The organism is Kitasatospora sp. NPDC048365, assembly GCF_043200835.1.
GTDB lineage: Bacteria > Actinomycetota > Actinomycetes > Streptomycetales > Streptomycetaceae > Kitasatospora > Kitasatospora terrestris.
Genome location: NZ_JBICYJ010000029.1, coordinates 1 through 56,912, shown reverse-complemented (window position 1 = coordinate 56,912; position 56,912 = coordinate 1). Strand labels below are relative to the sequence as shown.

Genomic DNA, 56,912 nt, shown 5'->3' with positions numbered 1-56,912 from the left:
GGTCGGCGGCGTCAAGATCGTCACCGGTCGGCTGGGCCCGCACTACGCGCACTACGTCGGCTCCCCCGAGCTGTTCTCCGGCGGCACCATCTTCCCGTCCGGGCACACCGCCAACGCGGTGGTCACCTGGGGCGTCCTCGCCTACCTCGCCACCCGCTGGCGCCGCACCGGCGCCGTCCTCGCCGGGCTCACCGCCACCTCCATCGGGCTGACCACCGTCTACCTCGGCACCCACTGGATCTCCGACGTCTTCGCCGGATGGGCCGCCGGGCTGCTCGTGCTGCTCTCCCTGCCGCTCACCGAGCCCGCGCTGGCAGCCGCCGACGCCAGGCTCACCGCGATCTGGCGCCGCGGCGGCACCGCGCCGCAGCCCGCGCCGCCGCGACTGCGCCCGGTGCCGGTCCGGCTGCCGGCCGCCCGCCCGGTGGTCCCGGTGGCGGCGGCGGTCCCGGTGGCCGTGGCCCAGGTGGTGGCCGTGGTCCCGGTGGTGGCCGTGGCCCCGCCCGCCCCCGCGCACGCGGCCGTCCCGGCCCGGACGGTCAGGCCGATCCGGCCCGACCGCTACTCGCTGGCCTCCGCCGTCCCGGCCGCCGCCGGCGCCAGCACCCACACCGTCCGCCAGCCGCGCCCTGCCGCCGGTGCCCACGCCCGTACCTCCGGCAGCCCGCGCTGAGGCTCGTCGGGCAGGCCTCTGCGCGCACCGTTCCCGGCGCCCGCGTCCTACGCTGAGAGGGAAGGCAGGGACGCGGGAGGCGAGGACCCGGATGCGACCGGCGCGGACCCCTCGGACCTGGCAGAGCGGCACCGAACCCGCCACCGCCAGGAGCGACCTCAAGCTGCGCTTCCTGCTGTCCGTCCTCTTCACTCCGCTCTTCGCGCTCGCCACCGCGGGCTTCGCCCTGTGGGCCGCCAACCCGCCGTCCTCCGGCGCGCCCGGGCAGCGGACGCTGATCGCCTTCGCGATCGCCTGCGCGGCGCTCACCCTGTTCGCCGCCGTCGACCTGTGGCTGGTGGTCCGCCGCCGCCGCACGGAGCTGTGAGATGACCGTGCCCGTCCGCACCGGGACGGCCCGACTGCCCGGCGGGATCGTGCTGCCGTACGCGGACCGGGGCGCCGGCGACCCGCTGGTGCTGCTGCACGCGGTGGGCGATTCGTGGCGGGCGTTCGAGCCGCTGATGGCGCACCTGCCCGGGTCGCTGCGGGTGCTCGCGCCCAGCCAGCGCGGGCACGGCGGGGCGAGCCTGCCGCCGCACGGGTACCGGCCGGCGGATTTCGCGGCCGACCTGGCGGCGTTCCTGGACGTACTGGGCGTCGAACGGGCGGTCCTGGTGGCGGCGTCCAGTGCCGGGTTCACCGCGCGCCGGTTCGCGGCGGCCCGGCCGGAGCGGGTGCGGGCGCTGGCCTTCCTCGGCTCGCCGGCGGAGTTGGGCGACAAGCCGGGGATCGCCGGGATCCGCGCCTGGGTCGACGGGCTCGCCGACCCGCTCGACCCGGCGGAGCTGCGGGCGATGATCGACTCGCTGGTGTGCCGGCCGCTGCCGCCCGCGTTCGCGGAGCTGATGGTGGCGGAGGGCCTGCGGGCACCGGCCCGGGTGTGGCGGGAGACCTTCCACGGCCTGCTCGCGGAGCCCGGCCCCGCGCCGGTCCGGGTGAGCGCGCCGGTGCTGGTCGCCCGGGGCGAGCGGGACACCCTCCTCCCGCTCTCCGACCAGGAGCGCCTCGCCGCCGCCTTCCCGCACGCGACGCTGCGCAGCTACCCCGCCGCCGGTCACGTCGTCCACTGGGACGCCCCGGACCGGGTCGCCGCCGACCTGCTGGCACTCCTCCCTTAGTTCTCCCGGCTGGTCCTCCCGGCTAGTTCTCCCGGCGCGGGAGGCCGAGCGGGTTGCCGTCGCGGAGCTCCTCGGGGAGCAGCGCCTGCGGTGCGTTCTGGTAGGTGATCGGTCGCAGCCAGCGTTCGATCGCGGTGGCGCCGACCGAGGTGGAGGTGGAGGTGGTGGCCGGGTACGGGCCGCCGTGGTGCATGGCGGGGGCGACGGCGACGCCGGTCGGCCAGCCGTTGACGACCAGGCGGCCGGCGAGTGGTTCGAGGCGGCGGAGCAGGGCGGCGGCCTCGGGGCCGTCCTCGTCTGCGGCGAGCTGGACGGTGGCGGTGAGGTTGCCCGCGAGCCGGCCGAGGACGGTCTCCAGTTCCTCCGCCGTGCGGTAGCGGACCAGGACGGTCACCGGTCCGAAGCACTCCTCCAGCAGGTCCTCCGCGAGCTGCGCCGCGCCGACCGCGAGCACGCCGGCGCGGACGGCGAGCGGCGCGCCGTCGACCGGTTCGGCGTCCGCGGCGAGCAGTTCCTCGACGCCGGGCAGGTCGGCCCGCTGCCGTACGCCGTCCAGGAAGGCGCGGCGCATCCGCGGGTCGAGCAGCGGTCCGGGTGCCGCCTGCGCGGCTGCCGCGACGACGGCCTTCTCCACCGCGCCGCTGTCGGTGGCGGGCACCAGCACCAGACCGGGCTTGACGCAGAACTGGCCCGTCCCGAGGGTGAAGGAGCCGGCGAGTCCGGCGCCGATCTCCTCGGCGCGGGTGGCTGCGGCCCGCTCGGTCACCACCACCGGGTTGAGGCTGCCGAGCTCGCCGTGGAACGGGACGGGCCTGGGCCGCGCGGCGGCGATGTCGGCGAGCGCCCGGCCGCCGCGCACCGATCCGGTGAAGCCGACCGCCGCGGTGAGCGGGTGGCGCACCAGTTCCACGCCGGCGTCCAGTCCGTGCACCAGGGCGACCACGTCGGCGGGCAGTCCGACCTGCTCGGCCGCCTCGCGGAGCAGGCGCGCGCAGAGTTCGCCGGTCGCGGGGTGGTCCGGGTGGCCCTTCACCACCACCGGGCAGCCGGCCGCCAGTGCGCTCGCGGTGTCGCCGCCGGGGACGCTGAAGGCGAGCGGGAAGTTGCTGGCGGAGAAGACGGCGACCACGCCCAGCGGTAGCTTCATCCGCCGCAGGTCCGGCCGGCCGAGCGCGGGGTCGGCGCGGTCGAGCGCGAGGTCGAGGAAGGCGCCGTGCTCGACGACCGCGGCGAACTCCCGCAGCTGGTAGGTGGTCCGGGCGAGTTCCCCGCGCAGCCGGACCGGCCCGAGCGCGGTCTCGGCGTCCGCGGTCGCCACGACCTCCTCGGCCGCCGCTTCCAGGCGGTCGGCGGCCGCCCGGAGCAGGGCCGCGCGCCGGGTGCGGTCGGCGAGCGCGTCGAGGGTGGCGGCCGCGGCGCGGACGGCGCGGTCCACCTCGGCCGGTCCGGCTTCGACGGCGATCTCGGCGCGGGGCTCGCCGGTGCGCGGGTCGTGGCTGACCACGGCGGTGCTCGGGACTGCGTCGGTGCTCACTGCGCGGACCTCCTCAGCGGGGTCGCGGGTCCGGTAGCGTCCGCAGCGGGGACCGGTTCCGGCCCACCGGGGGGCACCGCCCCACAACCGCCCATCTGTTCAGTATGCTGAACGGCATACATCTCGTTGAACTCGCGGGACGATACGCCGCGCGACAGGAAGGGGTCAAGGGCATGTCCTCGCCGACGACCAACGCCGCCCTCGGCGGCGGCGCCCAGGTGAAGTCCGCGGTGCGGACCATCGAGCTGCTGGAGTACTTCGCCGGCAACACCGGCATGCACAGCCTCGCCGAGGTGCAGGAGCAGACCGGCTACCCCAAGTCCAGCCTGTACATGCTGCTGCGCACCCTGACCGAGCTCGGCTGGGTGGAGACCGACGCCACCGGCACCCGGTACGGCATCGGCGTGCGCGCCCTGCTGGTCGGCAGCTCGTACATCGACGGCGACGCCGTGGTGGCCGCCGCCCGCCCGACCCTGGACCTGCTCTCCGAGGACACCGGCGAGACCATCCACCTGGCCCGACTGGACGGCGCCAACGTGGTCTACCTGGCCACCCGGCAGTCCCAGCACAGCCTGCGCCCGTTCACCCGGATCGGCCGCCGGCTGCCCGCGTACGCCACCTCGCACGGCAAGGCGCTGCTCGCCACCCACACCGACGAGCAGATCCGCCGGCTGCTCCCGGAGCAGTTGGAGCCGCTGACCGAGCACACCCACACCGACCGGGAGAAGCTGATCGAGGAGCTGGCGGAGGTCCGCGCCCGCGGCTACGCGGTGGACCGCGAGGAGAACACGCTCGGCGTGCGCTGCTTCGGCGTCGCGATCCCGTACCGCTCGCCGGCCCGCGACGCGGTGTCGGTCTCCGTCCCGGTGGCCCGGCTCTCGCCGGGGCGCGAGGAGACCATCCGGCACGCCCTGTTCGACGCCCGCGACCGGCTCACCCTGGCGACCCGACACTTCTGAGAACTCCACCACCACTGCCCCGGCGCCTCCCTGACGAGGCGTCGGGGTTTTTGGTGCTGCCGCTCGCGGCCGCGTCGGGCGTCTTGACATGTGCGCCCGACGCTCCCTAGGGTCCGGACACGGATGCGACCGAGGTTCATACTCCTGAACCCGCCCGGAGGAGCGTATCGCCCCCACGCACCCACCCCCCACCCCAGCGCTCGACGAGGAGCTCCCGCCATGCGCCTGCCCCGCGCAGCACTGTGCACCGCCGCCCTGTGCACCACCCTGCTCGCCGTCCCCACCGGCGCGCAGGCCGCCGATCTCGGCCACACCACCCTGGCCGCGGGCGACGGCTGGGCCGCCGCGACGACCGGCACCACCGGCGGGTCCAAGGCCGACGCCGCCCACACCGTCACCGTCTCCACCCGGGCGCAGCTGGTCGCCGCCCTCGGCGGCAAGAATTCGAGCAACGGCTCCAACGCCACCCCGAAGATCGTCTACCTGTCCGGCACGATCGACCTCAACACCGACGACGCCGGCAACCACCTCGCCTGCTCCGCCTACACCACCGGCGGCTACAGCCTCTCCGCCTACCTCGCCGCGTACGACCCGAAGGTGTGGGGCACCTCCAAGGTGCCGTCCGGCACCCAGGAGAGCGCCCGGGCCGCCTCGCAGAAGCTGCAGGCCGACAAGGTGCAGATCAACGTCGGCGCCAACACCACCATCGTCGGCGTCAACAACGCCAAGCTGCGCGGCGGCGGGCTGGTGGTCAAGAACGTGGACAACGTGATCGTCCGCAACATCGCCTTCGAGAACGCCGCCGACTGCTTCCCGCAGTGGGACCCGACCGACGGCTCCAGCGGCAACTGGAACTCCATGTACGACGCGATGACCGTCTACAACGCCACCCACGTCTGGGTGGACCACAACACCTTCTCCGACGGCGCCGTCCCGGACTCCTCGCTGCCCAGCTACTTCGGGCGGCTCTACCAGGTCCACGACGGCCTGCTCGACGTGGTCAAGGGCGCGGACCTGGTCACCGCCTCGTGGAACGTCTTCAAGGACCACGACAAGACGAACCTGATCGGCAACAGCGACAGCTCCACGGTGGACTCCGGCCACCTCAGGGTGACCTTCCACCACAACCTGTGGCAGAACACCGTCGAGCGCGCGCCGCGGGTGCGCTTCGGCCAGGTCGACGTCTACAACAACTACTTCGTCCCGACCGCCGGGAACTACGAGTACAGCATCGGCGTCGGCAAGTCCTCGCAGATCGTCGCGCAGAACAACTACTTCGCCCTGCCCTCCGGCGTCGCCGCGGGCAAGGTGCTCTACAACTGGGGCGGCACCGCGCTCACCGCGAGCGGCAACGCGGTGAACGGCACCACCACCGACCTGATCGCCGCCTGGAACGCCGCCAACTCCAGCAAGAAGCTCGGCACCTCGGCCAGCTGGACACCCACCCTGCGCACCGCCGTCGACGCGGCCTCCGCCGTTCCCGCCAAGGTCACCGCCTCGGCCGGCTCCGGCCACCTGTAGGCCGCCCGCCCCCGCACGGGCCCCGACGCGACCCGCCGCGCCGGGGACCGGCCCACCCCTGCCCGGCCCACCCCTGCCAGGAGAGCCGCCATGCCCCCTGCCATCCCCTCCCGCCGCGCCGTCCTGCTCGCCTCGGCCGGTGCGCTGCTCGGCGCCGCCGTCCCCGGCAGCGCGCACGCCGCCCGCGCCCCGTTCGGAAAGTACGGCACGCCCGCCGCCCGCCTCACCTCCCGCACGCTGTACGTCGACGCCGCCGGCCGCGGCGACCACACCACCGTCCAGGCCGCCGTCTCCGCCACCCCGACCGGCGCCACCGCCACCACCGGCTGGACCCTCGTCCTCGCGGCCGGCACCTACCGCGAGACCGTCACCGTGCCGGCCTCCCGCCCGTACCTCACCGTGGTCGGTGCCACCGGCAACGCCCGGGACGTGGTGATCGTGTACGGCAACGCGGCCGGCACCCCGCGGCCGGACGGCACCGTCCTCGGTACCACCGGCAGCGCCACCGCCACCCTCGCCGGGGCCGGTTTCACCGCCCGCGACCTGACCTTCGCCAACGACTGGCTGCGGGCCGACCACCCCGGCTGGACCGGCACCCAGGCGGTCGCCGTCAAGGCGACGGGCGACCGCAGCTCCTTCCTGCGCTGCCGCTTCCTCGGCCACCAGGACACCCTGTACGCCGACTCCCCCTCACTCGCCGTCTTCGCCCGCCAGTACTACGGCAAGTGCTACGTCGAGGGCGACGTCGACTTCGTCTTCGGGCGCGCCACCGCCGTCTTCGACCGGTGCGAACTGCGCACCCTCGCCCGCACCGACCTCGCCTCCACCCCGCAGGGCTTCGTCTTCGCGCCCAGCACCGCCCGCGCGAACCCGCGCGGTTTCCTCGCCCGGCAGTGCACCTTCACCAGCACGGCGCCCGCCGGCGCCTACTGCCTCGCCCGGCCGTGGGTGCCGGGCAGCGACCCCACCGCCTGGCCGATGCTGACGGTCCGCCAGTCGGTGATCGGCGCCGGCATCGACGCGGCCGCCCCGTACGCCAACATGTCCGCGACCTACCCGTGGCAGAGCCAGCGCTTCGCCGAGTACGCCAACACCGGGCCCGGCGCGGTGGTGACCGTCCCCGCCGCGCGGCCGCAGCTGACCGAGGAGCAGGCCGCCGCGCACACCCGGGAGGCCTACCTGCTGGGCGGCGACAACTGGCAGCCCTGGCTCTGAGGAGGCCCGATGACCCCGCTCTCCCGCCGCACCGCCCTGGCCGGCGCGGCCGCCCTGCCGCTGCTCGCCCTCGGCGCCGGCCCCGCGGCCGCCGGCCCGCGCCGCACCACGCTGTACGTCGCGGGCGACTCCACCGCCTCCGCGTACACCGCCGCCGAGGCCCCGCGGGCCGGCTGGGGCCAGGCGCTGCCCGCCTTCGCCACCGGTCACCTGGCCGTCGCCGACCGGGCGCTGTCCGGCGCCAGCTCCAAGAGCTTCGCCGACCTCGGGCTGCTGGACGGCATCCTCGCCGACATCCGGGCCGGAGACCTGCTGCTGGTCTCCTTCGGCCACAACGACGAGAAGACCACCGACCCCGCCCGCGGCACCGACCCGTACACGACGTACCAGGCGTACCTGCGGCGCTACCTGGACGGCGCGCGGGAGCGCGGCGCGCTGCCGGTGCTGGTCACCTCCGTCGAGCGCCGCCGGTTCGACGCCGCCGGGCACGCGTACGCCTCGCACGGCCTGTACCCGCAGGCGATGCGCGACCTCGCGGCGGCGGAGCAGGTGCCGCTGATCGACCTCCAGGCGCTCAGCCTCGCCGCCTGGCAGCGGCTCGGGCCCGAGGGCACCAAGGCGTACTTCCTGTGGCTCGCCGCCGGCGGCAACTACCCCGCGGGGGTCGCCGACAACACCCACTTCCAGGCGCACGGCGCCATCGAGCTCGCCCGCACGGTGGCCCGGGAGCTGCTCCGCCAGTGCCTGCTACGGCCCTCGTGCCTGCGCCGCCTCGACGACCCCGTCCCGGACGGCGCGATCACCTGGCTCCCGTGACGCCCCGCGGGGCGCGGGGTTCCGCCGGTACGGCCCCCGCGCCCCGGCCGGGCGGCCAGGAACGGCCTAGAAGCCGCCGTCCACGGCCACCGTCGCCCCGGTGACGTACCGCGCGCCGGGGCCGACCAGGTGGGCGACCACCGCCGCGATCTCCGCCGGGGCGGCGTAGCGGCCGAGCGCGGTGAGCGAGCGCTGGAAGTCCGCGCCGTCCCCGTCCGCCGGGTTCATCTCGGTGTCGGTCGGCCCGGGGTTGACCAGGTTGACGGTGATCCCCCGGTCGCCGACCTCCCGGGCCAGTGCCCTGGTCAGCCCGGTCAGCGCGCTCTTGCTGGTCGCGTACAGCACGGCGCCGGCGAAGGGCACCCGCTCGTTCATGCAGCTGCCGATGGTGACGATCCGTCCGCCGTCCGCCAGGTGCGGAAGGGCCGCCCGGCAGGCCGTCAGGACGCCGCGGACGTTGACGTCCAGCACCTGGTCCATCAGTTCGTCGGTCACCTCCGCGAGCGGACCGACCGCGCCCACGCCCGCACAGTTCACCAGCACGTCCAGCCGCCCGAACCGCTCGGCCACCGCGCCGACCGCCGCCCGCACCTCGGCCGGGCTCGCGCTGTCGGCCCGCAGGGCGACCGCCCGGCGACCGAGCGCCTCGATCTCCTTGACCACGGCCTGCGCGCGCTCCGCGCTGTCGCGGTAGGTGAACGCGACGTCCGCCCCCTCCTCCGCCAGCCGGAGCGCGATCGCGGCGCCGATGCCCCGGCTGCCGCCGGTGACCAGCGCGACGTCCCCCGCGATCGTCCGCATCTGAGCCTGAACCTGAACCGTCATGTCCGTTCCCTCTCCCTCGGGGATGCTTCGCATGACGTCCATCCTGTTGTTCTACGCTCAACCAAGCTGGCGGCCATCGGACATCGCGTTCACCCTCGACCACCGGGGCGCGGACATGACATCGTGTCGGCCATGCGACCGCGTACTCTCACCCTCGCCGCCGCCCCGCTGCTCGCGCTCCTCACCCTGAGCGCCTGCTCCAGCGGCACCTCCGGCACCCCCGGCACGTCCGGTTCCTCCGCCGCCGCGGCCCCCGCCGCGTCCTCCGACGCCGGGGCCGCCACCGGCAGCGCCTCCGCCGACCCGATCGCCCCGTCCGCGCCCGCCAGCAAGGCCGCGCCGCCCGCCGACGCCGGCCTGCCCGCCAAGCCGGACGCCGCCGGGGCCGCCAGGCTGATCGCCGCCCTCGACACGATCGACAAGGACATCGTCGGCGGCAAGCCCGACAAGGCGATCGACAACGCCCGCAACCAGTGCCAGGCGGTCTACAACTTCCCCAAGGACCACGCCAAGCTGGTCGACCTCACCAACCAGCGCTTCACCAGCGCCGCCCACCCCAACGGGTTCGGCCCGGAGACCGCCGAGAAGATCCTCGCCGCCCTCCAGGCCACCCTCTGCCCGGCCCGCTGAACCGTCAGGGCGCGATCGGCAGCTGCCGCTTGTGCTCGGTGAGCCGGTACCGGCGGACGATCGCGGCGAACGCCTCCTCCGCCACCGGCTTGCCCTCCAGGAAGTCGTCGATGTCGTCGTAGGTGACACCGAGCGCGTCCTCGTCCGGCAGGCCCGGCTTGAGCGTCTCCAGGTCGGCGGTCGGCGTCTTCCAGATCAGCGCGGCCGGCGCTCCCAGCGCCTCCGACACCGCGCGCACCCGGCGCTTGGTCAGGCCGGTCAGCGGCACCACGTCGGCCGCGCCGTCGCCGAACTTCGTGAAGAACCCGGAGACCGCCTCGGCGGCGTGGTCGGTGCCCACCACCAGGCCGTCGTGGGCGCCGGCCACCGCGTACTGCGCGACCATCCGCTGCCGGGCCTTGATGTTGCCGCGCACGAAGTCCTGGTGGTGCGCGTCGCGGAACTCCGTCCCGCCGGCCACCACCGCGTCCATCGCCGCGTCGCTCGCCGCCTTCACGTCCACCGTCAGCACCCGGTCGGCGCGGATGAAGCCCAGCGCGAGCTGCGCGTCCGCCTCGTCGGCCTGCGTGCCGTACGGCAGGCGCATCGCGTAGAACGTCGCCTCGTGGCCCGCGGCCCGGACCCGCTCCACCGCCAGCTGGCACAGCCGGCCCGCGGTCGTCGAGTCCACGCCGCCACTGATCCCCAGCACCAGCGACCGCAGCCCGGTCGAGGTCAGCCGCTCCGCCAGGAACGCCACCCGACGCTCGATCTCCGCCTGCGCGTCGAACTCCGACCCCACCTGGAGTTCCCGCGCGATCTCCCGCTGCACAGCCGCCACGTCGCCCACGACCTGCTCCTCACTAGACCCACCGGCCCCCATCGCCGGACCGGCCCCCAACTCTAGAGGAGCCCCACCCGCCGGAGCCCCGCGGCGTCCAGCCGCCCCCACCCGCCCCCGCCTTCACCCGACATCCCCCCCACCTCCATCTTTCACACACACCCGCCGACATGAGAGGCTCGGCGCCATGACCTGGTCGACACGCGGGCTGGAGCTGCCGCCGCTGCTCGTGCACCTCATCGAGGACGGGCACTGGCACCATCCCGGCGACGACGAGCTGCGCCGGGCCGTCCCCTGGTTCGAGGAGCCGGTCGACTTCCTCGGCAGCGCCGAGAGCATGGAGTGGGAGTCGCACTCCCTGGACGCCTTCGCCGACGACCCCTCCCTGGCCTTCTTCCGCGAGGCCCGCGGCAGCACGGCCCACGTGCCGGTCGAGCTCCCCTGGCTCGACGTCGAACAGGCCGTCCTGATCGCCGTCTGCCGCGTCCCCGGCGCCGACGTGGCCCTCGCCCTCGACTACCGGACCAGCCCCACCGACCCCCGCGTCGTCGGCAGCGACTTCTGGACCGACCCCCGCCTCTGCGCCTGGCGCACCGCCGCCCCCACCTTCACCGCCTTCGCCGCCGCCCTCGGCCTGTCCCACGCCGGAGGCTGAGGCACCGGAGGCTGAGGCACCGGGCCCCGGCGGTCACACCAGCCGGGCCGCCACCCGGGCCGCGCACCGGTCCAGGGGGTCCGTGCCGGTGTCCACCTCGACGTCGTAGTGGACGCCCCGGTGGACGGCCGTCGCCTGGGCGGCGGCCATGCCCGTCGCGCGGTCGCCGCGGGCGGCCTCGCGGGCGGCGGCGACCGCCGGGGCGCAGTGGACGCCGACCCACAGGACGCCGAGGCCGGCGAGGGCCTCGCGCCAGCGGGCCTGGGAGGCGGGGCCGCCGAGGAAGACGTCGTCGACGAGGACGTGGGCGCCGGCCCGGGCCATCGCCGCGATGCCGTGGGCCCAGGCGGTGTCGAGCCGGCGGAAGGTGTCGCCGACGGCGACGGTGTCGGTGTCGGCGGCGATGCCCTCGCCGCCTTCGCGCAGGCGCGCGGGCAGGGCGTCGACGAGGGTGTCGACGCTGAAGGCGAGCCAGGGGTCGGGCAGCAGGTCCTGGAGGCCCCGCGCGAGGCTGGTCTTGCCGGAGCTGGAGCCTCCGTTGAGGACGATCACCTGGGTACGCACGGGGAGCAGCCTACGGCCGGAGCGCCGCCCGCAGCGCGGCGAGGTCGGCGTCGGAGGCCAATCCGACGTGGTAGAAGCGGAGTTCGTCGGCACCGGGGACGTCGGGCACCGGCGCGCCCCCGCCCATGCCGGCGACGACGGTGGAGTTGGCGGCGATCACCGTCCCGGGCCGCCGCGGGGCGGCCGAGGCCCGGGCCGCGAGCGCGGCGGGGACGACCAGCCCGTCCGCGTGGTCGAGCACCCACCCCACGTCGACGCCGACGTTGGCGCCGTACCGCCAGGGGTCCGGGTCGGCGTGCAGCAGGATGCGGAAGTCCGGCCCGGCGGCGGCCCGGACCGCGCCGACCACCGTGCGCTGCAACTCCCGTGCCGCGCCCAGCCGGTGGGCGAGCACGGCCGAGGCCGGCCCGGGGCCGAGCAGCGCCGCCGGCCCGTCCGCCTCGGAGCCTCCCGCGGGCTCGGGCGCTCCCCGCCAGAGCGGTTCGAGCGCCTCCCGGACGGCCGCGCGCAGCTTCTCCCCGAGTCCGTACCCGCGTTCGCACGCGGGGCAGAAGCACAGCGACATCAGCAGCTGTCCGACGGGGCCCAGCCCGACGCCGCCGATCTTGTCGTGGGCGTGCAGGTGGGCGAGGCCGTACCAGCCGCAGCTCTCCAGTTCGACGCCGCGCGCGCCGGGCCGGACGGAGGCTTCGGCGGCGAGCGAGGCGCAGTACTCGACGACCTCCTCCTGGGCGATGCACAGCGCCCAGGGGTAGCGCTCCCCGTAGGCGTTCTCCACGGTGCAGCGCGGTACGGCCTGCCCGAGCAGGGAGTTGTGCGCGAGGACGACCCAGGCGTGGACCTCCAGCCCGGCGGCGGTCAGGGCGTCCGCGGCGTCGCCGAAGGGGTCGACGGAGGGGATCCAGCTCTGGCCGTGCGGCCGCAGGGCCCGGCCGCGCCAGCGTTCGGTGGCGGGCGGGTAGTAGACGGCGGAGTGCCGGGCGGTGACGATCCGGCGGGTGGGGTGGCGCGGGGTGAGGGCGCGGGTGGAGTGGTAGGCGGAGGCCAGGGTGACCTGCTGGAGGCCGAGTTCGGCGACGGCCGCGGGGGCGGCCGGGTCGCCGACGACGTCCCAGGGGTAGAGGAAGGCGGAGGCGCGCACGGCTGGCTCCCGTTCTGGAGGAGTGGGGGTCGGGGGACCGGCCCGGCGCACCGCACAGCGCGCCGGGCTCACGGGCGGACGGGCGGTCAGAGCAGCGCGCGCCCCTGCTTGACCAGCGCCGCCAGCTGCTCGATGTGCTCGTCGGCCGCCTCGGTGAGCGGCGCCCGGACCGGGCCGACGTCGAGCCCGTCCAGCCGGACGCCGGCCTTGACCAGCGAGACCGCGTACCCGCGGCCCTGGTTGCGCAGTTCGACGAGTGGCCGGAAGAAGCCGTCGAGCAGCCGGTTGACGGTGTCGTCGTCGCCGTTGCCGAGGGCCCGGTGGAAGGCGAGCGCGAGGTCCGGCGCGAAGCAGAAGACGGCGGAGGAGTAGAGGGTGACGCCGATGCCCCGGTAGGCGAGGCCGGTGAGTTCGGCGGTCGGCAGGCCGTTGAAGTACCGGAAGTCCAGGCCGGGGTGCGAGGTGCGGACGGCGCTGACGATGCGCTGCATCAGGTCGAGGTCGCCGATGCCGTCCTTGAGGCCGACCACGTTGGGCACGGCGGCGAGGGCGACGACGGTCTCGGGTTCCAGCACCGCGTTGTCCCGCGCGTACACGATGACGTCGAGCGCGGTGGCCTCGGCCAGGGCGCGGTAGTGGCGCAGCAGACCCTCCTGCGAGGGCTTGACGAGGTACGGGGGCAGCGCGAGGACGCCGTCGGCGCCGGCCCGCTCGGCGCGCCGCAGGAACTCGAGCGCAAGGGCCGTGCCGTGGCCGACTCCGGCCACAACCGGTACGGCCCCGGCCGTTTCCTCGACCGCCGCGGCGATGACAGATTCGTATTCGTCCAGGTCGAGGGCGTGGTACTCGCCGGTTCCGCAGGCGGCGAAGACGGCGGCGGCGCCGTCGTCGAGGCGGGCGCGGACGTGGGTGCGGAAGGTGGGGAGATCGAGGGTGCCGTCGGCGGTGAAGGCGGTGACGGGGAAGAACAGCAGGCCGTCGAGGCGGTCGATGAGGGGGGCGGGCGCGTCGGTCATGGGTGTGCTCTCCGGTGGAGGGACGGTATGACACCAGGGTTATACAACATTCTGACCCGAGTCCACATCTGTGAACAGATTTCTGAAACTCCCGTCCTGCAGACGGGTTGACGCACCCCCACAGCCTCCCTAGATTGTCCACGCATGTGAACGACGTCCATGAACGTAGAGGAATGGAGCTCCGACGTGGCTGTACGGCGAGCGCTCACCCCGTACGCGCTGATCACCCCGACCGTCCTGCTGCTGGCCTGCTTCCTGGTCTTCCCGGTGGGCAGCGTCGTCTACTACGCGCTCCAGCACCACGTGGTGAACGAGCCGTACGACGACGCCTTCGTCGGGCTCGACAACTTCCGCCGGATGTTCGGCGACGAGCAGTTCTGGCACAGCCTGGCGTTCTCCGCGAAGTGGGTGTGCGCCGAGGTCGCCCTGCAGCTCCTGCTGGGGCTGGTGCTCGCGCTGATCGTCAACGAGACCTTCCTCGGCCGGGCGATGGCCCGGGCGATGGTCTTCTCGCCGTGGGCGGTCTCCGGCGTGCTCACCACCAGCATCTGGATGCTGCTCTACAACCCGGCGACCGGCGTCTTCCACTACCTGGCCCAGCTGGGCATCGGCGACGCCGCGACCTCCGTGCTCGGCAATCCGGACACCGTGTTCTCCGCCGCCGTGGTCGCCGAACTCTGGCGCGGCGTACCGTTCTTCGCCATCCTCATCCTGGCCGATCTGCAGTCCGTCCCGAAGGAGCTGTACGAGGCGGCCTCGATGGACGGCGCCGGCCGGTGGCGCAGCTTCCGCCACGTCACCCTCCCCCACCTGCGGGACGCGATCGTGCTGGCCACCCTGCTGCGCTCGGTCTGGGAGTTCAACAACGTCGACCTGCTCTACACCCTCACCAACGGCGGCCCGGCCGGCGCGACCACCAGCCTCCCGCTGTACGTCGCCCAACTCGCCCGCAAGTCGTACGACTTCGGCTACGGCTCGGCGCTCACCACGGCGGCCTTCGTGATCCTGCTGTTCTGCTCGGTGCTCTACCTGCGGCTCAGCAAGTTCGGCACCGAGAAGTAGCAGAGAAGCAGACCCCGCCCACCCCCTGGAGAACTCCGCCGTGACCACCGCCGCCGTCCCGCTGTCCGCGAAGTCCACCCGGTCCGCCGCCGGCGGGCGCCCCGATCTCGGCCGGATCGGCCGGCTGTTCCTTCCGCTGGCGCTGTACCTGGTCTTCACCGTGGTGCCGTTCTACTGGATGCTGCTCTTCGCGCTCCGCCCGGCCGGCTCCACCTCGCTGCTGCCCTGGCCGCTGACGTTCGAGCACTTCGACACCGTCTGGAACGGGATGGGCTTCCGGGTCTACTTCCAGAACAGCATCTGGATCGCCCTGCTCACCCTGCTCTTCGTGACCTTCTTCGCGCTGATGGGCGGCTACGCGCTGGCCCGGTTCAGGTTCCGCGGCCAGAAGCTCTTCCTGCTGGCGCTGCTGTGCACCCAGTTCGTGCCCGGCGCGATGATGCTGATCCCGCTGTTCAACATCTTCCAGGTCTTCGACCTGATCAACTCCCGCTGGAGCCTGATCATCGCCGAGACCACCTTCCAACTCCCGCTCGCCATGATCCTGATGAGCGGGTTCGTGAAGAACGTCCCGGTGGAGCTGGAGGAGTCCGCGATGGTGGACGGCTGCGGCCGGATCCGCGCCTTCCTCGCCGTGGTGCTGCCGCTGCTGCGGCCCGGCATCGTCGCGGTCGGCTCCTTCGCCTTCATCGGCAGCTGGAACAACTTCCTCTTCGCGCTGATGTTCCTCAACGATCCGGAGCTGCAGACCGTCCCGGTCGGCCTGCAGACCACCATCGGCGAGAACACCGTCGACTTCGGCGCGCTGGCCGCCGGCGGCGTGGTCGCCGCGGTGCCCGTGGTCCTGGTCTTCGCCTTCGTCCAGAAGTACCTCGTCCAGGGCATGAGCGCCGGCGCCGTCAAGGGCTGACCTCCCCCACCCACCACCCGACACAGAACAGGACACAGCCATGTCCCGCTCCCTGCGCACCGCTGCCGCCGCCCTCGCCGCCCTCGGCCTGCTGACCGCCTGCGGCTCCTCCGGATCAGGCTCCTCCGCCGACGGCGGCAAGGTCACCGTCACCTTCTGGGACAACAACGCCGGCCCGGCCAGAACGCCGCTCTTCCAGCACCTGATCGACGAGTTCGAGAAGGCCAACCCGACCATCACCGTCAAGTACGTGGGCGTGACCAGCTCCGAGGTGGCGGAGAAGTACAACACCGCGATCGCCTCCAACTCCACCCCGGACGTCGGCGGCGTGACCACCGCCCTGCTCGCCTCGCTGACCGCGCAGAAGGCGCTCGCCCCGCTCGACGAACTGCTCGCCAAGAGCGCGCTGAACGGCAAGCTCTCCGCCAACATGCTGGAGACCTCGAAGGCGGCGGCCGGCGGCAAGGGCCTCTACCAGCTGCCGTCCTCCGGCAACCAGGACGTGATCTGGTACCGCGCCGACAAGTTCAAGGAGGCCGGCATCGAGGTCCCGAAGACCTGGGACGAGCTCTTCGCGGCCGCCGCCAGGCTCACCGACAAGTCCAAGAACCAGTACGGCTTCACCATCCGCGGCGGCTCCGGCTCCGGCTTCCAGGTGCTGTCCGAGGCGTACGCCTACTCCGGCCTGGCCTCGATGTTCGACGCGGCCGGGAAGTCCACGGTGGACGACCCGCGGAACGTCGAGCTGATCGCCAAGATCGCCGCCCAGTTCAAGAACACCACCCCCGAGGCGGACGTCTCCAACGCCTACCCGCAGATGCTGGCCCAGTTCCAGGCCAACCAGGTGATGATGGTCCACCACAACCTGGGCTCCACCAAGGACGTGAAGACCGCGCTCGGCGACAAGGTCGCCGGCATGCTGCTGCCCTCCGGCCCGAGCGGCTCCTCGATCCTGGCCAACCCGGTGGACGGCTTCGGCCTGTTCAAGAACTCCAAGCACCAGGACGCCGCCTGGAAGTTCGTCGAGTTCCTCGACTCGCACGCCTCCAACAGCTACTGGAACGAGAACGTCGGCCAGATCCCCGCCAACACCGAGGCCTACGCCGACGACTGGTACGCCAAGTCGGGGATCACCAAGCAGGCCGGCGACGCCCTCAACTCCACCGCCGTCAAGCTGGTCCAGCCGCCCGTCTACCTCCCCCAGTACTCGAAGATCACCAAGACCGACGCGGAGCCCAACTTCCAGAAGGTGCTGCTCGGCAAGATGTCGCCCGCCGAGTTCGCCAAGGCCGTCGCGGACGCCTTCACCAAGGCCCAGTCCGACTACAAGGCGAAGAACGGCTGATCCCGCCATGGCCACCATCGAATCCCTCGCGGTGACGGTCTTCACCACCGTCGCCAGGACGGCCGTCGACTCCCACGGCCACCGCCACCCGTCCGCCCCGCACGAGGTCCGCGAGGCGCTGCTCACCGTCACCGACAGCGACGGCGTGGCGGGCCGGGTCCTGGTCCAGCCGGACCACCTGCGCCCGCACGTCCTCGACAAGTACCTGCGCCCCGCGCTGCTCGGCCAGGACCCGCTGGACCGCGAGCGGCTGTGGACCTCGCTCGCCCGCAAGCAGCGCGGCGCCCACGGCGGCCTCACCGACCGCGCCCTCGGCTTCGTCGACCTCGCCCTGTGGGACCTGGCCGGCCACCGCCTCGGCCTGCCGGTCTGGAAGCTGCTCGGCGGCGCCCGCAGCGAGATACCCGCGTACGCCTCCACCATGTGCGGCGACGAGACCCCGGGCGGCCTGGCCACCCCGGCCGACTTCGCGGCCTTCGCCGTCCAGCTGGTCGAGCAGGGCTACCGCGCCATCAAGCTGCACACCTGGATGCCCCCGGTGGCCGGCGCCCCCTCGGTCGCCCTCGACATCGCCGCCTGCACCGCCGTCCGCGCGGCGGTCGGCCCGGACATCGAGCTGATGCTGGACGCCAACCACTGGTACTCGCGCACCGAGGCGCTCAGGCTCGGGCGCGCCCTCCAGGAGCTGGACTACTACTGGTTCGAGGAGCCGATGGAGGAGGCCTCGATCTCCTCCTACCGCTGGCTCGCCGACCAGCTCGACATCCCGGTGATCGGCCCCGAGACCTCCTGGGGCAAGAACTTCACCCGGGCCGAGTGGGTCACCTCCGGCGCCTGCGACATCCTGCGCACCGGCACCACCGACGTCGGCGGCATCACCCCGGCCGTGCGCACCCTGCACCTCGCCGAGGCGTTCAACCTCGACTGCGAGGTGCACGGCAACGGCTCCGGCAACCTCGCCCTGCTCGGCGCCACCACCAACGGCCGCTGGTACGAACGCGGCCTGCTCCACCCGCACGTCGACTTCGACGAGGTCCCACCGCACCTGCGCTCGACCGTCGACCCGATCGACAAGCACGGCGTCGTCCGCTTCCCCGAACGCCCAGGCCTGGGCGACGACTTCGACCTCGACTGGATCGCCTCGCACACCCTGGACGCGTCATGACCACCACCATCCTGCTCACCGGAGCCGCCGGCGGCGTCGGCACCCTGCTGCGCGAGCTGCTGCCGCCGTACGGCTACCGGCTGCGCCTCGCCGACCGGGAGCCGATCGACGGCGCGAGCGACTCGCTCGCCTTCGACCTGCGCGACGCCGACGCGGTGCGGGCCGCCGTGCGCGGCGTGGACGCCGTCGTCCACCTCGGCGGCATCTCCCTGGAGGACACCTTCGCCAACATCCTCGGCAGCAACATCGAGGGGACGTACCACCTGTACGAGGCCTGCCGCCAGGAGGGCGTGCGGCGGGTGGTGTTCGCCAGCTCCAACCACGCCGTCGGCTTCACCCCGCTCGGCGGGGACGGCCTGATCGGCAGCGACATCCCGGCCCGGCCGGACACCTACTACGGCCTGTCCAAGGTGTTCGGCGAGGGCCTGGCGTCCCTGTACGCCGACAAGTACGGCGTACAGACGGTGTCGCTGCGGATCGGCTCCTGCTTCCCCCGGCCCCGCTCGCCGCGGATGCTCTCCACCTGGCTCAGCCCGGCCGACTGCGCCCGGCTGGTGCACGCCGCGCTGACCGCACCGGACGTCGGGCACACCGTGGTCAACGGCATCAGCGCCAACACCCGTGCCTGGTGGGACCTCACCTCCGCCCGCGCGCTCGGCTACGACCCGCAGGACGACGCCGAGGCGTACGCCGAGGAGATCACCGCCCAGCACGGCGACCTCCCGGCCGACCACGTCGACGCCCGGCTGCTCGGCGGCTTCTTCACGCAGACCGGTTAGCCCCCAGGGGCGCGGTGCCGCTACCGCACCGCGCCCTTGACCAGCGTCTTGCCGAAGTCCCACATCAGGCCGCTGCCGTGGTGCGCCTCGTCCATGATCTCGGTGAACGCGCGGACGAAGGTGTCCACGTCCCGCTCGGTGACGACCAGCGGCGGGATCAGCTTGATCACCTCCAGGTGGTCCCCGGACACCTGGGTCAGGATCCGGTACTTCTGCAGCAGCGGCACCACCACCATCTGCGCGAACAGGCCCTTCCGGGCGGCCTGCACGGCCGTCCAGCTGGTCCGCAGCTTCAGCGACTTCGGCCGGCCGAACTCGATCCCGATCATCAGCCCGCGCCCGCGCACGTCCGCGAGCAGCTCGTACTCGTCCACCAGCGCCGCCAGCCGCTCGCGGAACAGGTCGCCCACCGCCCGGGCGTTCTCGACCACCTTCTCCTGCTCCATCACGTGCAGGGTGGCGAGCCCGGCGGCCATCGCCTGCGCGTTGGAGCCGAAGGACGCGGAGTGCACCAGCACCCGGTCCATCGAGGAGTACACCTTGTCGAAGATCCACGACTTGCCGAGCGTCGCGCCGATCGGCACGTACCCGCCGGAGAGCGCCTTCGCCGCGCACACCAGGTCGGGGACCAGGCCCTCCTCGTGCTGGTAGGCGAAGAAGTCGCCGGTGCGGCCGATGCCGGTCTGCACCTCGTCGCAGATCAGCAGCGCCTTGTGCTCGTGCAGCAGCGCCTGTGCGGCGCTCATCCAGCCGGTCGGGGCGATGGTGACGCCCTTGCCCTGGATCGGCTCGACGATCAGCGCCGCCACGTCGCCGCGCTTCAGCTCCTTCCGCAGCGCGCCGAGGTCGCCGAGCGGGATCGCGGTGTCCGGCAGCAGCGGGTCGAAGCCCTTGCGGAAGCCGCTCTCGCCGTTGACCGACAGCGAGCCGGTGGTGAGGCCGTGGAAGGCGTGGTCGCAGTAGAGCACCCGCTTCTTCCCGGTGGCGTAGCGGGCGAACTTCAGCGCGGTCTCCACCGCCTCCGTCCCGCTGTTGCCGAAGAACACCCGCTCCAGGCCGGGGGTGTACGACAGCAACTTCTCCGCCAGCAGGCCCGGCAGGGTGGGGCATTCGAAGCGGGTGAGGTCGGGCAGGTCGAGGTCCATCACCTGCTGGACGGCGGCCCGGACCACCGGGTGGTGCCGGCCGAGCGCGAAGATGCCGAAGCCGGCCAGCATGTCCAGGTACTCGTTGCCCTCGGCGTCGTAGAAGTACGGGCCGGCGGCGCGCTCGTAGTACTTGTCGAAGCCGATGGTGTGCAGCATCCGGGGCAGCTGCGGGTTGAGGTACTTGGCGTGCAACTCGTAGCGTTCCGGCCCGCGTTCCGCGAGCAGGGCGGCGAGATCGAAGGATTCGGCCATGGTGCTGCTTCGCTCCTCAGGTCACTTGCGGGGCACGCGGGGCCGGTACTGCTGGGCGCTGCTGCCGGAGGTGCCGTGCCCGCCGGGCAGCAGCTGCTTGGCGAAGGCGGCGGTCTGGGCGGCGACGCCGGTACCGGTGAGGCCGACCTCCTCCAGGATCTCCCCGCGCGAGGCGTGCGTCAGGAACTCCTGCGGGATGCCCAGGTCGCGCAGCGGTACGTCGACGCCGCCGTCCCGCATCGCCTGGGCGATCGCGGCGCCGACCCCGCCGGTGCGGCCGTTGTCCTCGACGGTGACCACCATCCGGTGCTCGGCGGCGAGTGCGACCAGGGCGGGGTCGACCGGCTTGACCCATCGCGGGTCGACCACGGTCGCGCTGTACCCCTCGGCGACGAGCAGGGCCGCCGCGTCCAGGCAGGCGGGGGCCATCGCGCCGACGGCGACCAGCAGGATCTCCGGGGCGGGCCCGGTCCTGGCGAGCACGTCGACGCCGCCGATCCGTTCCAGTGCGGGGACCTCGGGGCCGAGTTCGCCCTTCGGGAAGCGCACCACGGTCGGCGCGTCGCCGACCGCCACGGCCTCCCGCAGCTGCTCCCGCAGCTGGTCGCCGTCGCGCGGCGCGGCCAGCCGCAGCCCGGGGACGACCTGCAGCACGGACATGTCCCACATGCCGTTGTGCGAGGCGCCGTCGTTGCCGGTGACGCCGGCCCGGTCGAGGACGAAGGTGACGCCCAGCCGGTGCAGCGCGACGTCCATCAGGACCTGGTCGAAGGCCCGGTTCAGGAAGGTGGCGTACACCGCCACCACCGGGTGCAGCCCGCCGGTGGCGAGCCCGGCGGCGCTGGCCACCGCGTGCTGCTCGGCGATGCCCACGTCGTAGATCCGGTCGGGGTGGGCGGCGGCGAACTTGGCCAGGCCCACCGGCTGCAGCATGGCGGCGGTGATCGCCACCACGTCCGGCCGGTCGGTGCCGATCGCCACCATCTCGCTGCCGAACACCGAGGTCCAGGAGGCCCCGGCGGAGGGCGAGATGGGCAGGCAGGTGTACGGGTCGATCGGGTTGACCGCGTGGAAGCGGTCGGCCTCGTCCTGCTCGGCGGGCCGGTAGCCGCGGCCCTTGACGGTGAGGCAGTGGACGATGACCGGCCCGCCGAAGTGCCGGGCCTGGCGCAGCGCCTGCTCGACCGCGCCGATGTCGTGGCCGTCGATCGGGCCGAGGTACTTCAGCCCCAGGTCCTCGAACATGCCCTGCGGGGCGAAGGCGTCCTTGAAGCCCTTCTTGGCGCCGTGCAGCGCGTCGAACACCGGCTTGCCGACCACCGGGGTGCGCTGCAGCGCCTCCTTGCCCCAGGAGAGGAAGCGCTCGTAGCCGCGGGTGGTGCGCAGGGTGGACAGGTGGTGGGCCAGGCCGCCGACGGTCCGGGCGTACGAGCGCTCGTTGTCGTTGACCACCACGACCAGCGGGCGGTCCTGGGCCTCGGCGATGTTGTTGAGCGCCTCCCAGGCCATGCCACCGGTCAGCGCGCCGTCGCCGATCACGGCGACGGTGTGCCGGTCGGTGCCGAGGATCTGGTTGGCCTTGGCGATGCCGTCGGCGTAGCCGAGGGCGGTGGAGGCGTGCGAGTTCTCGATCAGGTCGTGCCCGGACTCGGCGCGCGAGGGGTAGCCGGAGAGGCCGTCCTTGCTGCGCAGCCGGGAGAAGTCCTGTCTGCCGGTGAGGAGCTTGTGGACGTAGGCCTGGTGGCCGGTGTCCCACAGGATGCGGTCGTGCGGGGAGTCGAACACCCGGTGCAGGGCGATGGTGAGTTCGACGACGCCGAGGTTGGGGCCGAGATGGCCGCCGGTGCGGGTGACCGCGTCGATCAGGAAGTCCCGGATCTCGTCGGCGAGCAGCGGGAGTTGCTCGGCGGGCAGGCGTCGCAGGTCCGCGGGCCCCTGGATCTCGGTCAGCAGTGACATCACTTCACCTCGCCGATCTTGGTTCAGGTACTAGTTGATCTTCCCGGAGGCAACGGTCTCCCGGGCGGCGCGCAGCGACTCCTTGAGCGAGCCCATGGTGGCGAGCACCGCCGTGGGCTCGTAGCCGCAGTGCGCCATGCAGTTGTCGCAGCGCGGGTCGCGGCCGCGCCCGTACTTCGACCAGTCGGTCTTCTCGATGAGTTCGCGGTAGGTCGGCACGTAGCCGTCGGCCATCAGGTAGCAGGGGCGCTGCCAGCCGAACAGCGAGTAGTTGGGGATGCCCCAGGCCGTGCACTCGAAGTCGACCTTCCCCTCCAGGAAGTCGAGGAAGAGCGGGCTGTGGTTGAGCCGCCAGCGCCGGCGGTTGCCGCCGGCGAAGGCCTTGCGGAACAGCTCCCGGGTCTGCTCGACACCGAGGAAGTGGTCCTGGTCGGGGGCCTTCTCGTAGGCGTAGGCCGGGGAGATCATCATCTCGTCGACCTTGAGCTCGTCGTTGAGGTAGTCCAGCACCTCGACCACGGTCTGCGCGGTGTCGGTGTTGAAGAAGGTCGAGTTGGTGGTGACCCGGAAGCCGCGCCGCTTGGCCTCCTTGATCGCGGCCACCGCCTCGTCGAAGGTGCCTTCCTTGGCCACCGAGGCGTCGTGCCGCTCGCGCAGGCCGTCGATGTGCACCGCGAAGGTGAAGTACGGCGAGGGCGTGAACTTGTCCAGCTTCTTGCGCAGCAGCAGGGCGTTGGTGCACAGGAAGACGTACTTCTTCCGCTCCACCAGCTGGCGGACGATCTCGTCGATCTGCGGGTGCATCAGCGGCTCGCCGCCCGCGATGGAGACCATCGGGGCGCCGCACTCCAGCACCGCGCCGACCGCCTGGGCGACCGGCATGCGCTGCTTGAGCACGCCCGCCGGGTGCTGGATCTTGCCGCAGCCCTCGCAGGCCAGGTTGCACGCGTAGAGCGGTTCCAGCTCGACGATGAGCGGGAACTTCTCCTTGCGCTTGAGCTTCTGCTGCATGAGGTAGGTGCTGACGCGGATGGTCTGGCGCAGCGGCATGGCCATGGCTAGCTCGCCTCCTGGGGGAGCGTCGAGGGCTGTGGGTGGAGCTCGGTGGACGGCGCCGGGGCGGTGGCCTGCCGGTGCCACTCGGTGAGGGCCGGTACGACGGAGCGCAGCGCCCGCCAGGCGCGGACGCCGGCGGGCAGGGCGCGCGGGCGGATCAGTTCCCGCTCGGGGGTGTCGACCACGATCCGCAGCACGGCGGCCGGCAGTTCGGGGCGGAGCTCGGCGCGGGCGGCGAGGACCGCGGCGGCCTCCATGTCGACGGCGAGCGCGCCGGCGGCGTGCAGGGCGTGCCGCTCGGCGCCGCGGACCACGTGGTCGGCGGTGTGGTGCAGGCCGGTGTGCACGGTCAGGCCGTACCCCTCCAGTACCTTGACCAGGGCCGGGGCCGACTCCAGCGGGTGGAACCCGCCGTCGGAGTCCCGGACCGCGTCGGCGACGATCACGTCGCCCGGCTCGGTGCCGGGGCCGACCGCGGCGCCGAACCCGGCCACCACCAGCGCCCCGTACCCGCCGGCGGCGAGCAGCGCGCCGGCGCTCCGGCGGGCCCGGCGCCGGCCCATGCCGGTCCGGGCCAGCACGGCGGGCCCGCCGTACGCCCCGGACCAGTCGCCGCCGCGCAGCGCCCAGACCTCGGGCACCAGCGCGCAGACCACGAGCAGAGGTGCCGTCATGACACACCGCCGAGCGGGGTGTCGTGGACGTAGCGGCCCAGCGCGGTGACCGGGAAGACCAGCCGGTAGAGGTGGTAGTTGATGGAGAAGTCCCAGGGGAAGCCGGTGCCGGTGAACTGCGGTTCGTCCCAGGTGCCGTCCGGCCGCTGGGTGCGGATCAGCCAGCGGACGCCGCGCTCCACGACGGGGTTGTCCCGCTCGCCGGCGGCGAGCAGCGCCATCAGCGCCCAGGCGGTCTGCGAGGCGGTGGAGTCCCCGCGCCCGGACCAGTCGGCCGGGTCGCGGTAGGAGCGCAGGTCCTCGCCCCAGCCGCCGTCCTCGTTCTGCCGCTGCTCCAACCAGCGCACCGAGCGGCGGATCGCCGGGTGGGCGGTGGAGATGCCGGCGGCGACCAGGGCGGGGACGACCGACATGGTGCCGTAGATGTAGTTGGTGCCCCAGCGGCCGAACCAGGAGCCGTCCGCCTCCTGGTTGCGCAGCAGCCAGGTGATGCCGCGCCGGCAGCGCGGGTCGCCGGCCCGGCCGACGGCGGCCAGCATCTCGACCATGTGCGCGGTGACGTCGGCGGACGGCGGGTCGATCACCTCGCCGAAGTCGCAGAACGGCAGCTTGTTGGGCAGCGGGCTGGTGTTGTCGGCGTCGAAGGCGCCCCAGGCGCCGTTGCGGGACTGCATGCCGAGCGTCCAGTCGATCGCCCGGCGCACCGCGCCGTCCACCTTCTCCGGGGCCGGGTGGTCGACCCGGGCGAGGGCGAGGATCACCTCGGCGGTGTCGTCGACGTCCGGGTAGGTGTCGTTCTGGAACTCGAAGGCCCAGCCGCCGGGCTGCAGCTGCGGGCGCTTGACCGCCCAGTCGCCGCGCTTGGTGATCTCCTCGCCGAGCATCCAGTCGGTGGCGCCGACCAGGGCGGGGTGGTCGCCGGGCAGTCCCGCGTCGCGGAGCGCGATGGCGGCCAGGCAGGTGTCCCACACCGGGGACTGGCAGGCCTCCATCCAGCGCCGGCCGTCCTCGGTGTGCACGGTGAAGCCGTCGAAGGAGGCGATCCCGGCCTTCATCACCGGGTGGTCCAGCCGGTAGCCGAGCAGGTTGAGGGCGATCAGCGAGTAGACGGCGGGCGGCTGGATGCCGCCCCAGCAGCCGTCGGACTCCTGGCGTTCGATGATCCAGCGGGCGGCCTGCTGCAGGGCGAGCCGGCGCAGCGGGCGCAGCGCGTACCGGTGGTAGTGGTGCATCAGCCGGTCGAGGCGCTGGAAGAGGCCGTCCCAGGTGTGGGCGGCGGCCAGTGGCCGCTCGGGGAAAGGATTCGCCGGGTCGGTGTGCAGCTCGTCGAGGTCGAACGGGCCGGGCCGCACCGGCCGGTGCGCGGAGACCACGGTGAGCGGGACGATGGTCTGCCGGGCCCACTGCCCGAAGGAGTAGATGTTCAGCGGGGCCCAGTGCGGCAGGAAGATCAGCTCGGGGGGCAGTTCGGGGAGTCTCTCCCAGGGCCACCAGCCGAAGAGCGCCAGCCAGATCCGGGTGAACACCCGGGCGGCCGCGATCCCGCCGGCGCCGCGGACGTACGCGGCGGCGGCGGCCATGTGCGGGGCGGCGGGGTCGTCGCCCGCCAGTTTCAGCGCGACGTACGCCTCCACCGTGGTGGAGAGCTCCGGCGGGCCGCCGTGGAAGGTGGCCCAGGTGCCGTCCTCGCGCTGCTGGGAGCGGATCCAGGCGGCGGCGCCCCGGGTCTGCTCCTCGGTGCGGATGCCGAGGAACTGTCGCAGTAACAGGTCCTCGGCATCCATGGTGACGTTGGTCTCCAGGTCGCCCTTCCACCAGCCGTCGGCGTGCTGCAGCGACAGCAGGTGGGCGGTGGCGCGGCTGAGCGCCGCCCCGGGTGAGGAATCGTCAGGTTGTCGTACTGCAACTGAGGCTTCGGGGTCGATCCTGCCGCCCGCGGTTGCTGTCACCTTCACGTCACCTCTCTCGTACCACCACGAATTCGGCGAGTGCGACGAAGTGCTCGCGCACCTGGTCGGTCATGGGTACCTCGTCCAGCGCGGCGAGGGCGGTCTCGTACTGGCGGCGGGCCTCCTCCTGGGTCCACGCCCGGCCGCCGGCCTGCTCGATCAGCGCGGCGCGGGCGGCCAGCTTCTGCTCGCTCTCCTCACCGCGGCCGGTCGGGTCGGCCAGCTGCGCGGCGAGCTCCTTGGAGGCGGCGCCGCCCTCGGCGAGGGCCGCGCACACCGGCAGCGACTTCTTGCGCGACTGCAGGTCGCTCCAGTGCGGCTTCCCGGTGACCTCGGTGGCGCCCCAGATGCCCAGCAGGTCGTCCACCGCCTGGAAGGCCAGACCCAGGTGGTAGCCGTAGCGCTGCAGCGCGTCCGACACCCGGTCGTCGGCGCCGGCCAGCACCGCGCCGATCGCCGCCGAGGCGGCCAGCAGGGCGCCGGTCTTGCCGCCCTCCATGGCCAGGCACTCCTCGACGGTGACCGCGTCGCGCTGCTCGTACGAGACGTCCTGCGCCTGGCCGTCGATCAGCCGGCGGGTGGCGGTGGTGATCAGCCGGACGGCGCGCGCGGCGTCCGCGGGGGTCGCCCCGCCGGTCACCGCAGCGTCCAGCAGCACCTCGGTGCCCAGCGTGGCCAGCGCGTCACCGGCCAGGATCGCCTGGGCCGGACCGAAGACCGTCCACGCCGTGGCACGGTGCCGTCGGGTCTCGTCACCGTCCATCAGATCATCATGGAGGAGGGAGAAGTTGTGCACCAGTTCAACCGAGACCCCGCCGGGCACGCCGACCTGCGCCGGAGCACCCACGGCCTCCGCCGAGAGCAGGGCCAGCGCCGGGCGCACGGCCTTGCCGCCGTCGCCCGCCGCGGGGTTGCCGTCCCGGTCGATCCAGCCGAAGTGGTACGCGGCAACGGTGTCCATCGGTGCCGCCAAACGGGCGACGGCCGCGCGCATCGACGGGGTGCACAGCGTGCGTCCGCGGGCCAGCAGGTCCAGCACGGTCGTCGTGTCCTTGACCGGGGTGCCGGTACGAGCCTCCACGTGCGATCCCTCTCGGTGCGATGCGATGTCGGTGGTCGGGTGGGCGGTCATCGGGGCCACCTTCCGTCGCCGCGGTCGACCGGCAGCCGGCCGGCGCCCGCCAGCGCGGCGTCGGCCGCGGCGTGGCCGCTGCGCACCGCGCTCTCCATGGTCGCGGGCCACCCGGTGGCGGTCCACGAGCCGGCCAGCAGCAGGCCGGGGATCCGGGTGCGGGCGCCGGGACGCAGCGCGGCGGTGCCGGGCGCCGGGTCGAAGGTGGCGGTGCGCTCCCGGGTGACGAAGAAGTCCAGCACCCGGGCGCCCCGGGCGGCGGGCAGCAGGCGCTCCAGCTCGGGCAGGTAGCGCTCGCGCAGCTCGGCCACCGGCAGGTCGATCTCGGCGCCGGCGTCGGACTGGGAGACGGCCAGGTACTGGGCGCCCGGCACGTCCAGGCCGGAGTGCGCGGTGCGGTCGAAGACCCACTGGACGGGGGTGCCGAGCGCGGCGAAGAACGGCCGGCGCAGCAGCTTGCGGTCGTAGACCACGTGCACGTTGAGGATCGCCGCGTGGCCGAGGTCGCCGATCCGCTGGTCGATCGCGCCGGTCGGCAGCAGCTCCGCGGCGGCCTCCTGGGCGCCGGCCAGCACCACGGTGTCGGCGGTGAGCAGCTCGCCGCTCTCCAGCCGGACGGCGTGCTGGTCGGCGGGCTTCAGCTCGGCGGCCTTGGCGCGCAGCAGGACGGTGACCCCGGCCCGCTCCAGTTCGGTGCGGGCCCGGTCGTGGTGGATCTCGCCGAGCGGGACGCGGGCGATGCCGATGTCGGAGGCGCCCGGGTCGGAGAGCAGGCCGGTCTTGAAGACCTTGGCGGCCAGCGCCAGCGAGGTGCGCTCGGCGGTGGCGTTCAGGGTGGCGACGCCGACCAGGTCCCAGAGCGCGGCCGCGGTGGCCGGGGTCTGGCCGTGCCGGCGCAGCCACTCGCCGAAGGAGACCGCGTCCAGCGCCGGGTCGTCCAGGTCCAGGCGCTGCAGGGCGAGCGCGCCGCGCACCACCCGGGCCCGGTCCAGCGGGCCGAGGTGCGGGTACGTGGCGAGCGAGGCGGCCAGGTGCAGCGGGACGGGCAGCTCGGCGCGGCGCAGCCGGCCCAGGGTGCGGCCGCCGTCGGCGCCGAGGCCCAGCACGGGGACGTCCAGCCGGGGCTGGAGGTCGACCAGCGAGCCCGCGCCCAGCCGGTCGACCAGGCCGCGGTAGGCGGTGCAGCAGCGCAGGTAGACGTGCTGGCCGTTGTCGACGGTCAGCTCGCCGCGGCGGAAGGAGAAGGCCAGGCCGCCGAGGCGCGGCCGGCCCTCGACCAGGGTGACCCGCTGCCCGGCCTCGGCCAGCCGCAGGGCGGCCGTGATGCCGGCCAGGCCGCCGCCGACGACCACGGCGGTGGGCCGGGTGTCGCGTGCCGGTGCGGTCATCTGGCCCTCCCCCTGCCCTGGTCTGCGTGCGGATCCGGTGCCTGCAGTGACGTTCTGCTGACACAGCGTGACATAACTGGCGAGAGAATCAAGAACGCCCTCCGGCGAGCCCGGACAGTGCCACGTACGCCTTCTCCCAGCCCGGCAGCGAGACCCGGCCGCGCAGCACCGACTCCGGGTCTGCGGCGATCCGGCCGAGCAGCCGGTGGTAGATGCCGGCCATCGCGGCGGTGCAGGCGCGGCTGCGGCGGTCGAGCATCGGCAGCAGCCGCAGGCCCTCCTCGAAGGCCCGCTGGGCGCGGTCCGCCTCGAAGGCGACCAGGCCGAGGAAGTCGGCGCCGAGCGGCGGCGCGGAGAGCGCGAAGCCCTCCTGGCAGCCGAACCGCTCCAGGTCCTCGGCCGGCAGGTAGATCCGGCCGTTCATCGCGTCCTCGCGCAGGTCGCGCAGGATGTTGGTGAGCTGCAGGGCCAGGCCCAGGGTGTCGGCGTACGCGGCGCCGCGCTCCCAGTCGGTGCAGCCGTACACGCCGAGCGAGAGCCGGCCGATCGAGCCGGCCACGCAGCGGCAGTAGACCTTGAGGTCCTCGAAGGTCTTGTACTCGGCGCCGCGCAGGTCCATCTCGACGCCCTCGATCAGTTCGTCGAAGCCGTCCAGCGGGATCGGGAAGCGCCGGGCCGCGTGGGCCAGCGCGACCTTGATCGGGTCGGTGTCGTCCTCGGTGACCCGGCCCTCGCGGATCTCGTCGAGCAGGTCGCGGGTGCGCGCCAGCGCCCGGGTCTTCTCCTCGGTCGGCAACTCACCGTCACCGATGTCGTCGACCCGGCGGGCGAGCGCGTACAGCGCGGACATGGCCAGCCGCTTGGGCTCCGGCAGCAGCCGGATGCCGTAGCTGAAGTTGCGGGCCTGCAGGGCGGTGACCGCCTCGCAGTACCGGTAGGCCGCCATGACCGGCGCCGACGCCAGTGGTGATGCCGCCACGAGGGCGCTCACCTTCCCTTCGCGAAGAGTGCCGCCGCCTTGAGTGCCAGGCGGCGCTTGTCGGGCTTCGGCTGGTGGGCGAGCACGTCGAACCCGGCCGCCTCGACGGCGGCCAGGGCGGCGTACCCGCCGGCGGTGAATCCCGCCAGGAGCAGCCTGAGCCTGCCTTGAACCGTACCGACCAGCGGAGCCCCGCGGTCGAGCAGGGTCCGGGCGCGGGCCGCCTCCGAGGCGATCAGCGCACGCACCGGGCCACTGGCGGCGGGCTCGGCCAGGTCGGCCTCGGTGACGCCGAAGCGCTCCATGGACTCCCGGGGCAGGTAGATCCGGCCGCGGCCGAGGTCCTCGGCGACGTCCTGGAGGTGTTCGACCAGTTGCAGGCCGGTGCAGATCGCGTCGGAGAGCTCGATCCGCTCGGGGGTGGCGCGGCCCGCGATGGCGAGCACCAGGCGGCCCACCGGGTCGGCCGAGAGCGTGCAGTAGTGCCGCAGGTCCGCCCAGGTGGGGTAGCGGGTGGCCCGCTGGTCGACCCGGTTGGCCTCGATCAGGTTCCGGAACGGCTCGGGGGTGAGCGCGTGGGCCCGCACGGTGGGGACCAGGTCGCGCATCAGCGGGTGCCGGGGCGGGGCGGCGGCCGGTTCGAGCGCCTGCTCGAAGACCCGGTCGAGGTCGCGCTCCAGGCCGTCCAGCAGGGCGGGCCGGAAGCCCTCCTGCCCGGGGTCGGCGTCGACGCCCAGCAGGGCGGCGACGCCGGCCGGGTCGGCCAGGTCGCCGTCGCCGGCGTCGTCGACCAGGCGGGCGAAGCCGTAGACCGCCATCAGGTCGGTGCGCCAGGCGGCGGGCAGGAAGGAGGGGGCGACCGGGAAGTTCTCCAGGTCCGCCTTCTCCAGCGTGGCGCCGTCTGTCTGGTTATCTGATTTGGCTGAAGCCGACACTGCGGTCACTCCCCCGTTCTACACCGGCTCCGCCCGGCCGGGCGGCTCGGACACGCACACGTCACACGGTCACCGCACAGCGCAGGGCCGGTACCGGAGGATCCGGTACCGGCCCTGGCGTGCGGACGCACCCGGGTCAGGGGCGCTCGCCCTTCTCGTACATCCGGACCACCTCGTCGGTGTGCCCGTCCATCACCAGCTCGCCGTGCTCGATCCAGATGGTCCGCTCGCAGGTCTCGCGGATCGAGTTGTTGTCGTGGCTGACCAGGAAGACCGTACCGGCCTCCTTGCGCAGCTCCTCGATCCGCCGCTTGGAGCGGTTCTGGAAGGCCTGGTCACCGGTGGCCAGGGCCTCGTCGATCAGCAGCACGTCGTGGGTCTTGGCCGCCGCGATGGAGAACCGCAGGCGGGCGCCCATGCCGGAGGAGTACGTGCGCATCGGCAGCGAGATGAAGTCGCCCTTCTCGTTGATGCCGGAGAAGTCGACGACGCCCTGGTAGCGCTCGCGCACCTCGGCCGGGCTCATGCCCATCGCCAGGCAGCCCAGCACCACGTTGCGCTCACCGGTCAGGTCGTCCATCAGCGCCGCGTTCACACCCAGCAGCGAGGGCTGCCCGTGGGTGTAGATACCGCCCCGCTCGGTCGGCAGCAGGCCGGCGATGGCCGCCAGCATGGTCGACTTGCCGGAGCCGTTGGACCCGATCAGGCCGACCGCCTCACCCTTGTACGCGGTGAAGCTGATCCCGCGCACGGCGTGCACCTCGCGGATGGTCGGTGCCTTCTTGCGGGTGATGATCCGGCTCAGCGCCGAGGTGGCGCTGCCCTTGCCGGCGCCCGCGCCGTGCACCTTGTAGACGATGTGGACGTCGTCCACGATCACCGTCGGCACCTTGGCCCGCTGGGCGTCCACCGCGGTCTCCTCCTTGTACAGAGCTGCATCAGCCACGGCCGTACTCCTCCTCGGACTTCCAGAAGAACACGAAGCCGAGGACGAAGGCGCCGAAGCCCCAGACCGCGGCCATCATCCAGATGTGGTCGGGCAGGATCAGCGCCTTCGGCAGCGCGTTGCCGGCCGCGTCCCAGCCGCCCGGGTACTTCGCCTTGTCGAAGCTCTCCGGCATGAAGGCGTAGCGCATCAGGTCCATGTAGACCGTCGCCGGGTTCCACGAGTACAGCTTCTGGTAGATCGGCGGCCACTTCTCGATGTAGCCCGAGACGCTGTACATCACGCCGGAGACGTACATCCAGGTGCGCAGCAGGAAGGGCATCAGCTGCGAGATGTCCGAGGTCTTGGCGCCGACCCGGGCCATCACCAGGGCGAGGCCGGTGTTGAACAGGGCCTGCAGGGCGAGCGCCGGGACGATCAGCAGCCAGGTCATGCCCGGCGAGATGCCGTTCAGCAGGACGATCGCGACCAGCACGACCATCGAGATCAGCAGCTGCTGGAGCTGGATCACGGTGAACGCGATCGGCAGCGAGGCCCGCGGGAAGTGCAGGGCGCGGATCAGGCCCAGGTTGTCCGAGATGGACCGGGTGCCCGCCTGGATGGCGCTCTGCGAGAACTGGAAGACGAAGACGCCGACGCACAGCCACGCGATGTAGACCGGGACGGTGTCCCGGCTGTTCATGATCACACCGAAGACCAGGTAGAAGACCGCGCAGTTCAGCAGCGGGGTCAGCACCTGCCAGAGCTGGCCGAGCTTGGCCGTGGTGTACTGCGCCACCAGGCGGGCGGTGGCGAAGGCGGTGATGAAGGACCGCCTGGCCCACAGCTGCCGAATGTACTCGAACAGGCCCGGCCGCCGGCCGCTGACCGTCAGCCGGTACTTGGCCGCCAGTTCCTTGGGGGTCAGGCCCGCGTCCTCTCCCCTCGGTGAGGAGAGGCTGACGGGGTCACTCAGTGTCGACACGTTCGTCCTTCACAACAGGTGCTGCAACCACGGGGGACAGGGGGTGCGCGGTTCGCGGATCACACGGGCGGGGTGCGCCTCCCGCATGCGATCAGATGATTGGCGGTCTGCCGAGCCTGGTCAAGCGCCAGACCGTGCTCCACCGCATCGGCCGACGCGGTCCGCAGGGTTCGCTCCAGCCGGCGCGGAAGCCGCCGAGCCAGGCCTTGAGCCCGTCGGACGACGGACGGCGGGCCAGCGTGAGCAGCAACCACGTCCCCAGGTAGAGAGGCACGATCGGGGCCGGAAGGTTCCGTCGGGCCAGCCACACCCGGTTGCGGGCCACGTTGTGGAAGTACGCGGCGTGCCGGGCCGGGGAGGTCGCCGGGTGGTTCAGCACCACGTCCGGGCGGTAGTCGATCGACCAGCCGGCGTCCAGCGCGCGCCAGGCCAGGTCGGTCTCCTCGTGGGCGTAGAAGAACTCCGCGGGCAGCTGTCCGGCCTGCGGGAAGACCGCGGTGCGCACCGCGCTGGCGCCGCCCAGGAAGGTGGTCACCCGGGAGCCCCGCATCGGGTCGCCCACCCGGACCCGGGGGACGTGCCGGCGCTGGGTGGTGCCGGTCTCCGGGTCGGCGATCCGGAAGGAGACGATGCCGAGCCCCGGGTCGGCCGCGAAGGCCTCGCGCAGGATCGCGGCGGAGTCGGTGTTCGGCAGCAGGCCGTCGTCGTCCAGGAAGAGCACCACGTCCACGTCGCGCCCGTCCGGGCCGAACAGCTCGATGCCGACGTTGCGCCCGCCCGGGATGCCGAGGTTCTCCGGCAGCTCCGCGGTGCGCACCCCGGCCGGCAGGGCCGGCAGCGGGGCGCCGTTGGCGACCACGGCCAGCTCGACGGCCGGGCCCTGCTGGGCGCGGACGGAGTCGATCAGGGCGTTCAGTTCGGCCGGCCGGTTGCCCATCGTGATGATCACGGCGCCGAGCTTGAGGTCGCTCATCGCAGCCTGCTCGACAGGACGATCGACAGCAGGTGCAGCACGGTCTGGAGCATCGCGATGGCGGCCAGCACCACCACGGCCAGGCGGGTGAAGAACAGCCCGCCCTGCACCGCGTCGGCGATCCCGGCGGCCAGGATGAACAGCGAGGCCTCCACCGCGCCCACCAGGCGGTGGAACTTCAGCAGCGAGGCGGCCCGGCGGGCCTTGGCCACGCCGGCCGAGCGCGGCACCGAGGCGCTGTCCTCGACGGCGGTCATCCCGCTGCGGGCGCGGGCCACGTCCACCAGGTCGGTCTCGGACTTGATCAGGATCGCGCCGAGCGCGGCCAGCGTGCCGAGGAAGGCCCACTCCCAGTGCGCGGCGGTGCCGTCCTGGTGGAACAGGTCGGTGGCGCGCAGGCCCAGGCCGGTCAGCAGCGCGGCCTCGGACATGTAGTGGCCGACCCGGTCGAGGTAGACGCCGGTGAGCGAGGTCTGCCGGCGCCAGCGGGCGACCTCGCCGTCCACGCAGTCGAGCAGCAGGTAGACCTGGATCAGGAAGGCGGCCAGGACGGCGCCCGCCAGGCCCGGCACCACCAGGGCGGCACCGGCCAGGATGCCGGTGACCATCATCAGGTAGGTCAGGCCGTTGGGCGTGATCGCCGTGACCGTCGAGAGTATCCGGGTGATCCGCAGCGAGATCTTCCGCATGTACAGGCGGCCGGCCCAGTGCTCGGCGCTGCGGCGCTGGAGCATGCCCTCCGGGTGGATCACCGCGCGCAGCTCCTCGATCGAGGGGCGGCGGGTCAGGTCCACCGGGGGGCGTTCAGCTGTTGACTGCTTGGACATAGTCGGCGTACGCGTCCCTGATGTCGGAAGGGGAGAGGTCGAGGTGCTCGAGGATGGTGAAGCGCCCCGGGCGGGTGTTCGGAGCGTAGTGCACCGCATCGGTGAACTCCGCCTCGGTGAAACCGATCTGATCGGCGGTCACCGGCAGGTTGTGGAACCGCAGGCGGTCCACCATCCGGCCGGTCAGCTCGCGCTCGCCCCGCAGGTGGCTCGCGAAGGCCGCGCCGAGGCCGACCTGCTCGCCGTGCTGGGCGGACCGCTTGGGGTACAGCAGGTCCAGGGCATGCGAGATCTCGTGGCAGGCGCCCGACGACGGCCGGGTGCTGCCAGCGATGTTCATCGCGATGCCGGACAGTACCAGGGCCTCCGCCAGCGATGTCAGCAGGTCCTGGTCCTCCAGCCCGCCGGGGTGCCGGAGCAGGTTCTCGGCCGCCGAGCGGGCCATCGCGACGGCCAGCCCGTCCACCGGTTCGCCGGTCTCCCGCTGGGACAGCTCCCAGTCCGCGCAGGCCGAGATGTTGGACAGCACGTCGCCGATCCCGGCCGCGACGAAGCGCTTCGGGGCCTTGGCGATGACCTCCAGGTCGACCACGATCCCGATCGGGCTGGGCACCCCGTAGGAGCCCCGGCCGGCGTCGTTGTCCAGGGTGGAGACCGGCGAGCAGATGCCGTCGTGCGCGAGGTTGGTGGCCACCGCGACGACCGGCAGACCGACCCGGGCGGCCGCGTACTTCGCCGCGTCGATGATCTTACCGCCGCCGAGGCCCACCAGGGCGTCGTAGTGGCCCCCGCGCACCGCGTCCGCCAGCCGGACCGCCCCGTCCAGGGTGCCGTCGGCCACGTCGTACCAGTCCGCGCCCGGCAGCACCGGCTCCAGGCGCTCGCGCAGCGCCCGCCCGGAGCCCGGGCTGATCGCCACCGCTATCCGCCCGGAGCTGGACAGCCGGCCGTCCGCGAGGATGCCGCCGAGCGACTCCAGGGCGCGCGGGCGGATCTCGACGAAGACCGGGGACGGCAGCAGGCGGGTCAGTACCGGCACGCGATCTCCCTCGCCTTGTTCAGGTCGTCGTGGTTGTCCACCTCGACCCAGGACACCTCGCCGATCGGCTGCACGTCGATCCGCAGGCCGCGGTGGACCATCTCCTGGTAGCCGTCCTCGTAGTACAGCTGCGGGTCGCGCTCGTAGGTCGCCTTGAGGGCGTCGGCGAGCGCGTCCCCGGCGGACGGGTTGATCACCGTGACGCCGATGTACTCACCGGTCGCCTCGGACGGGTCCATCAGCTTGGTGATCCGCCGCATGCCGAGCTCCGGGTCGACGACGACCTTCATCTCCTCGTCGGCCAGCTTCTTCACGGTGTCCAGCGCCAGCAGGATGCCGGGCGCGGCACCCTCCTTGATCAGCCGGTCGTTGCCGTCCAGCATGGTGCGCTGCACCGAGGCCGGGTGCACGGTGTCGCCGTTGGCCAGCAGCAGGCCCTCGCCGAACAGGTCGCGGGCGCACCACAGCGAGTAGGCGTTGTTCCACTCCTCGGCCTTGTCGTTCTCGACCAGGGTGAGCTTGACGCCGTACTTCTGCTCCAGCGCGTCCTTGCGGTCGTACACGGCCTCCTTGCGGTAGCCGACCACGATCGCGGCCTCGCGCAGACCCACCTCGGCGAAGTTGCCGAGGGTCAGGTCCAGCACCGTCCGCTCCCCGTCGACCGGCACCAGCGCCTTGGGCAGGGTGTCGGTGTAGGGCCGGAGCCGGCGGCCGGCGCCGGCGGCCAGAACGAGGCCGATCATGCGGTGTCTCCTGCGTCATCTCGGATCGGGCCGGCCGGGTGTCCGTCGCGGCACGCCGATGGCCCGGTTACCGGCCACCGTGTACTGGTGATGGTAGGCGACCCCGGCGACCTGGCAGAACGCGGGCACGGCCCTCTTCGCAGGCACAACCGGTCGAGAAGGTGAACACCTGTGTGGAAGGAGTGGACCCGAAGCGTTCATCAGTCGAACAACTCTGCCAATCATTCGGCCCTTACCCTCCATGGCGTGCGTCGGGGCGGCAGCCGCGGCGGGCCATGCGGCAGACTGGGCGGGCCCGGCCACGCCGGTCGAAGTGTGTCGAACCGTCCCGCCGAAAGGTGCCGCCCGCCCATGAGCCCCGCGATCAGCCAGACCGACGTCCCGGCCGAGCTCTCCACCACCACCGAGATCCTGCTGGAACTGGTCGACGACGAGGGCGTCACCATCGGCACCGGCGAGAAGCTCTGGGCCCACCAGCAGCCCGGCCGGCTGCACCGGGCCTTCTCGGTCTTCCTCTTCGACCGCCAGGGCCGGATGCTGCTCCAGCGCCGCGCGCTCGGCAAGTACCACTCCCCCGGCGTCTGGTCCAACACCTGCTGCGGCCACCCCTACCCCGGTGAGCAGCCCTTCGTCGCCGCCGCCCGCCGCACCGCCGAGGAGCTGGGCCTGGCCCCCGCCCTGCTGTGCGAGGCCGGCACCGTCCGCTACGACCTCCCCGACGAGGCCTCCGGCCTGATCGAGCGCGAGTGGAACCACCTCTTCGTCGGCCTGGTCACCGCCGACGTCGACCCGGACCCGGACGAGGTCGAGTCGACCCGCTTCGTCACCGCCGCCGAGCTGCGCGAGCTGGAGGCCGAGAAGCCGTTCTCGGTGTGGTTCCGGACCGTCTTCGAGGCGGCCCTGCCGGGCATCCGGGAGATCGCCGGCCGCGACTGGTAGCCGGCGGGCGCCGACCGGTGGCCCCGGCGGCCGCTCAGTGCCGCCAGAGGTCGAGGTCGACCGCCACGTCCGGACCGTCCTCCGGCTCGGGGTCGACCGCCTCCGGCAGCGGCAGCGACGCCCAGATCACCTTCCCGCCGTCCGCCGTCCGCTCCACGTCGCACACCCCGCCCGCCTGCAGCGTCACGCTCTTCACCAGTAGCAGGCCGCGCCCGCCCAGCCGGCCGAGGTCGCTCTCCTGCGCCTTCGGCCGGTACGGGTGCCCGTCCTCCACCGCGATCCGCACCCGGCCGTCCCCGATGGTCAGCTCGGTGGAGACCTCCGGGGAGAGCACCGCCGCGTGCGTCACCGCGTTGCTCACCAGCTCGGAGACGATCAGCAGCAGGTCGTCCACCAGCTCCTGGTAGAGCTCGCCGCCCATCCCCTGCGCCAGCAGTCGGTCGCGCACCGCGTGTCTGGTCCGCGGCACCGAGGCGTCGTTCGACACCGCCGCGAACCGCCACACCCCTTCGCCCGGCTGCTCCACCACCCGGCCCGGAGCCGTCCGCCGGACCGCAGGACCGGCACCGCCGCTGGTCTGTCGCTCCACCACAACCCGCCCTTCGTACGATGACGGGAGGCACGGCCGCCGACGGCCGGTCGGGAATCGGGCGCTCCGCTCAACGCTCCCCTGGTCCACAGAGGCTAGGAGAGCACGACCCGGTCACCACGATCGGGACTGGAACTATGCGCCGGGTGAACTCTTCCGACCGAAAATGACCGGACAGCGCCAGGATCCGCCCGCTCCTGCCGGGCGTGGCGCCCGGAGCGGTCACCCGGTCTGCTGGTCCGACTGCGCGGGCGGCGCCGGCTTCTCCAGGTCCGGCGACGGCGCCCCACCGCCGGGCCCCGGCACCGCCTCCGACTCGGGCACCGCCTCGGGCCGGGGCTCCGGCTCGGGCTCCGGCTCGGCGGCGCGGCGGGCGTCGTCCACCATGCCGATCACCCGGCGGCCGCCCACCCCGATGCTCACCAGCGCCAGGCCGTCGAACAGCAGCGCCAGCGAGAAGAACACCCCCAGCGTGTACCGCGAACTGCTCGGCCACTCCTTCAGCACCAGCACACCGATCACCAGGTCCAGCACGCCCAGCGCCAGCGTCCAGCCGAACTGCGGCCCGCGCACCACCACCCCACCCACCAGCCGGAACGCGCCCGCGCTCAGGAACAGCAGCGCCGCGAACAGGGTCAGCGCCTCCGCCGCCTCGTCCGGGCGGGCGATCATCACCAGGCCCGCCGCGATGTTCAGCGCCGCCACCGCCGCCCCCAGCCAGAAGAAGTTCCCCTTCCGCCCGAGCACCGCGTGCACCAGCCCCACCGCGCCGCCGATCAGCAGCAGCCAACCGAACAGCAGCACACTCGTCAGCGTCGCGAAGGCGGTGTACAGCAGCCCGAACACCGCCGCCCCGACCAGCACCACCCCCAGCACCGCCAGCGCCCCGAACCCGCGCCGCAGCCCCGCCTCCGGCACGGTCGCCGTACCGTCCCGCCCGTCCGCCACCCGCGCACCCCGTCGCATCGCCGCCACCGCCTCCGTACCGCCGCCCACCAGCCGAATGTCCGTCTTGTGAGCATCTATCCCGATCCCGCTCCGACTACGCCCGCACTCCCCCGCCCGGGGCACAGAAACGCAGGTGAGAAGCGCTCCGCGGGCCTGGTAGTGTTCTCTCTGTCGCCACGGGGAAGACGGAAGAAAGCCCCGAGGCGGACACCCGGTCCGGGTGGCGGAATGGCAGACGCGCTAGCTTGAGGTGCTAGTGCCCTTTATCGGGCGTGGGGGTTCAAGTCCCCCCTCGGACACCAACGAAGGACCCCGGCGGAGCCGGGGTCCTTCTGCGTTTCCCGGCCGCGCCCCGGGGTCAGAGGCCTACGGCGGCCAGCAGGACCTCGGTGGAGCGGGACCACGGCAGGGTGCGGGCGAGCTCCTCGCGCAGCTCCTGGGCCCGGGCGAACTCCTGCTCGTCGGAGCGCAGGACCCGGTCGATCGACCTGGCCCAGGTCTCCGCGTCCTGGTCGAAGTCGCCCGACATCGGCACCACCCAGTTCCCGGCCCGTTCGGTGCCGAGCACGCCCCGGAGCAGTTCGCCGATCCCGCTGTTCTCGCTGACCAGGACGGGGGTGCCGGCGACGATCGCCTCCAGGGCGACCAGCCCGAAGCCCTCGGCCCGGGACGGCATGACGAGCAGGCTCGCCCGGAGCAGGTCGTCACCGAGCCGCTGGGCGTCCGTGGTGAACGTCCGGGGGACGACCCCGAGGCGGTCGTTGCCCGCCCACGCCCTGATCCGGTCGCGCTGCTCCGCGGTCCGGCTCTCGGGGACGCCCCGGACCACCAGTTCGACCGACCCGAGGTTCGCCGCGTACCGCCACCCCGCCACGATGCCGCCGGCCCGGGCGGCCAGGTCCACGCCCTTGAGCACGGCCTCGTCCGTCCGCCCCATCAGCAGGACGGTGACGGGCGTCCCCCTGGGCACCCTGCGCGGCCGCCGGTCGTCGACGTCGAACCCGGGATCGAACCGGAGCGGCTCCCGGTCGTCGTGACGGGACAGGTAGCCGAGGAACCGGCCGTGCAGCCGGGGACCGACGGCGACCAGCCGGTCGGCGGCCCGGCCGAGTGCGAGCTCGATCCCGGTCCGGGCCTCGGCGCTCTCGGCGGCGTCGTCGCCCCGGTCCGACTTGTGCCACTCGATCTCGTCCGGCGCCGTGTGGACGAAGTGGAGCTTCCGCGCGCCGGGGAACCGGTCCTCGGCCAGCATCCGGGCGATCGGCCCGGTGACGCGCCCATGGCCGATCACCAGGTCGGGCGCCACGCCGTTGGGGAGCTGCGGCGGCCACAGGAGCCGGGAGAACTCCGGAACGCCCTCGCGCGCCGGGGCGCACAGCACGGTGACGCCACCGGCCGCCGCCTCGGCGACGTCCTCCGCGCCCGCCTCCAGCACCAGGCAGAAGACCTGGACCCGCTGCGCCGCCAGCGCGAGGCACAGCCGCCGGTTGAAGGTGCTCAGCCCGCCGTGCGCGGAGTTCCATTCGGTGGCCAGCACCAGGGCGGTGCACCGGTACGCGGATCCGGCCGCCGCCGACACCGGGCCGCCGTCCGGTCCCAGCACGTGGCGTGCGAACTCCGACGAGAACAGCGCGAGCCCGCCGTCGCCGTCGCGCAGGACGATCCCCTTGTCCGTCAGCTGCCGGAGGACCGTCGGCGGCACCGGCGCGGCCGTGCCGGCGGCGATACCCCTGAGCGCCTCCGGCCCTGCCCCGGAGGTGTCCAGGTCGACGGCCTGCACCAGGCGCTCGAAGTAGGCCTGGAACAGCGGGGCCTGCTGCTCGTACGCCGAGGCGACGTCCAGCGTCCCGCTCTCCAGGTAGTACTGGACCACCCGGTCGCAGAGCAGCTCCAGCAGGTACGGGTGGTTCCCGGTGTACGCGAGGAGCTCCGGCCCGACCGCCGCCAGGTCCACGCCGACGGCCGACGCCCGCTCCAGGAGCTGCGCCGACTCCCCGTCCTGGAACAGCCCGACGTGGCAGCGCTGGGCCATCACCCCGTCGAGCAGCGAGCCGCCGGCGGCGTCGATCTCGATCTCGACGATCGGCCGGCGGGAGACCGTCACCAGCCCCACCGGGTGGCGGGGCTCGCTCGCCAGCGCGCGCAGGAACTGATAGGTCGACAGTTCGGGCAGGCACCGCGGCGCGCGGTCGAACTCGTCCAGCACGATCAGCGCCCAGCGGTCCTGCCGGCGCAGTTCGTCGAAGAAGTCGGTCACCGCCTCGTAGAGGTCGTACCACTCCGGGGCCTCCCGCACCGCGGCGGAGAGCCGGGCGAGCTCCGCGCTGTCGGCGAAGTGTCCGGCCACCTCCCGGGTGACGGCGCGGAAGAGGTCCAGGGCCGAGGTGAACCGGCCCACGTCGAACCGGACGATGCCGAGGTCGTCCCGGTCGTTCAGGCCCAGCGCGTGGTCGACCAGGCTGGTCTTGCCGACCCGGCGGTGACCGGACACGCTGAGGTTGCCGGGGCGACCCGGCGACCGCCAGACGGCGGTGATCCGCGCCGTCAACTCCGGTCGTTCCACGTACCGTTCCCCGCTCGCCGGCTGGCCGACCTGGCGGTACGGGTTCTCGTCGTACGTCACGATGACCTCTCGGGTGTTCCGAAGTTCCGCCGCAGCCAGGCCTCGTAGAGACCCACGACGATCCGGTAGCCGTCCGGGGTCGACCGCAGGACCTGACGGGCCGCCAACTCGTCGAGCAGGCCCTCGGGGAGCTCGCCGTCGTGGCAGCGCTCGACCTCGCGCCGCCGTGCCGCACCGCCGTGGGACGACGCCCGTGCGACCGCGAGCGCCGCCGCACGGACCGCACCGTGGGTGGTGCCCGAGTCCGCCGCCCAGGGGGACTCCAGGTTGTCGAAGTCGTTGCCCTTCAGGTCGTCCAGGAAGCGGTCGGCGACCTGCTCGACGTCGGCGACCGTCACAGCGGCGGCCCGCTCGTGGTTCATGTGGTCGACCAGTGCGGAGCAGAACCGCTGGATGTAGAACGGGTTCCCGCCGCTGAGCCGGAGGATCTCGTCGACCGCGCCGCCGTGGAAGCGGCTGACCTGCCCCACGGGGGTGTGCCGCAGCACCGGCTCCTGGACCAGCGACCGGGCGTCCCGGTCGGCGAGGTAGCTGACCCGTTCCGTCGCGAAGACGCCGAAGGCATTGGGGTCGGCCTGCACCAACCGCTCCAGGTCGGACTGGCCGACCAGCACCAGGTGGAAGATCCGCCGCTCGACCAGCGCCTTGAACGCCTGCATCAGCGACGCCGACACCAGGCCGTCCCGGATCCACTGGTCCAGGTACTGGAACTCGTCGATGAACACCACCCACGGCGGCCGGCCCGGGTGCGACTCCCGGTACCGCTCGAACAGCCGGGCGCAGTCCAGGACCGGATCCGGGCCGGCCAGCAGCGTCTGCCGGTCGAAGCCCGGCGGGAGCAGCCGGGGCCCCGACCCGGCGGTCCGGTCCGCACCGGAGAGGATCCGCCACAGCAGCGCGCCGATCAGCCGCCGGTCCGTGCCCTCGGCCCGCTGCGGCGCCAGCTCGCCGAGGTTGCCCACGTCCACCACCGGCAGACCGTCGCGCTCCTCCAGCTCGCGGATCAGCTGGAGCCGAATGGACGACTTGCCGGTGCGCTTCTGCCCGAAGATCGCCACGCCCACCCCCGGGGAGGAGGCGGAACGCAGCGCAGCGCGGACCCGGCCGGTCAGTTCGGCCCGGCCGAAGAACATCCGCGGGTCGTCCACCGGGCGGCCCAGCGCCCCCGAGTGGAACGGATTGTCCACGGGCTCGAAGTCCACGTCGACCGGCACGGTCAGACGGGTGCTCAGGACGGCCTCCTCCTCGCTCTGCCGCTGCCGGTGGTGCAGGGTGACCTCCGCGTCGACGGCCCCCGGGGGGCTCCCCCGCAGGTCGAGGTGGACCAGGACGGGTCGGGAGCCGCCGCCGGGCACGGGCGCCGGAAGCTCGACCCGCGTGCTCCGGGCGACGAGGAGCGGGGAGAGGGGCCTGACCGACAGCCAGGCCGACTCGACCGGCGCGCTGCCCTCGGCGTTGCCCACCTCGACCGGAAGCGTCACCGTCCCCGGCCGGTACCGGGCCGCGGGCAGCGCCGAGGCGACCGCCGGCCTGGGCGGGTGCCGGCGCTCCAGCGTCCGGCGGGCCTCGCGGACCAGCAGCTCGATCCGTTCGGCGGCGGGCACCACCAACTCCACCGCCAGCGCCGTCGGCGCCGCCCGGACGCCCGCCCGGACCAGCGCGGCGCTGCGGGCCGCCGAGCGCAGCGCGCGGTCCTGCGGTTCGAAGCCCCACACCCGCAGCGAGGCCCGCAACGCGCCGACGGCCACGGCCAGCTCGTCCAGTTCCAGGACCGGGGACGCGGTCGGCCGGGAGTGCGCCAGCTCGTCCTCCGCGTCGCGCAGCGTGTCGTCCTCCAACCGCAGGCGGGTGAGGACGTCGAGCCGGTGCGCGAACCTGCGGCGCTCGGTACGCCACCGCTCCACCGCGGCGGCGACACCGACCGGGCGCAGGCCGTCGGGACCGCCCGTACCCCACCGGGCGGCGGCGGACTCGGCGAGCCCCGGGTCCTCGCGCAGTGCCGCGAGGACCGGCCCGGCCACCGTGTCACCGGCGGCGAGCAGTGGCAGCAGCAGCTCGGGGAAGGCCGAGCCGGCCTCCTGCCCCGCCCGGCGCAGGCACCGGGCGAACCCGGCGTCGTCGTACTGCGCCGGGTCGGCGCCGAGGTGGACCAGGACGGCGAGCCGGATGTCCTGCACACTCCGGTCGCCCGGGTCCAGGCTCTCCAGCGCCCCGAGGCACAGGTCCCGGGAGGACTCGGCGCTGCGTCCGCGCATCACCAGCGCGAGGGCGAGCTGCCCGAGGAAGCGGTGGCGCCGGGCGTCCGGGTCGCGGCCGAGCTCGGCGGCGACCGCCGCGGTGGAGAGGTGGCGGTCGGCGGTCTCCACCGTCCACTCGGCCCGTGCGAGGTCGTCGGCGGGCGCCGGTACCCGCGCGAGGTCCGCAGGGCCGACCCGGCGCCCGCCGTCCGCCGCCCGCCGCAGCAGCTCCCGCGCGGTCGGCGCGTAGTGCCGCTCCACGTACGCCGTCAGGGCTCCGAGGTCGACCACCGTCTCGGTGAGGAGGCGTTCGACCGCCAGCACATCGGGGTGTTCCGGGCCCAGCACCTCGTGCCACGCCTGGCGCAGCGAGCCGGCCAGCGCGCGGGCCGGCCCGGCGCCGGTGCTGCGCAGCAGGTAGCGGCAGCAGGCCAGCAGGGTGCGGCGCAGTTCGGGGTGCCGGTCGGCGAGGGCGCTGACCCGGGGCACGGTGAGGTGGACGGCCAGCTCCGCCCAGGCCGGCCAGCTCGCCGGGTCGTCCGGCGGTCCGGGTCGGGCACCCGCGAGCAGCGCCGCCGCGTCGGCGCGGGCGGCAGCAGTACCGTCGGGGCCGGTCCGCTCCCGGATGGCCACCAGGAGGAGCTGGTGGAAGGTGAAGGCGTCGGCCTCCCTGCGGAACAGCGAGCTCTCCGACACCCCCGCCAGGAGCTCGTCGACCGCCTCCGGTCGGATCGTGAAGCTCAGCCCGCCGTGGCTCTCGCGGAGCCAGGCGAACGGCACGGGTGCCGGCCCCAGCTGGGCGCAGCAGCGCAGCAGGCCGGCGAGGGCGGGAACGTCCTCGAGTTGGTCGAGCGCCTGGTCGAGGCCGACGGTCAGGGCGTCGTCGGCACGCGGACTGCCGGGGCGGAGCAGGGACGACCCGGCGAAGTCCTCTAGGAGACCGGCGTAGTGGCCGGTGGCCATGCCGGCGGACGCCATCCTGGTGGCCGCGAGTTCGAGTGCCAGCGGCAGGTCGGCCGTCAGCGCCGCGACGGCCTCGGCGTCCGTCCGCGTCAGGCCGTCGGTCCGGGCGCGGAGGAAGGCCACCGACTCCGCGCGGCTGAAGGAACCGACCGCGACGGGGTGGGCGCGGTCGCGCCACTCCGGGGTGGGAGAGGTGATCAGCACATGGCCCGGGCCCTCGGGGATCCAGCGGGCGAGCGAGGGCAGGTCCTGCGCGTTGTCCAGCACCACGAGCCACCGGCGCCGGAAGCGCAGGTCCTCCAGGAGGGCCCGGGCGTTGCGGTCGATGCCCGCCCCGGGTGGCGAGAGGTCGAGGTAGTGGGCGAGTTCGGCGTACTGCCGGGTGATGAGCGAGGCGGGGTCGGCCGAGACCCACCACACCACGTCGTACTGGCCGGCGAAACGGTGCGCGTACTCGAGTGCCAGCTGCGTCTTGCCGACACCGCCGGTGCCGTGCAGCACGACGGCTTCCCTCCGGCTGTGCAGGAGGCGGGTCCGGATCTCGTCGAGCGTGCCCTCCCGGCCGGTGAAGGCCCGATTCCGCAGGGGCAGGTTGATCACCGCGGACGGGGGGTCCGGGTCGGCGCCCGGGTGCTCCCGGTCGGGCGCCGCCGCCGGCTCGACGCCGGGGAAGGCGGGCGCCGCGGTGGGCCGGGCCGGGCCCCTGACCGCGTCCAGCAGGACGGCGAGGGCGTCCGCCTCGCCCGTGTCGTACAGCGCCCGGCGGGGCCGGCCGGCGAACAGGGCGGGCACGTCGGTGACCGGTTGGACCGCGAGCGGGAGCAGTGCGCCGCCCGGGAGCACGAGGGACTCCCACTCCTCTGTCCTCCACCGCGGCCGGTCGAGGTAGGCGGGCGAGAGCAGCGCCACGACGGCCTCGGCCCGCTCCAGCGCCTCCTCCATCCGCCGGAGGAACCCCGCGCCGGTCGACCACTCGCAGACCACCAGCTCGACCGGGTACCCGGCATGCTCCAGCTGCCAGCCGGCCCACTCGGCCCACATGCGGTCCACGCCCGCATAGCTGACGACCAGTCTCCCGCTCCGGTCCACCACCCCTCCCCCGGGGCCCGACGCCCCCTCAGGCCCCGGGTCCGAGCCTAGTGTCCGGACCTGCCGGGAGACGGGTGACTGCGGGAGAAAAACGAAGCACCGCACGGGCCGCCCCCTGACAGGCCCGTGCGGTGTCGTGGTGCCCCTCCGCCGGCGGACGGAGGGAGACGGATGGAGCGCTGGTCTACGGCCCGTCAGTTCCAGGCGGTGTCGCGGGTGGGCTTCTGCGGGGCGGACGTACGGCGGTTCATCGGTGTTCCTCCCATGGTCCGACGGGCCGGCAAGGGTTCGACCGGCGACCTGGGACCAGCCTGCGGGACGCCGGACACAGCGAACTAACATGCGCCTAACAGACCGTCCCGAGCTGGGGAGCCCATGCCCATCACGTTCGGAGTGCTCGGCCCGCTGACCGTCCATGACGGCAGGGAGCCGCGCCCGATCACCAGTCCCACCCACCGGCTTCTCCTCACCCACCTGCTGCTCAACGCCGACCGGGCCGTCACCGCGGACGCGCTGCTCGCCCTGGTCTGGGGCGAGCGGCCGCCGCGCACCGCGGCGGCGTCGCTGCACAACCACGTCGGCCGGCTGCGGCGGGCGCTCGGGCCGCGGCTGGAGGACCGGCTCGCGGCGACCGGCGGCGGGTACCGACTGCGGGTCGAGGACGGCGAGTTGGACAGCGCCGTCTTCGCGGGGCACCTGGGGCGGGCCCGGGCGGCACACACCGGGCAGGAGTGGGCGGCGGTCGCACTGGAGACGGCCGCGGCGCTGGAGCTCTGGCGCGGCGGGCCGCCGGAGGACTCGGCGGCGGCCGAGCCGGCCGAGGCGGCGCGCCTCGCGGAACTGCGGCTGCAGGCGCTGGAGTGGCGCTTCGACGCCGAGCTGGCGCTCGGCCGGCACCACGGCCTGGCGGCCGAGCTGGCCCTGCTGACGGCCGAGCACCCGCTGCGCGAGTCCTTCCACCGGCAGCTGATGCTCGCGCTGTGGCACGGCGGCCGGCGGGCGGACGCGCTCGCGGTGTACCGGACGCTACGCGGGACGCTGGTGGAGGAGCTGGGCCTGGAGCCGGGTACGGCGATCCGGCTGACGCACCGGGAGATCCTCGCGGACGAGCCCCGACCGCAGGCGGGCGGGCAAGGGGTGGACGGCACGCCTGCTGACGGCACGACCGCCGACGGGCCGGCGGCCGACGGCGGTGCGGCCGCGACGGTCGTGACGCCGTCGCAGTTGCCGGTGGCGCCCGGGGACTTCACCGGGCGGCAGGGTGAGCTGGACGCGCTGGCGCTGTACCTGCGGCCCGGGGAGCCGGGCGGGCCCGCGCGGGTGGTGCTGGTGACGGGGATGGGCGGGGTCGGCAAGACGTCCCTGGTGCTGCACGGCGCGCACGCGGTCGCCGAGGACTTCCCGGACGGCCGGCTCTACGCGGACCTGCGCGGCTTCGGCGTCTCCGAGGCGCGGACCCCGCACGACCTGCTCGGCCGGTTCCTGGCCGATCTGGGGGTCGCCGGCGAGGCGCTGCCGAAGGACACCGACGACCGGGCCGCCCTGTACCGGTCGCTGTTGGCCGAGCGGCGGGTCCTGGTGGTGCTGGACAACGCCCGGGACGGCCGGCAGGTGGCCCCGCTGCTGCCGGGGAGCGGCCGGTCGGCGGTGGTGGTGACGAGCCGCCACAAGCTGTCCGGGGTGCAGTGCTCGACCCGGATCCCGCTCGGCCCGCTCAGCGCGCCGGAGCAGCGCGCGCTGCTGGCCGCGATGTGCGGCGCGGACCGGGTGGCGGCGGACCCGGTGGCGGCCGGGCAGGTGATGGCGGCGTGCGCCGGTCTGCCGCTGGCGCTGCGGATCGCGGGCAGCCGGCTGGCCCACCGGCCAAACTGGCGGCTGTCGGAGCTGGCCCGGCGGCTGAACCGGACGGACCGTCTGCAGGCGCTGGCCGTGGACCATCTGGCGGTCCGGGAGGCGTTCTCGTTCAGCTACACCTCGCTGCTGGCGGGCGGGCGCCCGCTGGAGCAGGAGGCGGCCCGGGCGTTCCGGCTGCTGGGACTGTGGCCGGCGCACCACCACTCGGCGGAGTCGGTGGCGGCGCTGCTGGGGGCTCCGGTGGACGACGCGCTGGACGTGCTGGACACCCTGGTCGACGCCCATCTGCTGGACGTCTCGGCTCCCGGGCGGTACCGCTTCCACGACCTGCTGGGCGAGTTCGCGGCCGAGCGGGTGCTGGCCGAGGAGCCGGAGCAGGCGCGCGCCGAGGCGCTGGTGCGCCTGCTGGGCTGGTACACCTCGGCGGTGGCGGCGGCCAACCTGGCGATCGCCCCGCTGGCCGTGCCGATCCCGGCGGTGGAGGGGGTGTCGGCGGACTGGGAGCTGTTCGAGCTGCCGGAGTACGCGGACGAGGAGGCCGCGCTGGAATGGTGCGGCGAGGAGCTGGCGGCGATCCGCGACGCGGTCCGGCGGGCGGCGGCGCTGGACCGGCCGGACCTGTCCTGGCGGCTGGCGGCGGCGCTCTTCGGCTACGGCCTGACGTACTGGTGGAACGGCGAGTGGGCCGAGTGCCTGTACGAGGCGCTGGAGGCGGCCGCCGCGGCGGACGACCCGACCGGCCAGGCGTGGCTGCACGGTCGGCTCGGGGTGGCGCACGGCCTGACCCGGGCGGTCGAGCCGTGCATCGAGCACCTGGAGAAGGCGTACGGCTTCTTCCGGACGATCGACGACCTCGCCGCGCAGAAGGCGGTGATGAGCAACCTCTCCGCCGCCTACAACCAGGCGGGCGACACCGAGCGGGCCCAGGAGTGGGCGACGCGGGCGATGGCGCTGGCGGAGCGGCTCGCCGTGCAGCCGGACGCCGCCCGGCTGGCGTCCCTCGGCGACCTGCGCTTCCGCCAGGGCGACCTGCCGGGGGCCGAGCAGTCGTACCGGGAGGCGATCGCCGAGTGGCGGCGGCTCGACTCGCGCTCGCAGCTGTCCCTCGCGCTGTACAACCTGGGCGACACGCTGCGGGCGCAGGGCCGGGCGCGGGACGCCGTGGCGCCGCTGCTCGAGTCGCTGGAGATCCGGCGGGAGCTGGGCAGCCACGGCAACGTCGCCGACACTCTGGAGACGCTGGCCCGGACCCACTTCGAGGGCGGGGACCCGGAGGCGGCCCGGCAGTACTGGTCCCAGGCGCTGACCCTGGCCCGCCGGCACCGCCTGGAGCACTTCATCGGCCTCAGCGAGCGGGGCCTGGCCGGGCTCGCCTCCTGACCGCCGGTCGGGCCTGACCGCTGGTCGGGAGGCGGGCACCGGGCCGCGGGCGGCCGCCGCTCGGGCGGGAACGGCCGCCGCTCAGGCGGGGACGGCCGACCGGCCGGGGTCGGCCGGGCCCGGTACGGGCGCGCCGGCGGGCAGCGGCTCGACGGCGGTGATCACCCGAGTCCAGGGGTTGACGCTCAGCCGGACCTTGGCGCCCGGGCCCGGCACCCGGACGTCGCTGTCGCGCGGCAGTGCCCAGGCGGTGGTGCGGTCGGTGGCGCCCCCGTCCAGGGCGACCAGGCGCGGGGCGTGCTTGGAGCGGCGGGACTCGACGCGCAGCAGCTCGCCGTCGACGGCGACCGGGGCGCGCCGGGCCAGCACGGCGTACACCAGTTGCACCGCGGCGAGGGCGAACGCGGCGACGACGACCGCGAGTTCGACGGGCGCCGGGCCGCCGCGCAGCGCGGTGTCGGCCCACCAGCCGTCGACCGGGGCCATCGCGCCGGGCATCAGCGAGAGGAAGAGAACCAGCGGGGTCCACCTGCCGATCCGGCCGAGCAGGGCGAAGCCGAGCAGCCCGACGAGCACCCAGCCGGCGCCCAGGACCAGCCCGGGGCGGCGGAGTTCGTCCTCGGCGGCGGCGCCGGTCAACACCCAGTCGGGCTGCCGGAGGAGGGTGAAGAGCAGCAGCGCGGCACCGACCGCGGCGGCCGTTCCGGCGAGCCGCAGCAGGTGGGCGGGCGTCCCGCCGAAGCCGGGCCGCAGCCGCGGGTAGGAGATCCGGACCGGCCGCCAGGTGCCGCCGTGGTCGGACCAGACCCGGCGGCGGTCGCCGGAGTCGAAGCCGAGCAGCCGGGCGGTCCGGCTGACCACGCCCAGCGCGGTGCCGTACGCCGGGTAGCGGTCCCACACCGCGACGGCGGCGGGCGGCAGCTGGGCGAACTCCTCGTGCCCGGCGAGCCAGTCGCGCAGGCCCGCCCAGTGGCCGGCCCGGCGCAGGCCCTCCGGTGTGGAGCGCTCGGTGAGCAGCAGGGCCAGCAGGCCCATGGTGGGCAGCAGGCAGAGGATGCCGACCGTCACGGCGGCGCGGACCGCGTGGCCGTCCACGATCACGGCGAGCGCGGCCGGGACGGCGGGAACGAACGCGGAGAACCACAGGATGCTGCCCAGCGCGCCGCCGATCCGCGGCCGGGAGAGTCCGCGGACCCGGCTGTCGGCGATGACCTCACGGCGCAGGGACCGGTTCCAGGCGGCCGCCTGCTGCGTCTCGCGGAAGGCGATGGCCCCGATCGGCGCACCGGCCGGACCGGCCGCCTCGGCGGCCCGGGCCAGCACCCGGCGTTCGTACGGGGTGAGCGTGTCGACCTGTTCGACGGCCCGCGCGGTGAGGTGGACGGTGGTCTCGGCGGGGTCGTTGCCCGGCTGGCGGAGTTCGACCAGGCCGCGGGCGGCGAGGTCGAGCAGGGTGGCGGGCGCGGCCTGGGCGAGCGAACGCCAGCCGTTGGCCAGCAGGTTGACCACGGCCGGCGGCTCCGGGTCCGGGCCGAGGTCCTGGCCGGCGGGCGCGGGAACGACGGTGCCGTTGCGGGTGGCGGCCACCGCGCCGGCGTACAGCAGCAGCCAGGCGGCGAAGGCCACGGCGGCGGCCAGCGCGAGCTGCCCCGGCAGGGTGTCGGGGGCCAGGGGCGAGGCGAGGTTCACGATCGGGTCGGCGGGGTGCGCGCTCGTGCGAAGCGCACCTCGGCCGGGCCGTGGGCGGCCGCGTCGGTGCGGAAGTACTCGCGGACCTGGTGGGTGCCGAGCCCGGCAACCAGGTTGGCCGGGAAGGTCTCCAGCGCGGTGTTGTACGACTGCACGGCGCTGTTGTAGAACTGCCGCGCGTACGCGATCTTGTCCTCGGCCGAGGTCAGCTCGGACTGGAGCCGGGCGAAGCGGTCGTCCGCCTTCAGCTCGGGGTAGCTCTCGGAGAGCGACAGCAGGCGGCCGAGCGAGCCGGAGAGCAGGTCCTCGGCGAACGCCCGCTCGGCGGTGCCGGCGGTCGCGGCGGTGTCCAGCGCCTTGGTGCGGGCGGCGGTGACCGCCTCGATGGTCTCGCGCTCGTGCGAGGCGTACGCACGGGTCGACTCGACCAGGTTCGGGATCAGGTCGTGCCGGCGCTTGAGCTGCACGTCGATCTGCGCCCAGGAGGCCTGGGTCTGGTTGCGCAGCTTCACCAGCCGGTTGTGGATCCGGACCGTGACCACCAGCAGGGCCACCACGACCACCGCCGCAATGCCTGCCACCAAACCGACTGCCGTACCCATGGCCCGCCCCCGATGCTTTCCCGTTGTGGATCACCGGCACCGCAGGCCGGTCCCGGCGATCGTAGACCGCATGTCAACAGGGATTTCCGCAGGGCCGGGGCGTCTACGATGGCCGGGCACACCCGGGACGGAGAAGGGCGAGGAACCGTGCGGCGCTTGGGCGAGCTGGAGGCCGAGATCATGGACCGCCTGTGGTCCTGGCAGCGGCCGGCGACCGTCCGCGAGGTGGTCGACGACATCAACCGCACCCGTCCCGTCGCGTACACCACGGTGATGACCGTCGCGGACATCCTGCACGGCAAGGGCATGCTGCGCCGCGCGAAGCAGGGCCGCGCCTGGCTGTACGAGCCGACCGGCAGCCGCGAGGCGTACACCGCCGCCCTGATGCGGGAGGCGCTGGGCGCCAGCCAGGACCGCTCGGCCGCGCTGGCGCACTTCATCCGCGGTGTGTCGGCGGACGAGGCCGAGGTGATCCGCCGGCTGCTGGCGGACGACGGGCCGGGCGCGGACAGCGGGCCGGGGGGCGACGGCGGACCGAGCACGGACGGCGGACCGGGGGCGGGCAACGGGCCGGGGGCCGACGGCGGACCGGGCAGGTCGCGGTGAGCGGGACCGAGGCGCTGGTCGGGTTCGCGCTGGTCGTGGGGTTCGCCGCACCCGGACTGCTGCGACGCGCGCACTGGCCCCAGCGGGCACCGGGCGTGGCCGTCCTGGTCTGGCTCGGCCTGATGCTGTCGTTCGTCACCTCGCTGGCCCTCGCCGCCCACCACCTGGTCGAACCGGAGAAGCACCGGCACGCCGGGCTGCCCAGCCTGCTGCACGCCTGCGGGCTGACCCACCTCACCGACCTCGGACTGTCGACGGCCGCCCTGGCCCCGGCCCTGGTGGCGGCCTGGCCGCTCGGGCGGGTCGCGGCCGTGCTGGTCCGGGCGGGCCGGGAGCGGCGGCGGCACGCCGCGGTGCTCGACCTGGTCGCCCGTCCGGCCGCCGGACTCCCCGCGCTGCTCCTCGACCACCAGGTGCCCGCGGTGTACTGCCTGCCCGGCCGGCGCCGGCGGATCGTCCTCACCCGGGGTGCACTGGAGCAGCTGCCGCCGGCCCAGCTGCACGCCGTACTGGCCCACGAGCAAGCACATCTGACGGGCCGTCACCACCTGCTGAAGGCGGCGGCCCAGGGGTTCGCGGAGGCCTTCCCCGGGCTGCCGCTGGGCACCGCCGGCCGGGAGCAGACCGCGACGCTGCTGGAGATGGCCGCCGACGACCGCGCGGTCCGCCACCACGCGCGGCGCGACCTCGCCGCCGCCCTCGGCACCGTCGCGGCGGGCCTCGCCCCCGGGGCGGGCCTCGGCGCGGCCGGCTCCCCGGTCGTCGCCCGGGTCCGCCGGCTGCTCTCCCCCGCCCGCGCACCGCATCCGCTGGCCCGCTGCGCGACCGGCGCGCTGGCCCTGGCGGTGCCGCTGCTCCCCTTCCTCCTGACCTGCGGACCGGCCGCGAACTGAGCCCCACGCGGACCCCCGGTTGCCAGCCACGGGGACGAACTACTAAGTTCCTTCGTTGTTGGGGTGGGCGAGCGGAGGAGCGTGGAATGGGCAGTCACCGTCGGGCGAAAGCACCGGGCCGGGCTCGCGTCGTGGTCGTGACGGCGGCCGCCGGCGCGGCGACCCTCGCCTCGCCGCTCGCCGCGCACGCCGAGCCCACCCCCTCGCTGGACCAGGTGAAGGCCCAGGTCGACGCCCTCTACGAGGACGCCGAAGCCTCCACCGAGGCGTACAACAAGGCCCGCGAACAGCAGCAGCGGTTCCAGCAGGACACCGCCCGCCTGCAGGACCGGATCGCCCAGCAGCAGGAGCGGATCAACGGCCTGCGCGAGAGCCTCGGCGGCCTCGCCGCCGCCCAGTACCGCAGCGGCGGCATCGACCCGACCGTCCAACTCATGCTCTCCAGCGACCCCGACGACTACCTCGCCCGGGCCGGCAGCGCCGAACGGTTCACCGCCCAGCAGGCCGACGCGCTGCGCCGGCTCCGCCTCGAACAGCTGCGGATGGACGCCGACCGCACCGAGGCCACCGGCCGGCTCGCCGAACTCGACCGCGCCGCCACCGAAGCGGGCCGCCGCAAGGACGAGGTGAAGACCAAGCTCGCCGAGGTCGAACGGATCCTCGCCGGGCTCAAGGCCGCCGACCGCGCCCGGGTGCTCGGCAACGACACCCCGGCCGCGTCCCGCGGCGCCGCCCGCCCCCAGGCCTACACCGGACCGGCCACCGGGCGGGTCAAGGACATCCTCGGCTTCGCGTACGCGCAGCTCGGCAAGCCGTACCGGTGGGGCGCGACCGGCCCCGACTCGTACGACTGCTCCGGCCTCACCCTCAAGGCCTTCGCCGCCGGCGGCGTGTCGCTGCCGCGCGTCTCCCAGGACCAGTACGCGGCCGGCCGCAAGATCGCCCGCGACCAGGTCCAGCCCGGCGACCTCGTCTTCTACTACAACGACCTGCACCACGTCGGCATCTACATCGGCAACGGCCAGCTGCTGCACGCCCCGCGCACCGGCAAGAACGTCGAGATCGTCCCCTGGGACGTCATGCCGTACGCGGGGGCCGTGCGTTTCTGAGCCGCCGCCCGGCGGCTACCGGCCGGCCCTGCCCGGCTCGGTGAGTGCCGTCCCCGCGACCGACGCGAGCAGGACGACGGTGCCGAGCACGGTGGTCGCGGTCAGCCGCTCGCCGAGCAGCAGGACGGCGAGCACCGCCGCGGCGACCGGCTCCACCAGCATCACCACCGAGGCCGTCGCCGCCCGGACCACCGCCGCACCGGCGAAGTACAGCGGGTAGGCCAGCGCGGTGGTGACGACCGCGACGTACAGCATCAGCAGCAGCACCCGCACCGGGTGGGCGGTCTGCGGCAGCGGACCCTCCGCCAGGGCGAACGGCAGCAGGACCGCGGCGCCGATCGCGAAGGACCACAGCGTCAGCGTGGACGGGTCCTCCCCCGCGCCCTGCCGGCCCGACCGGCGGCCCAGCAGGTTGGTCACCGCGTACCCCGCGGCGGAGAGCACCGCGAGCGCCGCACCGAGCGGATGGACGGCGCCCTGCCGGTCGCCGAGCACCAGCACGGCCAGACCCGCGAGCGCACCCGCGATGCCCAGCAGGCCGCCGCGGCCGACCCGCTCACCGAGGAACACGCGGCCACCGGCCGCCGTGAGCACCGGGGCCGCGCCGAGCGTGACGACGGTGCCCACCGCGAGGCCGGTGTCCCGGACGGCCGCGAAGTAGGCGGTCTGGAACACCGCCAGGCCCAGACCGGTCCCGGTCAGCAGCAGGACGCGGCGGCGGACCGTGGAGTGGCGCTCGGCCGGGCCCCGGTGGGCCGGGCGGCGGTCGGCCCGGCGGAACACGCGGGCGAGGAGCAGCAGCGCGAGGCCGCTGACGAAGCGCCAGAACGAGACGGCCGACAGGCCGAGGTCGGCGGAGCGGTGGACCAGCTCCACGGCGGCGCCGGTGGTGCCCCAGGCCGTTGCGGCGGCGGCCAGGCAGGCGAGGCCCCGGCGGACCCGGTGGGTGGGGTGGTCGGCCGCGGGGGCGGCCGTCGTGAGGGTCGGTACGGCGGTGTTCGACACGGATGGTTCTCCGTCAGCAGCAGGTGGTCGTGGTCTCCCGTCCGCGGGCACGACCGGCCGGCGCGCGGCGGAACGGGTCCGCCGGAGCGCTGCTGCTGGTGGCGCCTCGCCCTAGCGGGCCGGAGGCGCGAGAACTGCTGCGGTCATGCCGACACCCTACGCGCCACCGCGGGGTGCACCCGGCCGCACCCCGGCCACGGAGCCGGGAGCTGCTGCGCGGCCCGGCACCTCCGGATCCGCGACGCCGGAAGGGCGGCGCCCCGAGGCCGACGGCGGCCGTGAGGCCCCGCGGACGGCGCGGCCGGGCGGGCGAGGAGTCGCGGGCTCGACGCTCCCGCGGAGCGGCGCGACCGACGGGCCCGCCTTGGGGCACCAGCGGCGTCGCCGGACCGTCCGGGAGTTCGGCGCGGCCGGCCGGGTGCCGTGGGGCTGCTGCCGTTCGCGCGGCTCAGGTTGTGGGGGCCGGGTACTCGACGGTCAGGTGGTCGGTGAGGGCGGTGAGGAAGTCGGCGGCGTCGAAGAGGCGGCCGGCGGAGGCGGTGCCGGTGGTGCGGGTGCGGCCGGTGAGGATGCGGTCGAGGGCCTCGACGGCGAGCGGGGCGGTGACGGCGTAGATGTCGCGGCCGCGGGCGACGGCCCGGCGCTCGCGGCCGCCCGCACGGACCAGGACGTCGACCAGGAAGGTCTGCGCGGAGCGTCCGTCGTCGTCGGTGGCGGACGGTGCGGGGGTGTCGGGGGCGATCACCTCGCGTGCGGCCTCGACGGCCATGTAGGTGCACACCTCGGGGACGTCCAGGTGGCTGGAGACGGTGACCACGTCCGCCATGGTGAACTCGCCGACCACCGCGCGGGTGCCGAGCGGCTCGGGGAACGGCCATTCCAGGGTGGGGAGTTCGGCGTCGTGGTACTCCAGCCGGCCGCCGGTGAAGCGGACCTTCCGGCCGGCGCGGCGCTCCCGGGAGACGGCCCCGGCGGCGCGGGTGCCGGCGGTGGGGTGCCAGCTGTCCAGGCCGTACGCGATGTGCACCTCGTCCGCGGCCGGCAGGCCGTCGAGCGCGGCGGTGGCGAGCAGGTCGCCGAGGCCGCCGAAGAAGGCCATCCCCGGCAGCACGACCGTCCCGGCGTCCGCGAAGCGGCGGAAGGTGTCGTCGAGCGCCTCGATCTCCGCGGCCACGTCGACGTACGGGATGCCCGCGCGCAGGGCCGCCTCGACCACCGGGCCGGTGGTGGCGGCGAACGGGCCGGCGCAGTTGACCACGGCCGCCACACCGGCCAGCGCCCGGTCGAGCGCGGCGGGGTCCTCGACCGTGGCCGGCCGGACGTCCAGGCCCGCGTGCTCCTCGGCCAGGGCGTGCAGGCGGTCCGCGTCGCGGCCGGACAGCACCGGGACGTACCCGCGGGCGAGCAGCTCCGCCACCACGAAGCGCCCGGTGTGCCCGTACGCGCCGAACACCGTCACTGCCTGCCCTGCCGTGCTCGCTGCCATCTCCGTGTCCCTTCCGTCCTCCGGCTGTTCCTCCATCCTTCCGGCGGGCGACCCGGCCGACGAGTGTCCGGAACGACGCGCCTCGTACAATTCCGGACATGGCCGCCACTGTCGCGCTCGCCGTCACCGACGGGATGCTGCACTTCGAACTCTCGCTCGCCACCGAGGTCTTCGGCTCGCCGCCGGCGGCGGTTCCGGGGCCCTGGTACGAGCTGGCGCTGTGCGGGCCGGGCCCGGTCCGGGTGGGCCGGTTCCGGCTGGAACCGGACCACGGGCTGGAGCGGCTGGCCCGCGCGGACACCGTGATCGTCCCCGGCTGGGCCGACCCGGACGTGGCTCCGCCCGCCGACCTCGTCGACGCGGTCCGCGCGGCGTACGAGGCCGGGGCGCGGGTCGCGTCGCTGTGCACCGGCGCGTTCGTGCTCGCCGCCGCCGGGCTGCTGGACGGGCGGCGGGCCACCACGCACTGGGCGCACACCGGCGAGCTGGCGGCGCGCCACCCGCTGGTCGAGGTCGACCCCGACGTGCTCTACGTGGACGGCGGGCGGGTGCTCACCTCGGCGGGGAAGGCCGCCGCGATGGACCTGTGCCTGCACCTGGTGCGGCAGGACCGCGGCTCGGCGGTCGCCAACGCGGTCGCCCGCCGGCTGGTGGTGCCGCCGCACCGCGACGGCGGGCAGGCCCAGTTCGTCACCACCCCGGTGCCCGCGCCGGACCGGCAGCACCCGCTCGCCGAGTTGTTCCCGTGGATCATGGAACGGCTCGACCGGCCGCTCACCGTCGAGGACCTGGCCCGCCGCGCCGGGCTCAGCTCCCGCCACCTCACCCGCCACTTCCGGGCGACCACCGGCACCACCCCGCTGCAGTGGCTGCACATCCAGCGCATCCGCCGCGCCCAGGAGCTGCTGGAGACCACCGACAGCGGCATCGACACCGTCGCCGCCGCCACCGGCATGGGCACCGCCACCACCCTGCGCCGCCACTTCCACCGCACGGTCGGCGTCCCCCCGGACACCTACCGCCGCACCTTCCGCGCGACGGCCGACGGCGGCTAGGGTCCGTCTTCAAACCCCCGTCGTCCGCCCGAAGGGCGGGCGGGGCGTCGTTGGGGTGCGTGCATCGGCGGCGCCGACGAGGGAGTCCATG

48 protein-coding genes, 1 tRNA gene and 1 pseudogene (1 of these 50 running past the window's edge) are annotated in these 56,912 nt (G+C 74.0%); 21 read left to right on the top strand and 29 right to left on the bottom strand.

Annotated elements, in window-relative coordinates; translation table 11 throughout:
• From ACGFX4_RS26745 to ACGFX4_RS26735, 3 genes are all read left to right on the top strand, one after another.
• Positions 1–673, top strand: partial view of a phosphatase PAP2 family protein gene (locus ACGFX4_RS26745; RefSeq protein ID WP_393079246.1) — the 3' portion only. Its footprint begins 386 nt before the window's first position; only the last 673 of its 1,059 coding nucleotides appear in the window; the start codon falls outside the window, past its left edge; the stop codon is at positions 671–673.
• A gap of 91 nt (positions 674–764) precedes the next feature.
• Positions 765–1,040, top strand: a complete 276-nt coding sequence (locus ACGFX4_RS26740) for a DUF6343 family protein (RefSeq protein WP_393079243.1) — start codon at positions 765–767, stop codon at positions 1,038–1,040.
• A gap of 1 nt (position 1,041) precedes the next feature.
• Positions 1,042–1,833 (top strand): alpha/beta fold hydrolase, encoded by a 792-nt coding sequence (locus tag ACGFX4_RS26735; protein WP_393079240.1) that lies wholly within the window; start codon positions 1,042–1,044, stop codon positions 1,831–1,833.
• 22 nt (positions 1,834–1,855) lie between these two features.
• Here ACGFX4_RS26735 and ACGFX4_RS26730 read toward each other — a convergent pair whose 3' ends face one another.
• Complete coding sequence (locus ACGFX4_RS26730; RefSeq protein ID WP_393079237.1) at positions 1,856–3,367, bottom strand: aldehyde dehydrogenase (NADP(+)); 1,512 nt, start codon at positions 3,365–3,367, stop codon at positions 1,856–1,858.
• A gap of 173 nt (positions 3,368–3,540) precedes the next feature.
• On the opposite strand from ACGFX4_RS26730, the gene ACGFX4_RS26725 reads away from it, so the two are divergent.
• From ACGFX4_RS26725 to ACGFX4_RS26710, 4 genes are all read left to right on the top strand, one after another.
• Positions 3,541–4,326 carry an IclR family transcriptional regulator gene (locus ACGFX4_RS26725; RefSeq protein WP_393079234.1) on the top strand — a complete coding sequence of 262 codons (786 nt, stop codon included), beginning with the start codon at positions 3,541–3,543 and terminating at the stop codon, positions 4,324–4,326.
• Between the two features lie 219 nt (positions 4,327–4,545).
• Positions 4,546–5,847 carry a polysaccharide lyase family 1 protein gene (locus tag ACGFX4_RS26720; RefSeq protein ID WP_393079231.1) on the top strand — a complete coding sequence of 434 codons (1,302 nt, stop codon included), beginning with the start codon at positions 4,546–4,548 and terminating at the stop codon, positions 5,845–5,847.
• 90 nt (positions 5,848–5,937) lie between these two features.
• Positions 5,938–7,062 carry a pectinesterase family protein gene (locus tag ACGFX4_RS26715; protein ID WP_393079228.1) on the top strand — a complete coding sequence of 375 codons (1,125 nt, stop codon included), beginning with the start codon at positions 5,938–5,940 and terminating at the stop codon, positions 7,060–7,062.
• 9 nt (positions 7,063–7,071) lie between these two features.
• Positions 7,072–7,878 (top strand): rhamnogalacturonan acetylesterase, encoded by an 807-nt coding sequence (locus ACGFX4_RS26710; RefSeq protein ID WP_393079225.1) that lies wholly within the window; start codon positions 7,072–7,074, stop codon positions 7,876–7,878.
• A 66-nt stretch (positions 7,879–7,944) separates the two neighbouring features.
• On the opposite strand, the gene ACGFX4_RS26705 is transcribed toward ACGFX4_RS26710, so the two are convergent.
• Entirely contained in the window at positions 7,945–8,703 is a 759-nt protein-coding gene (locus tag ACGFX4_RS26705; protein WP_393079222.1) for an SDR family NAD(P)-dependent oxidoreductase, read from the bottom strand.
• A 132-nt stretch (positions 8,704–8,835) separates the two neighbouring features.
• Between ACGFX4_RS26705 and ACGFX4_RS26700 the strand changes: the two genes are divergently transcribed.
• Positions 8,836–9,333, top strand: a complete 498-nt coding sequence (locus ACGFX4_RS26700; protein WP_393079219.1) for a hypothetical protein — start codon at positions 8,836–8,838, stop codon at positions 9,331–9,333.
• A gap of 4 nt (positions 9,334–9,337) precedes the next feature.
• On the opposite strand, the gene nadE is transcribed toward ACGFX4_RS26700, so the two are convergent.
• Positions 9,338–10,195 carry an ammonia-dependent NAD(+) synthetase gene (nadE, locus tag ACGFX4_RS26695; RefSeq protein WP_393079216.1) on the bottom strand — a complete coding sequence of 286 codons (858 nt, stop codon included), beginning with the start codon at positions 10,193–10,195 and terminating at the stop codon, positions 9,338–9,340.
• A gap of 145 nt (positions 10,196–10,340) precedes the next feature.
• On the opposite strand from nadE, the gene ACGFX4_RS26690 reads away from it, so the two are divergent.
• On the top strand, positions 10,341–10,808 hold the full coding sequence (locus tag ACGFX4_RS26690) for a hypothetical protein (RefSeq protein ID WP_393079213.1): 468 nt from the start codon (positions 10,341–10,343) through the stop codon (positions 10,806–10,808).
• 33 nt (positions 10,809–10,841) lie between these two features.
• Here ACGFX4_RS26690 and cpt read toward each other — a convergent pair whose 3' ends face one another.
• The 3 genes from cpt to ACGFX4_RS26675 all read right to left on the bottom strand — a co-directional run bounded on the left by cpt (position 10,842) and on the right by ACGFX4_RS26675 (position 13,529).
• A complete protein-coding gene (gene cpt, locus ACGFX4_RS26685; RefSeq protein WP_393079211.1) occupies positions 10,842–11,372 on the bottom strand; it encodes a chloramphenicol phosphotransferase CPT in 531 nt (176 codons plus the stop codon).
• A gap of 10 nt (positions 11,373–11,382) precedes the next feature.
• Complete coding sequence (locus tag ACGFX4_RS26680; protein ID WP_393079208.1) at positions 11,383–12,513, bottom strand: hypothetical protein; 1,131 nt, start codon at positions 12,511–12,513, stop codon at positions 11,383–11,385.
• 86 nt (positions 12,514–12,599) lie between these two features.
• Entirely contained in the window at positions 12,600–13,529 is a 930-nt protein-coding gene (locus ACGFX4_RS26675; protein WP_393079205.1) for a 5-dehydro-4-deoxyglucarate dehydratase, read from the bottom strand.
• A 186-nt stretch (positions 13,530–13,715) separates the two neighbouring features.
• Here ACGFX4_RS26675 and ACGFX4_RS26670 point away from each other — a divergent pair, with 186 nt between their 5' ends.
• Genes ACGFX4_RS26670 through ACGFX4_RS26650 form a run of 5 tightly spaced genes read left to right on the top strand, consistent with a single transcriptional unit; the run spans position 13,716 to position 18,790 of the window.
• Positions 13,716–14,591 (top strand): carbohydrate ABC transporter permease, encoded by an 876-nt coding sequence (locus ACGFX4_RS26670; RefSeq protein ID WP_393079203.1) that lies wholly within the window; start codon positions 13,716–13,718, stop codon positions 14,589–14,591.
• 40 nt (positions 14,592–14,631) lie between these two features.
• Entirely contained in the window at positions 14,632–15,501 is an 870-nt protein-coding gene (locus ACGFX4_RS26665) for a carbohydrate ABC transporter permease (RefSeq protein WP_393079200.1), read from the top strand.
• A gap of 40 nt (positions 15,502–15,541) precedes the next feature.
• The gene (locus ACGFX4_RS26660) at positions 15,542–16,846 is read left to right on the top strand and encodes an ABC transporter substrate-binding protein (RefSeq protein ID WP_393079197.1); all 1,305 of its coding nucleotides are present in this window, start codon (positions 15,542–15,544) and stop codon (positions 16,844–16,846) included.
• Positions 16,847–16,853: 7 nt separating this feature from the next.
• On the top strand, positions 16,854–18,011 hold the full coding sequence (locus ACGFX4_RS26655) for an enolase C-terminal domain-like protein (RefSeq protein WP_393079195.1): 1,158 nt from the start codon (positions 16,854–16,856) through the stop codon (positions 18,009–18,011).
• Positions 18,008–18,790 (top strand): NAD-dependent epimerase/dehydratase family protein, encoded by a 783-nt coding sequence (locus ACGFX4_RS26650; protein ID WP_393079192.1) that lies wholly within the window; start codon positions 18,008–18,010, stop codon positions 18,788–18,790. Before ACGFX4_RS26655 ends, ACGFX4_RS26650 begins: the two co-directional genes overlap by 4 nt.
• Before the next feature lie 20 nt (positions 18,791–18,810).
• Here the strand turns inward: ACGFX4_RS26650 and ACGFX4_RS26645 are convergent, their stop codons facing one another.
• The 15 genes from ACGFX4_RS26645 to ACGFX4_RS26575 all read right to left on the bottom strand — a co-directional run bounded on the left by ACGFX4_RS26645 (position 18,811) and on the right by ACGFX4_RS26575 (position 35,754).
• The gene (locus tag ACGFX4_RS26645; protein WP_393079189.1) at positions 18,811–20,190 is read right to left on the bottom strand and encodes an aspartate aminotransferase family protein; all 1,380 of its coding nucleotides are present in this window, start codon (positions 20,188–20,190) and stop codon (positions 18,811–18,813) included.
• A 21-nt stretch (positions 20,191–20,211) separates the two neighbouring features.
• Entirely contained in the window at positions 20,212–22,149 is a 1,938-nt protein-coding gene (gene dxs / locus ACGFX4_RS26640) for a 1-deoxy-D-xylulose-5-phosphate synthase (RefSeq protein ID WP_393079187.1), read from the bottom strand.
• A gap of 30 nt (positions 22,150–22,179) precedes the next feature.
• Positions 22,180–23,205, bottom strand: a complete 1,026-nt coding sequence (gene hpnH, locus ACGFX4_RS26635) for an adenosyl-hopene transferase HpnH (protein ID WP_393079184.1) — start codon at positions 23,203–23,205, stop codon at positions 22,180–22,182.
• Between the two features lie 2 nt (positions 23,206–23,207).
• Entirely contained in the window at positions 23,208–23,879 is a 672-nt protein-coding gene (locus ACGFX4_RS26630) for a 1-hydroxy-2-methyl-2-butenyl 4-diphosphate reductase (protein WP_393079181.1), read from the bottom strand.
• Complete coding sequence (gene shc, locus ACGFX4_RS26625) at positions 23,876–25,828, bottom strand: squalene--hopene cyclase (RefSeq protein WP_393079178.1); 1,953 nt, start codon at positions 25,826–25,828, stop codon at positions 23,876–23,878. Before shc ends, ACGFX4_RS26630 begins: the two co-directional genes overlap by 4 nt.
• 7 nt (positions 25,829–25,835) lie before the next feature.
• Positions 25,836–26,960 (bottom strand): polyprenyl synthetase family protein, encoded by a 1,125-nt coding sequence (locus tag ACGFX4_RS26620; protein WP_393079175.1) that lies wholly within the window; start codon positions 26,958–26,960, stop codon positions 25,836–25,838.
• Positions 26,957–28,348, bottom strand: coding sequence for a hydroxysqualene dehydroxylase HpnE (hpnE, locus tag ACGFX4_RS26615; protein WP_393079172.1), 1,392 nt, complete (start codon positions 28,346–28,348; stop codon positions 26,957–26,959). The genes ACGFX4_RS26620 and hpnE overlap by 4 nt, the downstream gene beginning before the upstream one ends.
• Positions 28,349–28,436: 88 nt before the next feature.
• Positions 28,437–29,294, bottom strand: coding sequence for a presqualene diphosphate synthase HpnD (gene hpnD, locus ACGFX4_RS26610; RefSeq protein ID WP_393079389.1), 858 nt, complete (start codon positions 29,292–29,294; stop codon positions 28,437–28,439).
• A gap of 41 nt (positions 29,295–29,335) precedes the next feature.
• A complete protein-coding gene (gene hpnC, locus ACGFX4_RS26605; protein WP_393079169.1) occupies positions 29,336–30,262 on the bottom strand; it encodes a squalene synthase HpnC in 927 nt (308 codons plus the stop codon).
• Between the two features lie 136 nt (positions 30,263–30,398).
• A complete protein-coding gene (locus tag ACGFX4_RS26600; RefSeq protein ID WP_393079166.1) occupies positions 30,399–31,208 on the bottom strand; it encodes an ABC transporter ATP-binding protein in 810 nt (269 codons plus the stop codon).
• A complete protein-coding gene (locus ACGFX4_RS26595) occupies positions 31,201–32,172 on the bottom strand; it encodes an ABC transporter permease (RefSeq protein WP_393079163.1) in 972 nt (323 codons plus the stop codon). Before ACGFX4_RS26595 ends, ACGFX4_RS26600 begins: the two co-directional genes overlap by 8 nt.
• Positions 32,173–32,263: 91 nt before the next feature.
• Positions 32,264–33,145, bottom strand: a complete 882-nt coding sequence (locus tag ACGFX4_RS26590; RefSeq protein ID WP_393079161.1) for a glycosyltransferase family 2 protein — start codon at positions 33,143–33,145, stop codon at positions 32,264–32,266.
• Complete coding sequence (locus ACGFX4_RS26585) at positions 33,142–33,879, bottom strand: CDP-alcohol phosphatidyltransferase family protein (RefSeq protein ID WP_393079386.1); 738 nt, start codon at positions 33,877–33,879, stop codon at positions 33,142–33,144. The genes ACGFX4_RS26590 and ACGFX4_RS26585 overlap by 4 nt, the downstream gene beginning before the upstream one ends.
• Positions 33,880–33,949: 70 nt before the next feature.
• Entirely contained in the window at positions 33,950–35,011 is a 1,062-nt protein-coding gene (locus tag ACGFX4_RS26580; protein WP_393079158.1) for an iron-containing alcohol dehydrogenase family protein, read from the bottom strand.
• Entirely contained in the window at positions 34,999–35,754 is a 756-nt protein-coding gene (locus ACGFX4_RS26575; RefSeq protein ID WP_345696278.1) for a phosphocholine cytidylyltransferase family protein, read from the bottom strand. The genes ACGFX4_RS26580 and ACGFX4_RS26575 overlap by 13 nt, the downstream gene beginning before the upstream one ends.
• 351 nt (positions 35,755–36,105) lie before the next feature.
• On the opposite strand from ACGFX4_RS26575, the gene idi reads away from it, so the two are divergent.
• Positions 36,106–36,693 carry an isopentenyl-diphosphate Delta-isomerase gene (gene idi, locus ACGFX4_RS26570; protein WP_393079154.1) on the top strand — a complete coding sequence of 196 codons (588 nt, stop codon included), beginning with the start codon at positions 36,106–36,108 and terminating at the stop codon, positions 36,691–36,693.
• A gap of 34 nt (positions 36,694–36,727) precedes the next feature.
• On the opposite strand, the gene ACGFX4_RS26565 is transcribed toward idi, so the two are convergent.
• Both ACGFX4_RS26565 and ACGFX4_RS26560 read right to left on the bottom strand, forming a co-directional pair.
• Complete coding sequence (locus tag ACGFX4_RS26565; RefSeq protein ID WP_393079151.1) at positions 36,728–37,282, bottom strand: ATP-binding protein; 555 nt, start codon at positions 37,280–37,282, stop codon at positions 36,728–36,730.
• A gap of 222 nt (positions 37,283–37,504) precedes the next feature.
• Positions 37,505–38,248, bottom strand: a complete 744-nt coding sequence (locus ACGFX4_RS26560) for an HdeD family acid-resistance protein (RefSeq protein ID WP_393079383.1) — start codon at positions 38,246–38,248, stop codon at positions 37,505–37,507.
• A gap of 196 nt (positions 38,249–38,444) precedes the next feature.
• Here ACGFX4_RS26560 and ACGFX4_RS26555 point away from each other — a divergent pair.
• Positions 38,445–38,532: transfer RNA gene (locus ACGFX4_RS26555), tRNA-Leu, on the top strand.
• Between the two features lie 56 nt (positions 38,533–38,588).
• Here the strand turns inward: ACGFX4_RS26555 and ACGFX4_RS26550 are convergent.
• Positions 38,589–40,853 carry a glycosyltransferase gene (locus ACGFX4_RS26550; protein ID WP_393079148.1) on the bottom strand — a complete coding sequence of 755 codons (2,265 nt, stop codon included), beginning with the start codon at positions 40,851–40,853 and terminating at the stop codon, positions 38,589–38,591.
• Complete coding sequence (gene fxsT / locus ACGFX4_RS26545) at positions 40,850–45,484, bottom strand: FxSxx-COOH system tetratricopeptide repeat protein (RefSeq protein WP_393079147.1); 4,635 nt, start codon at positions 45,482–45,484, stop codon at positions 40,850–40,852. Before fxsT ends, ACGFX4_RS26550 begins: the two co-directional genes overlap by 4 nt.
• A 33-nt stretch (positions 45,485–45,517) precedes the next feature.
• Here fxsT and ACGFX4_RS26540 point away from each other — a divergent pair, with 33 nt between their 5' ends.
• Complete coding sequence (locus ACGFX4_RS26540; protein ID WP_393079144.1) at positions 45,518–48,376, top strand: BTAD domain-containing putative transcriptional regulator; 2,859 nt, start codon at positions 45,518–45,520, stop codon at positions 48,374–48,376.
• Positions 48,377–48,457: 81 nt separating this feature from the next.
• Here ACGFX4_RS26540 and ACGFX4_RS26535 read toward each other — a convergent pair whose 3' ends face one another.
• Positions 48,458–50,065 carry a DUF2207 family protein gene (locus ACGFX4_RS26535; protein WP_393079141.1) on the bottom strand — a complete coding sequence of 536 codons (1,608 nt, stop codon included), beginning with the start codon at positions 50,063–50,065 and terminating at the stop codon, positions 48,458–48,460.
• Positions 50,062–50,646: a LemA family protein gene (locus ACGFX4_RS26530; protein WP_393079138.1), complete on the bottom strand. Its 585-nt coding sequence runs from the start codon at positions 50,644–50,646 to the stop codon at positions 50,062–50,064. Before ACGFX4_RS26530 ends, ACGFX4_RS26535 begins: the two co-directional genes overlap by 4 nt.
• 168 nt (positions 50,647–50,814) lie before the next feature.
• On the opposite strand from ACGFX4_RS26530, the pseudogene ACGFX4_RS26525 reads away from it, so the two are divergent.
• From ACGFX4_RS26525 to ACGFX4_RS26515, 3 genes and pseudogenes are all read left to right on the top strand, one after another.
• Positions 50,815–51,106 (top strand): annotated as a pseudogene (locus tag ACGFX4_RS26525) (BlaI/MecI/CopY family transcriptional regulator); the annotation flags it as partial.
• A 163-nt stretch (positions 51,107–51,269) separates the two neighbouring features.
• Complete coding sequence (locus ACGFX4_RS26520; protein ID WP_393079136.1) at positions 51,270–52,166, top strand: M56 family metallopeptidase; 897 nt, start codon at positions 51,270–51,272, stop codon at positions 52,164–52,166.
• 86 nt (positions 52,167–52,252) lie between these two features.
• A complete protein-coding gene (locus ACGFX4_RS26515; protein ID WP_393079134.1) occupies positions 52,253–53,275 on the top strand; it encodes an NlpC/P60 family protein in 1,023 nt (340 codons plus the stop codon).
• 15 nt (positions 53,276–53,290) lie between these two features.
• Here ACGFX4_RS26515 and ACGFX4_RS26510 read toward each other — a convergent pair whose 3' ends face one another.
• Both ACGFX4_RS26510 and ACGFX4_RS26505 read right to left on the bottom strand, forming a co-directional pair.
• A complete protein-coding gene (locus ACGFX4_RS26510; protein WP_393079380.1) occupies positions 53,291–54,193 on the bottom strand; it encodes a DMT family transporter in 903 nt (300 codons plus the stop codon).
• A gap of 535 nt (positions 54,194–54,728) precedes the next feature.
• Positions 54,729–55,766, bottom strand: coding sequence for a saccharopine dehydrogenase NADP-binding domain-containing protein (locus tag ACGFX4_RS26505; protein ID WP_393079131.1), 1,038 nt, complete (start codon positions 55,764–55,766; stop codon positions 54,729–54,731).
• Between the two features lie 98 nt (positions 55,767–55,864).
• On the opposite strand from ACGFX4_RS26505, the gene ACGFX4_RS26500 reads away from it, so the two are divergent.
• Positions 55,865–56,821 carry a helix-turn-helix domain-containing protein gene (locus tag ACGFX4_RS26500; protein WP_393079128.1) on the top strand — a complete coding sequence of 319 codons (957 nt, stop codon included), beginning with the start codon at positions 55,865–55,867 and terminating at the stop codon, positions 56,819–56,821.
• Positions 56,822–56,912 lie beyond the last annotated feature (91 nt).

Bases quoted from the DNA above. Each gene is read 5' to 3' on its own strand.
- ACGFX4_RS26740 (WP_393079243.1), top strand. From the start codon at position 765: ATGCGACCGGCGCGGACCCCTCGGACCTGGCAGAGCGGCACCGAACCC.
- ACGFX4_RS26735 (WP_393079240.1), top strand. From the start codon at position 1,042: ATGACCGTGCCCGTCCGCACCGGGACGGCCCGACTGCCCGGCGGGATC.
- ACGFX4_RS26725 (WP_393079234.1), top strand. From the start codon at position 3,541: ATGTCCTCGCCGACGACCAACGCCGCCCTCGGCGGCGGCGCCCAGGTG.
- ACGFX4_RS26720 (WP_393079231.1), top strand. From the start codon at position 4,546: ATGCGCCTGCCCCGCGCAGCACTGTGCACCGCCGCCCTGTGCACCACC.
- ACGFX4_RS26715 (WP_393079228.1), top strand. From the start codon at position 5,938: ATGCCCCCTGCCATCCCCTCCCGCCGCGCCGTCCTGCTCGCCTCGGCC.
- ACGFX4_RS26710 (WP_393079225.1), top strand. From the start codon at position 7,072: ATGACCCCGCTCTCCCGCCGCACCGCCCTGGCCGGCGCGGCCGCCCTG.
- ACGFX4_RS26705 (WP_393079222.1), bottom strand. From the start codon at position 8,703: ATGACGGTTCAGGTTCAGGCTCAGATGCGGACGATCGCGGGGGACGTC.
- ACGFX4_RS26700 (WP_393079219.1), top strand. From the start codon at position 8,836: ATGCGACCGCGTACTCTCACCCTCGCCGCCGCCCCGCTGCTCGCGCTC.
- nadE (WP_393079216.1), bottom strand. From the start codon at position 10,195: ATGGGGGCCGGTGGGTCTAGTGAGGAGCAGGTCGTGGGCGACGTGGCG.
- ACGFX4_RS26690 (WP_393079213.1), top strand. From the start codon at position 10,341: ATGACCTGGTCGACACGCGGGCTGGAGCTGCCGCCGCTGCTCGTGCAC.
- ACGFX4_RS26675 (WP_393079205.1), bottom strand. From the start codon at position 13,529: ATGACCGACGCGCCCGCCCCCCTCATCGACCGCCTCGACGGCCTGCTG.
- ACGFX4_RS26660 (WP_393079197.1), top strand. From the start codon at position 15,542: ATGTCCCGCTCCCTGCGCACCGCTGCCGCCGCCCTCGCCGCCCTCGGC.
- ACGFX4_RS26655 (WP_393079195.1), top strand. From the start codon at position 16,854: ATGGCCACCATCGAATCCCTCGCGGTGACGGTCTTCACCACCGTCGCC.
- ACGFX4_RS26650 (WP_393079192.1), top strand. From the start codon at position 18,008: ATGACCACCACCATCCTGCTCACCGGAGCCGCCGGCGGCGTCGGCACC.
- ACGFX4_RS26645 (WP_393079189.1), bottom strand. From the start codon at position 20,190: ATGGCCGAATCCTTCGATCTCGCCGCCCTGCTCGCGGAACGCGGGCCG.
- dxs (WP_393079187.1), bottom strand. From the start codon at position 22,149: ATGTCACTGCTGACCGAGATCCAGGGGCCCGCGGACCTGCGACGCCTG.
- hpnH (WP_393079184.1), bottom strand. From the start codon at position 23,205: ATGGCCATGCCGCTGCGCCAGACCATCCGCGTCAGCACCTACCTCATG.
- ACGFX4_RS26630 (WP_393079181.1), bottom strand. From the start codon at position 23,879: ATGACGGCACCTCTGCTCGTGGTCTGCGCGCTGGTGCCCGAGGTCTGG.
- ACGFX4_RS26620 (WP_393079175.1), bottom strand. From the start codon at position 26,960: ATGACCGCCCACCCGACCACCGACATCGCATCGCACCGAGAGGGATCG.
- hpnE (WP_393079172.1), bottom strand. From the start codon at position 28,348: ATGACCGCACCGGCACGCGACACCCGGCCCACCGCCGTGGTCGTCGGC.
- hpnD (WP_393079389.1), bottom strand. From the start codon at position 29,294: ATGGCGGCCTACCGGTACTGCGAGGCGGTCACCGCCCTGCAGGCCCGC.
- ACGFX4_RS26590 (WP_393079161.1), bottom strand. From the start codon at position 33,145: ATGAGCGACCTCAAGCTCGGCGCCGTGATCATCACGATGGGCAACCGG.
- ACGFX4_RS26585 (WP_393079386.1), bottom strand. From the start codon at position 33,879: ATGCTCCAGCGCCGCAGCGCCGAGCACTGGGCCGGCCGCCTGTACATG.
- ACGFX4_RS26575 (WP_345696278.1), bottom strand. From the start codon at position 35,754: ATGATCGGCCTCGTTCTGGCCGCCGGCGCCGGCCGCCGGCTCCGGCCC.
- idi (WP_393079154.1), top strand. From the start codon at position 36,106: ATGAGCCCCGCGATCAGCCAGACCGACGTCCCGGCCGAGCTCTCCACC.
- ACGFX4_RS26560 (WP_393079383.1), bottom strand. From the start codon at position 38,248: ATGCGACGGGGTGCGCGGGTGGCGGACGGGCGGGACGGTACGGCGACC.
- fxsT (WP_393079147.1), bottom strand. From the start codon at position 45,484: ATGTTAGTTCGCTGTGTCCGGCGTCCCGCAGGCTGGTCCCAGGTCGCC.
- ACGFX4_RS26540 (WP_393079144.1), top strand. From the start codon at position 45,518: ATGCCCATCACGTTCGGAGTGCTCGGCCCGCTGACCGTCCATGACGGC.
- ACGFX4_RS26515 (WP_393079134.1), top strand. From the start codon at position 52,253: ATGGGCAGTCACCGTCGGGCGAAAGCACCGGGCCGGGCTCGCGTCGTG.
- ACGFX4_RS26505 (WP_393079131.1), bottom strand. From the start codon at position 55,766: ATGGCAGCGAGCACGGCAGGGCAGGCAGTGACGGTGTTCGGCGCGTAC.
- ACGFX4_RS26500 (WP_393079128.1), top strand. From the start codon at position 55,865: ATGGCCGCCACTGTCGCGCTCGCCGTCACCGACGGGATGCTGCACTTC.